This is a genomic window from Lactiplantibacillus sp. C232 (assembly GCF_023806725.1).
Classification (GTDB): Bacteria; Bacillota; Bacilli; order Lactobacillales; family Lactobacillaceae; genus Lactiplantibacillus; species Lactiplantibacillus plantarum.
Map to the genome: position 1 here is coordinate 1 of NZ_JAMSKZ010000007.1, position 57,671 is coordinate 57,671.

Annotated in this window: 49 protein-coding genes and 2 riboswitches (1 of these 51 running past the window's edge); of the genes, 4 read left to right on the plus strand and 45 right to left on the minus strand. The window is 46.0% G+C overall.

Going from position 1 to position 57,671, the window contains the following annotated elements:
* Positions 1 to 141: 141 nt before the first annotated feature.
* From MZO41_RS08005 to dnaE, 31 genes are all read right to left on the minus strand, one after another.
* Positions 142 to 1,620 (minus strand): S41 family peptidase, encoded by a 1,479-nt coding sequence (locus MZO41_RS08005; protein ID WP_003640573.1) that lies wholly within the window; start codon positions 1,618 to 1,620, stop codon positions 142 to 144.
* 29 nt (positions 1,621 to 1,649) lie between these two features.
* Positions 1,650 to 1,871 (minus strand): YozE family protein, encoded by a 222-nt coding sequence (locus MZO41_RS08010; RefSeq protein WP_003640574.1) that lies wholly within the window; start codon positions 1,869 to 1,871, stop codon positions 1,650 to 1,652.
* An 11-nt stretch (positions 1,872 to 1,882) separates the two neighbouring features.
* Entirely contained in the window at positions 1,883 to 2,527 is a 645-nt protein-coding gene (locus MZO41_RS08015) for a YpmS family protein (RefSeq protein ID WP_003640575.1), read from the minus strand.
* Positions 2,528 to 2,539: 12 nt separating this feature from the next.
* Positions 2,540 to 3,520, minus strand: coding sequence for an SGNH/GDSL hydrolase family protein (locus MZO41_RS08020; protein ID WP_022638670.1), 981 nt, complete (start codon positions 3,518 to 3,520; stop codon positions 2,540 to 2,542).
* Positions 3,521 to 3,634: 114 nt separating this feature from the next.
* On the minus strand, positions 3,635 to 4,486 hold the full coding sequence (locus MZO41_RS08025; RefSeq protein WP_013355563.1) for a DegV family protein: 852 nt from the start codon (positions 4,484 to 4,486) through the stop codon (positions 3,635 to 3,637).
* Between the two features lie 106 nt (positions 4,487 to 4,592).
* Positions 4,593 to 5,084 carry a dihydrofolate reductase gene (locus MZO41_RS08030; protein ID WP_003640578.1) on the minus strand — a complete coding sequence of 164 codons (492 nt, stop codon included), beginning with the start codon at positions 5,082 to 5,084 and terminating at the stop codon, positions 4,593 to 4,595.
* Between the two features lie 9 nt (positions 5,085 to 5,093).
* A complete protein-coding gene (locus MZO41_RS08035; protein ID WP_013355564.1) occupies positions 5,094 to 6,044 on the minus strand; it encodes a thymidylate synthase in 951 nt (316 codons plus the stop codon).
* A gap of 12 nt (positions 6,045 to 6,056) precedes the next feature.
* A complete protein-coding gene (locus tag MZO41_RS08040) occupies positions 6,057 to 7,967 on the minus strand; it encodes an ABC-F family ATP-binding cassette domain-containing protein (RefSeq protein WP_044430785.1) in 1,911 nt (636 codons plus the stop codon).
* A gap of 185 nt (positions 7,968 to 8,152) precedes the next feature.
* Positions 8,153 to 8,605 carry a hypothetical protein gene (locus MZO41_RS08045; protein ID WP_003640581.1) on the minus strand — a complete coding sequence of 151 codons (453 nt, stop codon included), beginning with the start codon at positions 8,603 to 8,605 and terminating at the stop codon, positions 8,153 to 8,155.
* A 56-nt stretch (positions 8,606 to 8,661) separates the two neighbouring features.
* Positions 8,662 to 9,885 carry a CCA tRNA nucleotidyltransferase gene (locus MZO41_RS08050; RefSeq protein WP_011101577.1) on the minus strand — a complete coding sequence of 408 codons (1,224 nt, stop codon included), beginning with the start codon at positions 9,883 to 9,885 and terminating at the stop codon, positions 8,662 to 8,664.
* Positions 9,882 to 10,667, minus strand: a complete 786-nt coding sequence (dapB, locus tag MZO41_RS08055) for a 4-hydroxy-tetrahydrodipicolinate reductase (RefSeq protein WP_003640583.1) — start codon at positions 10,665 to 10,667, stop codon at positions 9,882 to 9,884. The genes MZO41_RS08050 and dapB overlap by 4 nt, the downstream gene beginning before the upstream one ends.
* A gap of 285 nt (positions 10,668 to 10,952) precedes the next feature.
* Positions 10,953 to 11,750 carry a Cof-type HAD-IIB family hydrolase gene (locus MZO41_RS08060; protein WP_003640585.1) on the minus strand — a complete coding sequence of 266 codons (798 nt, stop codon included), beginning with the start codon at positions 11,748 to 11,750 and terminating at the stop codon, positions 10,953 to 10,955.
* A gap of 111 nt (positions 11,751 to 11,861) precedes the next feature.
* Entirely contained in the window at positions 11,862 to 13,130 is a 1,269-nt protein-coding gene (locus tag MZO41_RS08065) for a tetratricopeptide repeat protein (protein ID WP_013355566.1), read from the minus strand.
* A gap of 211 nt (positions 13,131 to 13,341) precedes the next feature.
* Entirely contained in the window at positions 13,342 to 13,617 is a 276-nt protein-coding gene (hbs, locus tag MZO41_RS08070; RefSeq protein WP_003640587.1) for a non-specific DNA-binding protein Hbs, read from the minus strand.
* Positions 13,618 to 13,867: 250 nt separating this feature from the next.
* A complete protein-coding gene (gene der, locus MZO41_RS08075) occupies positions 13,868 to 15,178 on the minus strand; it encodes a ribosome biogenesis GTPase Der (RefSeq protein ID WP_003640588.1) in 1,311 nt (436 codons plus the stop codon).
* 134 nt (positions 15,179 to 15,312) lie between these two features.
* Entirely contained in the window at positions 15,313 to 16,602 is a 1,290-nt protein-coding gene (gene rpsA, locus MZO41_RS08080; protein WP_003640589.1) for a 30S ribosomal protein S1, read from the minus strand.
* 89 nt (positions 16,603 to 16,691) lie between these two features.
* A complete protein-coding gene (cmk, locus tag MZO41_RS08085; RefSeq protein WP_003640590.1) occupies positions 16,692 to 17,378 on the minus strand; it encodes a (d)CMP kinase in 687 nt (228 codons plus the stop codon).
* A 34-nt stretch (positions 17,379 to 17,412) separates the two neighbouring features.
* Positions 17,413 to 18,045: a LysM peptidoglycan-binding domain-containing protein gene (locus tag MZO41_RS08090; protein WP_003640591.1), complete on the minus strand. Its 633-nt coding sequence runs from the start codon at positions 18,043 to 18,045 to the stop codon at positions 17,413 to 17,415.
* A gap of 61 nt (positions 18,046 to 18,106) precedes the next feature.
* Positions 18,107 to 19,546 carry a RecQ family ATP-dependent DNA helicase gene (locus tag MZO41_RS08095; protein WP_003645010.1) on the minus strand — a complete coding sequence of 480 codons (1,440 nt, stop codon included), beginning with the start codon at positions 19,544 to 19,546 and terminating at the stop codon, positions 18,107 to 18,109.
* On the minus strand, positions 19,533 to 20,576 hold the full coding sequence (locus tag MZO41_RS08100) for a YpbB family protein (protein WP_003645009.1): 1,044 nt from the start codon (positions 20,574 to 20,576) through the stop codon (positions 19,533 to 19,535). The genes MZO41_RS08095 and MZO41_RS08100 overlap by 14 nt, the downstream gene beginning before the upstream one ends.
* A 335-nt stretch (positions 20,577 to 20,911) precedes the next feature.
* Positions 20,912 to 21,496, minus strand: coding sequence for an ECF transporter S component (locus MZO41_RS08105; protein ID WP_003644438.1), 585 nt, complete (start codon positions 21,494 to 21,496; stop codon positions 20,912 to 20,914).
* Between the two features lie 123 nt (positions 21,497 to 21,619).
* Positions 21,620 to 21,741: riboswitch (FMN riboswitch) on the minus strand.
* 54 nt (positions 21,742 to 21,795) lie between these two features.
* Positions 21,796 to 22,512, minus strand: coding sequence for a pseudouridine synthase (locus tag MZO41_RS08110; protein ID WP_003640595.1), 717 nt, complete (start codon positions 22,510 to 22,512; stop codon positions 21,796 to 21,798).
* Positions 22,512 to 23,111 carry an SMC-Scp complex subunit ScpB gene (gene scpB, locus MZO41_RS08115; protein ID WP_003640596.1) on the minus strand — a complete coding sequence of 200 codons (600 nt, stop codon included), beginning with the start codon at positions 23,109 to 23,111 and terminating at the stop codon, positions 22,512 to 22,514. Before scpB ends, MZO41_RS08110 begins: the two co-directional genes overlap by 1 nt.
* Positions 23,098 to 23,865 (minus strand): segregation and condensation protein A, encoded by a 768-nt coding sequence (locus MZO41_RS08120; protein WP_022638666.1) that lies wholly within the window; start codon positions 23,863 to 23,865, stop codon positions 23,098 to 23,100. Before MZO41_RS08120 ends, scpB begins: the two co-directional genes overlap by 14 nt.
* Positions 23,831 to 24,214 carry a hypothetical protein gene (locus MZO41_RS08125; protein ID WP_003644440.1) on the minus strand — a complete coding sequence of 128 codons (384 nt, stop codon included), beginning with the start codon at positions 24,212 to 24,214 and terminating at the stop codon, positions 23,831 to 23,833. The genes MZO41_RS08120 and MZO41_RS08125 overlap by 35 nt, the downstream gene beginning before the upstream one ends.
* A gap of 38 nt (positions 24,215 to 24,252) precedes the next feature.
* The gene (gene xerD, locus MZO41_RS08130) at positions 24,253 to 25,143 is read right to left on the minus strand and encodes a site-specific tyrosine recombinase XerD (protein ID WP_003644441.1); all 891 of its coding nucleotides are present in this window, start codon (positions 25,141 to 25,143) and stop codon (positions 24,253 to 24,255) included.
* Positions 25,144 to 25,150: 7 nt separating this feature from the next.
* Positions 25,151 to 26,038 (minus strand): CvfB family protein, encoded by an 888-nt coding sequence (locus MZO41_RS08135; RefSeq protein WP_003640600.1) that lies wholly within the window; start codon positions 26,036 to 26,038, stop codon positions 25,151 to 25,153.
* Positions 26,039 to 26,093: 55 nt separating this feature from the next.
* Positions 26,094 to 26,552, minus strand: coding sequence for a DUF441 domain-containing protein (locus MZO41_RS08140; RefSeq protein WP_003640601.1), 459 nt, complete (start codon positions 26,550 to 26,552; stop codon positions 26,094 to 26,096).
* Positions 26,553 to 27,535: 983 nt separating this feature from the next.
* Complete coding sequence (pyk, locus tag MZO41_RS08145; protein ID WP_003640603.1) at positions 27,536 to 29,296, minus strand: pyruvate kinase; 1,761 nt, start codon at positions 29,294 to 29,296, stop codon at positions 27,536 to 27,538.
* 85 nt (positions 29,297 to 29,381) lie between these two features.
* Positions 29,382 to 30,344 carry a 6-phosphofructokinase gene (gene pfkA, locus MZO41_RS08150; protein ID WP_003640604.1) on the minus strand — a complete coding sequence of 321 codons (963 nt, stop codon included), beginning with the start codon at positions 30,342 to 30,344 and terminating at the stop codon, positions 29,382 to 29,384.
* Between the two features lie 113 nt (positions 30,345 to 30,457).
* Complete coding sequence (gene dnaE, locus MZO41_RS08155; RefSeq protein WP_058906872.1) at positions 30,458 to 33,808, minus strand: DNA polymerase III subunit alpha; 3,351 nt, start codon at positions 33,806 to 33,808, stop codon at positions 30,458 to 30,460.
* Positions 33,809 to 34,177: 369 nt separating this feature from the next.
* On the opposite strand from dnaE, the gene MZO41_RS08160 reads away from it, so the two are divergent.
* Entirely contained in the window at positions 34,178 to 34,378 is a 201-nt protein-coding gene (locus MZO41_RS08160) for a YjzD family protein (RefSeq protein ID WP_013355569.1), read from the plus strand.
* A gap of 648 nt (positions 34,379 to 35,026) precedes the next feature.
* Here MZO41_RS08160 and clpB read toward each other — a convergent pair.
* The 4 genes from clpB to MZO41_RS08180 form a co-directional block, all read right to left on the minus strand.
* On the minus strand, positions 35,027 to 37,630 hold the full coding sequence (gene clpB / locus MZO41_RS08165; protein ID WP_013355570.1) for an ATP-dependent chaperone ClpB: 2,604 nt from the start codon (positions 37,628 to 37,630) through the stop codon (positions 35,027 to 35,029).
* Between the two features lie 116 nt (positions 37,631 to 37,746).
* A complete protein-coding gene (gene pepT, locus MZO41_RS08170) occupies positions 37,747 to 38,985 on the minus strand; it encodes a peptidase T (RefSeq protein ID WP_003644443.1) in 1,239 nt (412 codons plus the stop codon).
* Positions 38,986 to 39,023: 38 nt separating this feature from the next.
* Positions 39,024 to 40,046, minus strand: a complete 1,023-nt coding sequence (locus tag MZO41_RS08175) for a Nif3-like dinuclear metal center hexameric protein (RefSeq protein WP_128650860.1) — start codon at positions 40,044 to 40,046, stop codon at positions 39,024 to 39,026.
* Positions 40,033 to 40,740, minus strand: coding sequence for a tRNA (adenine(22)-N(1))-methyltransferase (locus MZO41_RS08180; RefSeq protein WP_003644445.1), 708 nt, complete (start codon positions 40,738 to 40,740; stop codon positions 40,033 to 40,035). Before MZO41_RS08180 ends, MZO41_RS08175 begins: the two co-directional genes overlap by 14 nt.
* 553 nt (positions 40,741 to 41,293) lie before the next feature.
* On the opposite strand from MZO41_RS08180, the gene MZO41_RS08185 reads away from it, so the two are divergent.
* Positions 41,294 to 42,499 (plus strand): O-antigen ligase family protein, encoded by a 1,206-nt coding sequence (locus MZO41_RS08185; protein WP_003646031.1) that lies wholly within the window; start codon positions 41,294 to 41,296, stop codon positions 42,497 to 42,499.
* A gap of 105 nt (positions 42,500 to 42,604) precedes the next feature.
* Here MZO41_RS08185 and MZO41_RS08190 read toward each other — a convergent pair whose 3' ends face one another.
* Positions 42,605 to 43,375: an ABC transporter permease gene (locus MZO41_RS08190; protein ID WP_003640613.1), complete on the minus strand. Its 771-nt coding sequence runs from the start codon at positions 43,373 to 43,375 to the stop codon at positions 42,605 to 42,607.
* A 14-nt stretch (positions 43,376 to 43,389) separates the two neighbouring features.
* Positions 43,390 to 44,331 carry a daunorubicin resistance protein DrrA family ABC transporter ATP-binding protein gene (locus MZO41_RS08195; protein ID WP_003646029.1) on the minus strand — a complete coding sequence of 314 codons (942 nt, stop codon included), beginning with the start codon at positions 44,329 to 44,331 and terminating at the stop codon, positions 43,390 to 43,392.
* Between the two features lie 174 nt (positions 44,332 to 44,505).
* On the opposite strand from MZO41_RS08195, the gene MZO41_RS08200 reads away from it, so the two are divergent.
* The gene (locus MZO41_RS08200; protein ID WP_003644447.1) at positions 44,506 to 45,012 is read left to right on the plus strand and encodes a MarR family winged helix-turn-helix transcriptional regulator; all 507 of its coding nucleotides are present in this window, start codon (positions 44,506 to 44,508) and stop codon (positions 45,010 to 45,012) included.
* 154 nt (positions 45,013 to 45,166) lie between these two features.
* Here the strand turns inward: MZO41_RS08200 and ppsA are convergent, their stop codons facing one another.
* From ppsA to MZO41_RS08215, 3 genes are all read right to left on the minus strand, one after another.
* The gene (gene ppsA / locus MZO41_RS08205; protein ID WP_013355572.1) at positions 45,167 to 47,563 is read right to left on the minus strand and encodes a phosphoenolpyruvate synthase; all 2,397 of its coding nucleotides are present in this window, start codon (positions 47,561 to 47,563) and stop codon (positions 45,167 to 45,169) included.
* Between the two features lie 429 nt (positions 47,564 to 47,992).
* The gene (locus tag MZO41_RS08210; RefSeq protein ID WP_022637983.1) at positions 47,993 to 48,361 is read right to left on the minus strand and encodes a rhodanese-like domain-containing protein; all 369 of its coding nucleotides are present in this window, start codon (positions 48,359 to 48,361) and stop codon (positions 47,993 to 47,995) included.
* A complete protein-coding gene (locus MZO41_RS08215) occupies positions 48,354 to 48,887 on the minus strand; it encodes a MarR family winged helix-turn-helix transcriptional regulator (protein WP_003640618.1) in 534 nt (177 codons plus the stop codon). The genes MZO41_RS08210 and MZO41_RS08215 overlap by 8 nt, the downstream gene beginning before the upstream one ends.
* 342 nt (positions 48,888 to 49,229) lie before the next feature.
* Here MZO41_RS08215 and MZO41_RS08220 point away from each other — a divergent pair, with 342 nt between their 5' ends.
* Positions 49,230 to 50,375 carry a hypothetical protein gene (locus MZO41_RS08220; protein ID WP_013355574.1) on the plus strand — a complete coding sequence of 382 codons (1,146 nt, stop codon included), beginning with the start codon at positions 49,230 to 49,232 and terminating at the stop codon, positions 50,373 to 50,375.
* Between the two features lie 333 nt (positions 50,376 to 50,708).
* On the opposite strand, the gene MZO41_RS08225 is transcribed toward MZO41_RS08220, so the two are convergent.
* The 5 genes from MZO41_RS08225 to MZO41_RS08245 all read right to left on the minus strand — a co-directional run.
* A complete protein-coding gene (locus MZO41_RS08225; RefSeq protein WP_033099039.1) occupies positions 50,709 to 51,809 on the minus strand; it encodes an acyltransferase family protein in 1,101 nt (366 codons plus the stop codon).
* A 335-nt stretch (positions 51,810 to 52,144) separates the two neighbouring features.
* Positions 52,145 to 53,119, minus strand: a complete 975-nt coding sequence (locus MZO41_RS08230; protein ID WP_013355576.1) for a zinc-binding alcohol dehydrogenase family protein — start codon at positions 53,117 to 53,119, stop codon at positions 52,145 to 52,147.
* Between the two features lie 110 nt (positions 53,120 to 53,229).
* Complete coding sequence (locus MZO41_RS08235) at positions 53,230 to 55,506, minus strand: HAD-IC family P-type ATPase (RefSeq protein ID WP_022637982.1); 2,277 nt, start codon at positions 55,504 to 55,506, stop codon at positions 53,230 to 53,232.
* 67 nt (positions 55,507 to 55,573) lie between these two features.
* Positions 55,574 to 56,863, minus strand: coding sequence for a phosphopyruvate hydratase (eno, locus tag MZO41_RS08240; RefSeq protein WP_013355578.1), 1,290 nt, complete (start codon positions 56,861 to 56,863; stop codon positions 55,574 to 55,576).
* A gap of 51 nt (positions 56,864 to 56,914) precedes the next feature.
* A riboswitch (Fluoride riboswitch) is annotated at positions 56,915 to 56,980 on the minus strand.
* Between the two features lie 56 nt (positions 56,981 to 57,036).
* Positions 57,037 to 57,671, minus strand: partial view of a DHA2 family efflux MFS transporter permease subunit gene (locus MZO41_RS08245; RefSeq protein WP_013355579.1) — the final stretch only. It continues 760 nt past the right edge of the window; 635 of the gene's 1,395 nt are visible here — the last part of the coding sequence; its start codon lies off the right edge, out of view; it ends in the stop codon at positions 57,037 to 57,039.

Here is a 57,671-nt window from a genome sequence, read left to right on the forward strand (position 1 = left end):
AACTTTATTTATCGAATTCAAATTGAGTTCAAAATCAAAATCGAAAAAAAGAACCCAATTCGTAAATGAATTGGATTCTAAATATAACTTCATCAACACCGGTTGACAGAGACCCTTTAAAATATACGAATCAGCTTTGAACTAATTTGTCTTTTCAATCAATTTCATTGCTGCATCGTAAGCCCGATCATTATCACTGATCTTATTAGCTAATTCAGTCTCGATCTTAGTCAGTGTCTGTTTATCGACCTTGCCATTGACCGTTAACTTGGCATGCTTTTGATACTGCTTGACCGCACTGGTGGTTGAATCACCAAAGTAGCCATTAACGGTTCCTTTAAAGTAACCTAAGGCTTGCAAGTACTTCTGGAACGTCTTGACATTGCTATTGACCTTGTCAGCTTGTAAATCACTGACCTTGCTAATAACCGTCAAGCTTGCATAACTCGGCTCATCAGCTTTAACATCAGGTGTCAAGCCCTTCTTGTTGATCCAAGTGCCGTTTGGTGTCAGCCACTTCGCGACCGTGATCTTCATCTCAGTCTTATCATTAAAAGTCGTCACCGTTTGAACGGTCCCCTTACCATATGACTGTGACCCGACCAGTTTAACACCTGCCGATTGATGCAAGGCTGCGGAGAAGATTTCAGCTGCCGAAGCACTCCCACCATCAATTAAGACGGTCGTTGGCTTCGTTTCTTTAAAGCCACCATCATACTTCTTGGACGCCGTGTATTTTTCGGTCGAACCATCGCGTGCTTGGACCTGCATGATCGTCTTACCATTCTTCAAGAAGATTGAGGCCATCTTCAAGGCAGCCGTCATCAACCCGCCAGGATTACCACGCATATCGATGACTAACTTCTTGGCCCCCTTCTTATCGAGTGCCTTCAACGCCGTCTTAAATTCCTTAGCAGTATTCGTCGAGAAGGTCGATACCGTAATATAACCGATCTTCTTATCGCCACCGACTAACTTATAATCAACGGTCGTCACTGGAATCTTAGCCCGCTTCAAACTTACGGTAAAGGTTTGACCACTGCGTTCAATCGTCAATTTGACCGTCGTACCGATCTTACCACGCATCATGCTAACGGCTTGTGTCAAGGTCTTACCGGCCACTGACTTGCCATTGACCGCCTTAATAATGTCCTTCGGTTTCAAACCAGCTTTCTTAGCTGGCGTACCAGCAATTGGTGAAATAATTTGAACATAGTTGCCAGATTTTTGAACCTGGGCACCAATTCCAGAAAACGAACTGTCGATCGTGTCATTCAAGCTTTCCGTCTCGCTCTTGTCCATGTACTCGGAAAATTTATCACCTAACGAATTGACCATGCCGTTAATGGCACCGTTGGCCAACTTATTCGCATTGACCGGTTTGTAGTAATTCTCATTGATCGTTTCATAAACTGATTCGATCTTTTTCATTGCTTTACTAGTCTGCTGCATACTGCTGAGCTGGGCATTGACTTGCCGACCAATCAGCCAGTACGTCCCACCCACCCCAATGCCTAATGCGACGACAATGGAAATAATATAGGTCCATAGACCAACGCGTCGCTTGGGCCGGGGCACTTTTTTTATGTGCGGATTAGTTTGTTTGGGTTCCTCTGGCATACCGAACGTCCTCTTTCCTACAAATTAATTTAAGCTTCACTTGCCAAATAGGCTTGCCACGCGTCATCAAAGACCGTCATCGTTGGCAAATAACCAGCGTTCAATTCCAAATATTGTGAGAGTTCGTGAAAATCTTTACTCTGCTTTGGAAACGATTGATCCAAAAACGCATTATTGGCAAATTCGGCAATGGCATCGGTACTGTCTGGGTTCCGTTGCGTCATCAAGAATGTATAAAATGTTTTATGCATGAATTCACTCCTTAGTCACTAGTTTTTGGAATATGCATTTCGAACTTGAACTGATTATTCTTCAAATCAAGCTTATCTACACTATAACGAACATCATGTTTACCAACTAATTTATTCAAGTAGAGGTCGATTGTCTTCTTCTTGGCATTCAACTTGACCCACTTAGGTGTCTTGTAATTATTATTAATATAATTAATCACAAAGCTGATTGGCAAGGACATCGTCCCGACCGATAAATTGGTTGCTTTCAACGAAATATTGCCGTTATCGATGACACTTGGTTGCATCGTGATCACAAACGACACGTTCTGACCCAGTACCTGCGTCGTTCCGAGCAAATAAGCGCCGGTAGACCGGACCACGAAGCGATATTTCATGTCTTGGCCCTTTTGTAGATCATTCAAATAATAACTCGCAAGGGCGTTTAATTGTTTTCGATTCATTGTAATCGGCACACTAGCCGCATCCGTATTGCTTGCAGCCGTCAAACTAGTGCTTTCGCTAGGCGATCGTAAGACCTGGGTGCCGACGTAAGCACCGGTGCCGACAATCAACGCAATCAAGACAACGGCGACCCATTTCCAAACATTGATTGGACCGTTTGTCTTCGGATTTTTAGGTGCTGATGCCTGCTTGTTTCGTTGTGCTTCCCGCATCTCATTACCTCCCTATTTTTTGATTAACCACGCATCATGGGCCATCATGGTCTGATACAGTTTGGTTGTAAACACACGATACCCCCGCTTATTGGGATGGAAATTATCAGCAGTCGAAATCAAATCATTCGTCTTGTTTTCCGTCTCTAAAGCGCCAGTAATGGCCTTTGAGCTGGTTAAGCTAGTTAAGGTCGTGGCACTCGCTGCTTTCTTCAACTTGCGAATCTGGGCTGCCGTCTTGTACTGGCCGTGTGACATGGTCCAATTGATATCCATAAAATACGTGTGCTTGTATTGACTAACCGTCGTCTGTGTCTGATCATTCCACTGGCTAATGTAGTGCGTGATCGACGTCACATTTGGAAAGTTCACATAAATTGGATTATAGATGCTAAAGACAAAAACTGACGCAGTGCCATTCAAACTTTGTAATTTATTAAATAATTTAGTTAGTTTATTCGCATATAAAGTTTGCGCTTTAGCAACCGTCGCGTTATTTTTGGCCGTATTGTTAGAAGTTAGGGACCCTTCGAGCGTTTGCAAGAGGTCGTTACCGCCAACCGTCACGGTAATCACATCCGCCTTGGCAATTTTCTGTTGTAACACTTTCGACTTATTAATGCGTGCTAAAATCTGGTCACTCCGATCACCGGACTTACCAGCATTCGTGGTCGTCACCTTCAGCTTTTGCTTAGTCGTCAACGTTTTTTTGATCTGACCAACGTAGCCACCCTCGGACTCATCGCCGACCCCTTCCGTTAAGGAGTCACCGACCGCGACCAAGTTGATCTTCGCCTTGTGGGGCGTCTTCTTGGCAGTGGTCTTTTTAGTCGTTGTTGGGGTAGTCGTCGCCGATTCATTTTGCGGATGCAGCAGATAATTGACCCCGAAAAACACCCCGACCGCTAACACCGCCACCACTAAAATGATTTTGATGGTTTCTTTAACTTTGGACATTGGCATCCAACCTTTCTTCACCGTTGAGCAGTCCATTTAATCAGAGCTAACTCATCTTTGAACAATAAAATGGTCACCATCCCCTGTTGGGACGATCACCATTTGCCATTAGTGTTCGTAGACAAGTCCGCCTGTGGGACACCGCTCACTTTACGCTGGCGCTTGCGTATGATATTCCACGGCAAACGCACCCGGGCCACCATGGGTCGCAATAATTGGCACCGTTGGTTGAACACTGATCTTGAGACTTGGTAAAGCCGCTTGTAGGCGCGCCCGATATTCTTCCACGCGCTCCGTGGCGCCAACGTGAGAGATTGCAACTTCGGCGACGTTCGGCGTTGCAATAATATCGTCGAGAACCTTATCAAAAAATTTATTGATCGCCTTAACACCGCGACCCTTCATCTTCACATCTAGGGTGCCGTCATCAACTTCCAAGGCAATCTTAACATTCAGTAACGTACTGATTGCCCCCGTCAGACGACTGATTCGACCACCAGCAACGAGGTTATTCAGGGTCATTACGCCCATGAATAGCTTGGTATGGGCCTGAGTCGTATGAATCTGATCGATAACCGCCTGTTTGTCAGCACCACTCTGGGCTAACTTAGCAGCAGTCAAAACTTGAAAGGCCATCGCACGGTCGGTCGTCCGAGCGTCGATCACGGTGACATCGGTCTTCGTAATCGAAGCCGCTTGTTCCGCCGTGTGCACTGTTCCTGAAATGGCTTCGAGCATATTGATACAAATCACACTCGCGCCATCCGCACCTAACTTATCAAACGTTTCAATGAACGTTCCGAGTGCCGGTTGGCTCGTCTTTGGTAAAGATTTAGCCGTTGCCATCTTGTCAATAAATTCTTCACGCGTAATCGTTTCATCTTCCACGTAAATGGTGCCATCGATCATGACAGTCAACGGAATCACGGTAATATCGTATTTTTTTACCTCGGCATCCGTCAAATTTGCCGAAGAATCGGTCACAATCTTGATTTTCGTCATACTTTGCCACGCTTTCTTATACTTGTAACGTTTAAACGATCGTTACAATAAAATTAATGCTTTCAGTATAGCAGAAATCTGCCTGAGTTTCACGGTTGCCACTGAATTAACGACGGCGGAAATCATCAAATTCGTACGGATATTGATTTTTCTCATCCACCGTCCCAATTTGTTGGCTCACCAGCTGCCACTGCGTGTAATCCACGGCCGGCATCCAAGTATCACCATCAAACCTTGCGTTGATACGCGTCCGATATAAATAATCGGCCACCGGTAACACGGCTTCAAACACCACCGCACCACCAATGACAAAAATCGGTTCATCCGGATGGGCGGCCGCGAGTGTTTGGATCGCCGCCACATCTGCTAGTTGATGGACTTCCGGTGGCAACTTTAAATCAGACTGACGTGAAAGCACCCAATTGGTCCGCCGTGGGAGCGGGCGTTTAAAGCCCGCAAAAGTCTTGCGCCCCATCACGACGTGGTGTCCGGTCGTCAGCGCTTTGAACCGCTGCATATCTGCTGGTAAATGCCAGGGAAGCTGGCCCTGGTTGCCAATCAGGCCATTTTGATCTTCTGCCCATATCAATGCAATCATTGCGGCCTCCTAAATCGCGACCGGCGCTTTGATTGCCGGTGCGGGATCATAACCACTGAGCTTGATGTCACTCATTTGGTAATCAAAAATACTGTCATGAGCCCCACTTAAAGTCAGCTGGGGTGCTGGCCGAGGTTGCCGGGTCAACTGCGTTTTAACTTGTTCCACATGGTTAGTATAGATGTGCGCGTCACCCAACGTATGCACGAACTCGCCCACTGCTAGGCCCGTCTCCTTAGCAATCAGATGTGTTAGTAACGCATAACTCGCAATATTGAATGGCACACCTAGGAAGACATCGCCTGAACGTTGGTAGAGTTGGCAAGAGAGCTTACCATCCGCGACATAGAATTGAAACAGAGTATGACACGGTGGTAACGCCATGTTCGGCACATCTTCTGGATTCCAAGCGGAAACGATTAACCGCCGCGAATCCGGATGCGTCTTGATCATTTCAATCACATTGGCAATTTGATCGATCGTCTTTCCCTGACGCGTTTGCCAGTGACGCCATTGCGCACCGTAAACGTCACCCAAATTACCATACTTGGCCGCAAACGCGTCGTCTGTCAAGATCTGGTCATCAAAGGTCTGCATCTGAGCTTGATAAATCGACGCAAAATCGGGATCATCTAGCCGGCGGTGTTCAAAATTCGTCATATCAGGGCCGTCATAATCGGCACTCGTAACCCAATTTTTGAACGCCCATTCGTCCCAGATATGGTTGTGATGTTGCAATAAATACTGAATATTCGTATCACCATGCAAAAACCATAGTAATTCGCTCTTGATCAGGCCAAAGGGAACTTTTTTGGTCGTCAATAACGGGAAACCTTGACTCAGATCAAAGCGCATCTGATAACCAAACACACTGTATGTTCCCGTGCCGGTACGGTCATCCTTATACGTGCCGTGTTCTAAAATGGTGCGCGCGAGTTGTAAATAACTATCTTCTAACATGCGATCATCCTTTCAGGCTTCTGCATACTGGCTGAGGTAGTCCCAGCGATCCATCTTCTCATCAATCGTTTGTTCCGTCTTAGTCAATTCTTTTTGCAAATCAGCCAACTTGCCATAATCACTGGCATTGGCAGCCATCGCCGCTTCGATCTCACTCTTATGGCTATCCAATTGCTCGATAACCCCTTCGATCTTGTCGTATTCGAGCTGTTCCGCGTAAGTCAGCTTGACTTTGGCTTTCTTGGCCAATGGTGCGGTCGAGTCATTCGTGACCGGCTTAGCCGTAGTTTTTGTCGCAGTGGCCTTGGCTGCGGGCTTGGCCGCGTCTTTTTGATCCTTCAAATAACTGGAGAAACGGCCAGAATAGCGTTCAATATGCCCCTGACCATCAAAAATCAGTAGTTTCGTGCCGACCTTGTCCAAAAAATAGCGGTCATGGGAAACAGTGATGACGGTCCCGGCAAAATCATCGAGGTAGTTCTCCAACACCGTTAACGTACCAATATCCAAATCATTAGTCGGTTCGTCCAATAAGAGGACGTTCGGCTGTTGCATCAACAACTTCAGTAAGTATAGCCGGCGCTGTTCGCCCCCAGATAACTTGCGAATCAGCGTGCCGTGCATCGAACGTGGGAACAGAAACTCTTCTAGTAACTCAGTCACTGAAACATGCTCGCCCTGCTTATTCAAGACCGTCTCACCGACATCTTGCAAGTAATTAATGATGCGCTTGTCGCCCGGAATCGGTTCGGTCTGTTGAGTATAATAGGCCATCTTGACGGTCTCACCGATCGTCACGGTCCCACTATCAAGTGGCAGTCGACCCGCAATCACATTCAATAAACTAGATTTCCCGGCACCGTTGATTCCAGTGATACCGATGCGGTCATTGGCTTGGATCAACATCGAAAAGTGATCCAGGATGGTTTGCCGATCAAACTGCAAGCTCGCGTCCTTTAACTCGATCACTTTCTTACCCAAACGCTGCTGACCGAGCGAAATATCAACATCGTTATCAACTTGGAGCGTATTCAAATTATCCTTCAAATCATTGAACCGATTGATGCGCCCCTGTTGCTTCGTGCTACGCGCGGGTGCTCCCGCACGCATCCAAGCCAGTTCCTTTTTGTACAGCTGCTGTTGCTTATGTTCAGCTAACACGTCACGGGCGACCCGTTCGGCTTTCGCTTGCACGAAATCTTGGTAATTTCCCGTATACTTATGCAGCTCGCCAAATGACAATTCAAACATCTGGTTGGCGACTTGATCCAAGAAATACCGGTCATGGGTCACGACAATCAAAGCACCCTTATAACTAGCTAAATAGCTTTCTAACCACTCAATTGAGTCAAAATCAAGATGGTTGGTCGGTTCGTCTAGTAATAAAAGATCCGGTGATTGAATCAACACTTGCGCCAGGCCCACCCGCTTCTGTTGGCCCCCCGACATCTGACTGACGGTCTGCGTCAGGTCGGTAATGTGCAGTTGTGTCAAAATCGTTTTGACATCACTTTCAGCCGTCCAAGCATCTTCTTGGTTCATTCGATCCTCAGCGGCCACGTAAGCTTTTTGGGTCGCTTGGTCTTCGGGATGATCAGCATAAGCGGCCAACGTTTGCTCGTAGTGGCGAATCGTTCGAAAGACTTGCTGACTACCGGCCAAAACGGCATCAATGACTGTCAGATTCTGGTCAAGTTCCGGCTTTTGCTTTAAATAACCAATCGTATAATTTTTGGGCATCACCAGTTGACCGGCTTCCGGTGCCGTAATCCCGGCTAATACGTCTAATAAATTCGTTTTCCCGGACCCGTTAACGCCAATGACACCAATCCGGTCATGTTCATTCACAATAAATGAAATATCGTGAAATAACGTCTTCTCACCATAAGTTCGGGTCAGATTTTCTGCTCTTAAAGTTTGCATTGTTACGATCCACCCTTTTTTTACATCATTAAGTTCTATCTTAGCTAGAATCGGCTTAAAACACAACTGACAAACGCGCAAATCAACGTTAATATTTCCTAACGATCATCGATTCGATTGGGTCGTGAGTCACAAAAAAACTCCTGAGGCTCACTCGGCCCCAAGAGTTGTTTGGCAACACCTTATTAGTTATGATCACCATAAACATCAAAGACGGTCCGTTCATCATCAACGACTAAGTGTAATTTTCCATCGCTGGCTAATGAGCTCGTCTGATAAATGTTGTCGATACCATCCGCATCCCGTGGCTTGAATGGCAAGTAAATTTGTTCACTACCACGTTCGTCGCCAAACAGGATATCAATTTTTTCAATGTCTTGATAATGTGTCACCCGTTCAAACATCCCACTTGTCACGGATGATAGTTGGGTCGTGTCCGGATCGATCGCATCAGCGTCAGGTTTAAATTCAGCCTTAAATGATTTACAAGGATGAATGATGGTCATATGGCCACCCTTAATTCGACCGTAACTCGTCGTTACCCGGCCGATCCACAGGTCAGAGATATCTTGATGATGAACTGTCCAAGTGTCACCATTCCGAAAATGAAATTTCAATGCTTCTAATGCTCGTTCCATTCAAATCACCTCATTGAATTAGTTTCACTTTAATCGTAACAGATTCATAGAAAATATCAATGGTTTTTTGAATCCGCTACCATCCTTGCAAAATCAAGCAAAGCATCCTGCTGATTTGGGACCTGTTTCATCACCACGGCCTGTAAGCAAGCCGCTAGAATTTGACCCATCATTGGCCCAGGCGTCACCAATTTAGCTTTCAATAAATCGCCACCGTTAATGGCCAATTCATGCTTGTCATGGATTGGTAAGCTAGCATAAGATTGCACCAATTGTGCTTGGTCCTGGCCAAAGCCTAAAATCGTAGCCACCTGATTAGCCGTTTTCAGCGCCTCTAAGCCCGTATAAAAGTTCTCCTGCGCAGTTAACTGACCGTTGTGTTTTAACGCCATCAGCGCTTTAATAGCGGCCGTCACGTGATTAATCAGCTCATTGCTCGTCTTCCACGTCTTTAACAACTGGCGAACAGCCGCTTCGTCAGTCCGTTGCATGGTCCAGCTAAGCAAGGTCCAAGTACTTTCAATACTCGGCAAATGCCAAGCTGGAAGTGCCATTAACTGCCGCAGCATCGCTTCTTGATCAGCCATTGCGGGCATATAACGATACAAGTCAGTGGTCAGCAAGCCGGTCAAACCAGCAACTGGGTGCTGACCCATCAGCAGCTTCTCCCACTCGACACGCGTCCGTTCCACGGCAATTTTCGCCAACAACGCCGCATTATCGGCAATCGCTTGTTCGGTCTGCGATTCAATGGTAAAGCCTAACTGACTTGCAAACCGAACGGCACGCATCATCCGCAACGCATCTTCGTGAAACCGTTCTTCAGCCACTCCAACGGCGCGTAAGATTCCTTGTTCCATATCTGCTAACCCGTCAAACAGATCAATCACTTCACCGTTAGCAGTCATGGCTAAGGCGTTGATTGTGAAATCCCGGCGCTTCAGGTCCTCTTTCAATGATCGGACGAACGTAACCTGATCAGGGCGGCGAAAATCTTGGTAACCAGATTCAGTCCGAAACGTCGTCGTTTCATAACCATTGCCGTGATCTAAGATCATCACCGTTCCGTGCTCGATTCCCGTATCAACCGTCCGTTTAAATAATTGTTTGACTTCAGCCGGAAACGCGCTGGTCGCAATATCGACGTCATGTAGGGGCTTGCCCAAAATCGTATCGCGAACACACCCACCAACAAAGTACGCCTCATAACCGGCCGCTTCGATCGTCTCAATAATCGGCTTAGCTGCTTGAAACTCAGCTGGCAACTGCGTCAAAATCATAGTAAGTGCTCCAAACCAACAAAGAGTTCGTGATACTGGTTAACTTTTTCAACCGCCACTTTGACACCAGTCATAAATGAGATCCGATCAAAGGAATCTTGGCGAATCGTTAACCCTTCACCAGGGCCGCCAAACATGACCTCTTCGTGCGCCACTAGTCCAGGTAACCGAACCGCGTGAATCCGCATCCCTTCATATTCGGCACCCCGTGCGCCAGGTAGAGTTTCAGTTGCGTCAGGATTACCTTGTTCCTTTGGTTGCCGAACTTCAGCAATCTTCTTAGCAGTACTGATAGCAGTACCACTTGGCGAGTCAATCTTATCGTCATGATGCATCTCGATAATTTCAACATCTGGGAAGTACTTCGCTGCTTGTTGGGCAAATTGCATGAGTAAGACGGCACTGATCCCAAAGTTAGGCGCAATGAGGCCGCCCACTTGCTTGTCCTTTGCTAATTTTTGCAACTCGGCAACTTGTTCATCGGTCATCCCAGTAGTCCCAATAACAGGCGAAATACCATGGTTAAGTGCAAACTTTGCATTTTCATAAACGGCGGTTGGAATCGTAAAGTCGATCCAGACCGTGGCATCCGTCTTAATTTGGTCTAAATCATGAAAAGCTGGCACGTCTTGACCCTTAAAGCGGTCGTCCTCACCTAGATTTTGTTCTCCACTGCGCGCGTCATAGACCCCAACTAATTCAAAATCAGGATTATCAATGACCATCTGAGCAGCCGTACTACCCATCCGACCCTTATAGCCGGCAACAATTACTTTTACCACAATAAATTCCTCCTCAAGATTAAGCTAATTATATTTTAGCAGACAATTGCCAAATTAGGCAGGAGAATCCTCGCTGAACCTGTTTAAACTGTTAAACTAGCCCCATTTTGTTCATGACCAATGGCTAAAACGGTCCCGCTAATTAACTTGCTACTTTGTGGGACGAGCCACGTCCGTCCTATAACACTGATATGAATAAAAAATAGTGTCTGACTCAAAGCGTAGTCCCGCTCGGTCGAACACTATTTGCTTATATATTTCGGCCGCCAACAATACCTGGTGACGCTAAATTAACGTGTCAATCGTCGCTAACACCCCATCATGATTATTGTCATGTGACGTAAGATACGTAGCCATCTCTTTGACGGGTGTAATCGCATTTTGCATCGCAAAACTGTAATCAGCCTCCCGTAGCATTTCAAGATCATTACCGTTATCACCGAACGCGGCCGTTTGACTAGGGGCAACGTGCCAATGCTGCTGGAGATAAGCAAGCCCGGTTGCCTTGTTAACATGTGGTGGAATGACGTCAAGCCCATTACCACCGCTGACAGTCGCACGTAACCGGCCAGCAAATTGCTGATTGATCAAAGCGGCGTGCGCATCAGCATCCGTGGCTTGCCAACTAAAAGTCGCTTTATAGATATGGTCATCAATTGCTGATAGCGATGGCACCACTTGCAGCCGGCTCAAATAGTACCGCATGATTGGACTGTCATCTTGGGGCCGAATATATGCCCCTTGCTTGCCGGAGACCGAGATCTCAGCACCAGCCAGTGCTGGTTCAGTCGCCACGTAAACTAACAGTTCCTGATAAAGCGCCGGCTCAATCAAGCTTTCAGCCAACACGTTGCCGTGATTATCAATGACTAACCCGCCATTTTCAGCCACATAGGTCAATTCACCGTTGATCCCGTCAAAAACATCAATACAATGTTGCAGCTGATTGCCGCTCGCCACAACAAAGTGCTGGCCCTGAGCATTCATTTGATCCAACTGGGCCTGAAACCGATGGTGATCAAACTGATGGTCGTCTCTCAAAAACGTGCCATCTAAATCGGTGGCAATAATAGCTACTTTCACGATAGTAAACGCCTCACTTAAATTTGGTATACGTTCATTTTACCAAAATTGAAAGTGGTTTCAATAACTTTAGAAATGAAACCTCTCAGCAAACGGCGAAGAACTAAAGGCCTAGTAGCCCTGATCCTCGTAGTCTTCTAGCATCGCAACCATTTCACCATCATCTGGTTCAATCGTTAGATAATTCCGCAACGCTACCACGGCACTGTCGGCCATTCCTGCTTCGCGGAAGAAATAAATTGCTGGCTTAAGGAAATCCTTGTTATGTTCAAAGAACGGATAAGCCGCTTCGTAATTATCCTTAGCCGCCTGAAAATGATCGAGCCGGTCATTAGAGATTGCCAAGTTCCAGTAGAACTGTGGATCAAACTCATTACTTTGCAAATATTGATCCAACAAGTCGATATTGTCTTGATAACGGTCCCGCTGAACTAACAAATTAGACAGTTCCAGTACCGTAGTCAAATTATCAGGGTCAATACTCAAGCCTTCCCGTAAATACTTTTCAGCTAATTCCTGATCGTCTAATTTCAAGGCTAAGCGGGCAGTTTGCAAGTACAGCTGCTCATTGTATTGGTCGACCGCTAAACCTTCTTGTAAGGTCAATAACGCCTTGTCCAGTTGATGAAGTTGCTCTTGGGCCTGGGCCAAGTATGGATACAGGGACGCATACTGATTGTCTTGTTCCCGCAGTTTGTCGAAGATATCAACAGCCTTCTGGGGTTCGTTTAATTGCAAATAAGTGAAGCCTAATTCAAACTGGCTGTCCGGCGTGAGCTTGGCAGGCTTGATTTGTTCTAAATAACCCACCGCCTGCTCAAAGCGCCCGGACTCAGCATAAGCCACCCCTAGTCGTTCAACTAAGTTAACTTTAGAGATCTCTAGTTGTCCCTGCTTGATCAAGTCCAAGTAGAAGCGAGTCGCCTGACCGTAGTTACGAATCAAGAAGTAAAATTCTGCGAGCGCAAATTCGACAACTGGTTCGTCCGGTGCCAGCTGATAGGCTTCCTTGAGTTTTTGCTCACTGACTTCAAATAACTCTTGGGTCTGGTATAGATCGGCCTCAACTAACAACGCTTGAACGTATGCCGGTGAGTCTGGCTTAACTTGTTGTAAATAGTCGAGTGCCAGGTCCGTATCGTCCTCATCGATGGCAATATCAGCCAGACTTGTCCGTAAGTCGTCCTCATCGGGATACTTAGCCAGTAACTTCTTATAAGTCCGTTCCGCTTGCTTTAAAAAGCCCAAACCGTACAATTCTTCAGCCAGACTATACAGCGTCTGGTCATCGTCCTTACGTAAGGCCCATGCAAAGTGCTTTTTGGCCGTGTCAATTTGCCCGTTTGATAGTGCTGCGAGCATTTTTTCTGAATAACTCATTACACCCATCCTTTAAACCACTAAGAAACGACTTCATTTAGTCGCCATGGTTTCATCATTTATTTCAATAGTCAGCCTGATATCGTCACATGGGATACCAGCTGTTAATCGCTTGACCTGACAGTCTATCATACCGCAGACGACAGCAAAAAAGCCAGTATAACGGTCGCTATACTGGCTTTCATGTTTGCATTTCATTAACTGATATGCATTATTTAACTGCGTCCTTTAAAGCTTTCCCTGGCTTAAATGCAGGTACTTTGCTTGCAGGAATTTGGATTTCGTCACCAGTTTGTGGGTTACGGCCCTTACGAGCTGCACGTTCACGTACTTCAAAGTTACCAAATCCGATCAGTTGAACTTTTTCACCCTTTGCAAGAGTGTCTTGGATTGATGCAAAGACTGCGTCAACTGCAGCAGTTGCGTCTTTCTTCGTTAAGTTAGTTGCCGCAGCAACGTTGTTAACTAATTCAGCTTTGTTTGCCATGTTTGATTCACCTCCCCGTTACAGAGTGAAGGATCGCCGTGCTTTTTAACATCGTTGATCCAGATGATCATTTTTGAGTGGTCCAAAAATGAGAGAAACGATAACAAGCATCATTTCTTCATCAAAGATAGCATAGGAATGCTGTAATAGCAAGCTTTTTTAGCCTTTTCAGCGAAAATAGCGCAAAAAGATGATAATCGTTTACATCAATCAAATAATGTGCTAAAATGCTGATTTTACGCGCTTTAGCCTACTTACGTCGCCGTTCGATCATGTGGATCGGCGTACCACTAAAATCAAAGGCATTCCGAATTTGATTTTCAAGGAACCGTTCATATGAAAAGTGCATCATATCAGGGTCATTCACGAAGACCACAAAAGTCGGGGGTTGAATCGCCACCTGAGTGGCATAGTAAACCCGTAGCCGCTTACCATTGTCACTCGGTGTCGGATTCATCGCAATCGCATCCATAATAACGTCATTTAAAACGGACGACTGAATCCGCCGCATATGGTTCGTATTGACTTTCTTAATCAACGCGGGTAGTTGCTCCAAACGTTGATTAGTCTTAGCAGAGACAAAAATAATCGGCGCATAGCTCAAGTAAACGAACTGATCACGAATATACGCTTCGAATTCTTGCATGGTGTGGTTGTCTTTCTTAACCAGATCCCACTTATTGACCACGATGATAATACCCTTACCCGCTTCATGCGCATAACCAGCAACCCGCTTATCCTGCTCACGAATGCCTTCTTCACCATTGATGACAAAGAGTGCCACGTCACTATTATCGATTGCCTTGAGCGCACGCATAACGCTATAACGTTCGGTATTTTCGTAAACTTTTCCTTTTTTACGGATACCGGCCGTATCGACCATCACAAACCGGTCACCATCCTGATCAGTAAACTTGGTATCAATGGCATCCCGGGTTGTCCCGGCCACGTCAGAAACGATGACCCGGTCTTCACCCAGCAAGGCGTTGACAATTGATGACTTACCCACGTTCGGGCGGCCAATCAAACTGAAACGAATCGTCCCCGGTTCGTCCTCCCCACTTTTTTCAGGAAAGTTTTTGATAACAGCATCGAGCAAGTCCCCAAGTCCGAGTCCATGCGCACCTGAGATAGGGTACGGATCGCCAAAGCCAAGGGAATAAAAGTCATAGACTTCACTCCGAAGTTCAGGATTATCGACTTTATTAACACCCAGCACGACCGGTTTGTTCGACCGGTACAAGATTTGGGCAACGTGTTCATCAGCGTCCGTGACGCCTTCTTTGATGCTAACTAAATAAATAATGACATCAGCTTCATCGATTGCAATTTCGGCTTGCTGTGTAATCTGTTTAATGAATGGGGCATCTTCGATATCGATCCCACCCGTATCGATCAAACTGAATTCTTGACCAAGCCATTCACTGTTGGCGTAAATCCGGTCACGAGTCACACCCGGTGTATCTTCAACAATCGAGATCCGATCACCCGCAATCCGATTAAAAATCGTGGATTTACCAACGTTTGGTCGCCCAACAATGGCGACGACTGGTTTTGCCATATTAATTCCTCCTTTACCCTCGTAGCGTCAGGTTCCTGCTACAAGTCTCAAATTAATTGGTAACACCAACTAATCTGTTCCTAAAAAAATATCCTTCAAGGCAAGCTTGAAGGGTATTTTTAATCAATCAATGATTAGTTTTCATCATTGTTGCTTTCAGCATTCTTCAATTCGTCACCGATCAAATCACCTAAAGTGAAACCAGTTGATTCTTCAGGAGCATTAGCCGTTGAACGTTCGCTAGCAGTCCGGTTGTCCCGGTTGTTGTTACGACGACGGTTATTGTTACTCCGACGTTCTGGTTGACTTTCGTTGTCATCGTCAGCAGTTTGTGGCTTTTCTTCCAAAGCTTTAATTGATAAAGCTAACCGCTTTTCGTCTGGACGAACGTCTAAGACTTTGACTTTGATTTCTTGACCAACTTTTAAGACATCGTTTGGTGTTGCAATGTGTTGGTGTGAGATTTGTGAAATGTGAACTAACCCTTCAACACCAGGGAAGACTTCCACAAAGGCACCAAAACTCGTCAAACGCTTAACTTTACCATCAAGTACAGCCCCTTGTGGTGCTTTTTCTTCAATACCATCCCAAGGTTCTGGTAAGGTTGCTTTGATTGATAATGAAACCCGTTCGCGGTCAGCATCAACGGATAAAATCTTAACCGTGACTTCTTGACCAACCTTCAATACATCAGCAGGCTTTTCAACCCGTTCGTATGAGATTTCTGAAACGTGAACCAAACCATCAATCCCGCCGAGGTCAACAAAGGCACCGAAGTTCGTTAAACGAGCAACTTTACCTTCAACGACATCACCAGCTTGTAAGGTCTTCAAAGCTTCTTCACGTTGTGCTTCGCGTTGCTTTTCAACAACGGCACGGTGTGATAAGATCAAGCGATTTTCGCTAGGTTCAATTTCAATAATCTTAAGTTCAAGTTCTTGGCCTTTATAGGCATTTAAATCTTCAACATAATGATCATCAATCATTGAGGCAGGGATGAAGCCACGAACACCAGCGTCAACGACTAACCCGCCCTTAACAACTTGCGTTACCGGAGCTTTAATCGTATGACCTGCTTCGTATTCTTTTTCAACATCGTCCCAAACTTTGCGAGCTTCTAACCGACGATGTGACAGTAAATAACTGCCGTTTTCCTTGTCGCTGCCAATTCGAGAAATGACAACCAAGTCTAATACATCACCGACTTTAGCGGCTTCGTTGACATCGTCAACCCGTTGTGTTGAGAGTTCCTTCAAAGGAACGACCCCTTCAACACCGGTACCTTGGATACCAACAATTACTTGTTTGTCGTCGTCGATTGCTAAGACTTCACCCTTAACAACGTCACCGACGTTTACTTCTTCAACGCTGTTTAAAGCGTCTAAAAGTTCATTTTTCTCTTGGCTGTTTTCGTTTTCACTCATGCAAATTTCCTCCTGTCAACAATAACTCTAACCTATATCATAGCTGAAAATGCAATGAAAAGCTAGCTAAAAGCATTAAGTTAATGCAATTAGATTGTTGAACTTTGTTTTTTTGTAATAATTTTGGCAATGGCAGCAACAACTTCATCGATTGACATTGGCGTCGTATCAACAAGTGTGGCGTCCGTTGCTTGTGTTAATGGTGACACTTTACGCGTTGAATCTTTGTGGTCACGTAATTCAATCTCGGCCTGTAGCTGAGCCAAGGGCGTGTCGATCCCTTTTTTTACATTTTCGGCGTATCGACGCTTAGCCCGTTCAGCCGCTGAAGCAACTAAAAAGATCTTAACTTCAGCATTGGGCAATACCGTTGTCCCAATATCACGACCGTCCATCACGATCCCACCTGCATTGGCCATCTCTCGCTGTTGCTCAGTTAAAATCGTACGCACCTGTGGTAACGCCGCAATCGTCGAGACGTTATTCGTCACGTCTGGTTGGCGTATCGCCGCCGTAATATCTTCCTGATTAGCAAAAACCAGTTGATCCGGCTCGCCGGGTTTAAAACTGATCTTGAGCGACTTCATTGCCGTAATCACAGCCGCTTCGTCTGCTAAATCAACGTGCTGTTGCATTGCCCAGTACGTGACTGCCCGATACATGGCACCAGTATCCACATAAATATAGCCAAACCGTTTTGCAACGAGTTTGGCTACGGTACTCTTGCCAGCTGAAGCCGGACCATCGATGGCCACCTGTAATGCTTGCTTAGCCATTAACTAACCCCTCACAATCTGAAAAAATCGTGTATTAACGGACACGTAACCGTTGACCAGCCGAAATCGTTGCATCAGATGATAACCCATTTAATTCCAATAGCTTATCCACTGAGATTCCAGCATTCGTAGCGACCCGATAGACCCCTTGACCGGCTTCTACCGTGACGTACTTAGTCCCTGAAGATGATTCTGAGGAGCTACTACTACTGCTAGCGCTGCTGTCGTCAGTACTCGCACTTTCTTCCGAGCTGGCAGCAGTAGAACTAGCAGCCTTGGAACTGGCAGCTTTAGAGCTAGCCAAGGCTAAGCTACTACTTTTAGCAGCCGCCTTTTTCGACGATGCGGCCGCCTTCTTCTTGCTAGCAGCAGTCGATGACTTACTGGCAGCAACACTGGCCGATGACTTCTTCGAGCTCGAACTAGCAACTTGTTCAGTCTGTTGCGGATTATTAAGCGAATTCTTTTTCACCAAGAAATAACCAATTGGTGCCAAAGCAAGCAACAATATTAGTACGACTAACACGGTCGTTAGCGTAGAGTTGCTACTGTCTTGTTTTCGTTTTTGAGTTCGCGATAAATTGCCCGAGTCATCCCGATCGTCTTCAAAAGTTTTGTCCCACGGCTTATCCGCTTGGGATTTGTCATTATCATTTTTTTGACTCATAGGGTGTTCCTCCTCAAAAAACTTTCAACCAATATTGTAACATAACCCGGAATTGATTTCTTTAAGAATTTGGTAAAAACAATTGAGCTAAGTGCTGATCCCACGACATTATCGTGGCTGTTGGCTCATCATGCGTCGCCATCAGCCCTAACGCAGCCAGCGGTAGTGGTTCACCAGCCAACTGACAACACTGATCTGTATGGGTAACAGCTGGCTCACCAAAGTAAGTTAACATCACGGTCCGATGACAAGTTGTCGTTTGGACGTAACTCATGAGCGCCCGCAATTCTCGTTCCTTAGCTACTTGGCGATCAGCAAAAATCGTTGCCACGGTCGTTGGGGGAGTTCCTTGTAGCCAGTATGACTGCAAAACCTTACTACGATCATCAGTCGGTGGCTGCTGCGCTTGATAACGGCTATAATCTTGCTGAATTTCATTGGGAGTCGCAGCCGTCAATTCGTTCAAATTCCGCACCAGGTTTTCGTCACCTGGTGCGTACAACATAATCGCCATCGCCTGCTGACCATCACGACCTGCGCGCCCAATTTCTTGAACATAGTCGGCCAAAGTCGTCGGTAAATGATAGTGGATCACTAAGCGAATATCAGCTTTGTTGATACCCATTCCAAAAGCAGATGTAGCACAGATCACATCCAATTGTCCTGCCATGAACTGCTGCTGGATCTTGAAACGGTCATCAGTCGCTAAGCCGGCATGATAAGCCGCGACCCGTAACGTGGTTGTCGTTCGTAGCCATTCCGCTATCAAATCAGTTTGCCGCTTGGAAGTAAAGTAAACAATGACTGGTCCGCGCGCACTTGTCACTAAATGTTGCAAGGTCGCGCGTTTACTAGCTTCATCATTGACCTGTTCGACTGCTAAGTAAATATTAGGACGATTAACCGAATATAAGATTTGCTGGGCATCTGGAACGGTTAATTGTGTCAAAATATCTTGTCGAACGCGTTGTGTAGCCGTTGCCGTGAGCATTAGCGTTGTCGGTGCCTGTAACCGTTGTCGAATTTGACCAAGGCGACGGTAGTCAGGGCGAAAATCTGGTCCCCAAGTTGAAATGCAGTGGGCCTCGTCGATAACTAATAACGCCAGTTGCACTTGCATCAGCGCTGTTTGAATAATGTCTTGACCCAACATTTCCGGCGAAATGAACAAGAATTTAAGCTGCCCTAAATGATTCAACAGATACTGGCGAGCACCATAATCTAGTTGGGAGGTCAAAGCAGCAACTTGCTTTTCGCCTTGATAGTTTAAGCGCGCCACCTGATCTTGCATCAAGGAAATCAGCGGTGAAACCACCACAACTAGCCCGGGCAGTGCGGTCCCGACGAGTTGATAGATCAATGATTTGCCGGTCCCAGTTGGTAACACTGCCAAGACATCTTGACCTGCTAATAATTTCTGAATGACGGCTAGCTGCCCGGGGCGAAATTCATCGAAGCCATATTTCGTTTTCAACAGCTCATATAATTCATCTTCTGACATGCTGACACCTCATAATCTGAAATAGCCGAAATTCAAAAAAATCTAGCGTGGGTAGCGCAGCTTGGGCCTCTTGGAATGACCAGTTTGCAATGTCAGGCTGGGCTGCAAAGATGGTGGCCAACTGCTGAGTTATTTCATGATTCAACACCATTTCAAACGGAAAATCAGGCGACCAAATCGCCACCTCCAACAAGTGCTCCCGTACCGTACTCATCTTTAAGTGCCGCGTCTGCGCAATTGCTGCAAGTTGCTGGGTCTTCAAGAAAGCTTGGTAAGTTTGCTCAGCGCTTTGACTGATGGCACTCGCTTGAGTGAGCACTGACAACAACTGGGAAAATGGATCACGCGGGTGTCGCTGAATCCAAGCAATCCATTGGCATATCACGTCCGTGTGCATCAAGCTAGCCTCCCAGGGTTGTCGACCTAATTGTGCCGCTAATTGCTCATTAGTCAGTCCCGGTTCTTGATACCCCGTTATACCTTGAACAAACACCGTTGGCAACTCTGGGTCTGCCAAACTCGTCAAGAAGGCAGTCAAGGCCGCATGAATTTGCTCGCCAAGTTCCACCTTCGACTGCTGACGTAGCCATTGTTTGACCTGGGCTTGAATCCCCGGATCAGTCGTCACCGGATAATAATGGCGATCATGATGTACGAGTTCGGAAACGACTTGTAGGGCTAGCTGACTGACGATTCTAAATCGGCGGACATCAGTGGTTTGAAACACTTCAAAATTTTGGGGCATGTATAAAGTCTGTCGGAGTTTGGCTTGCCGATGTTCCCCCGCCTGCGTTAATTGCCAGCATCCCGTGGCCGTACTCGTCAATTGACCGTTTTCAGTCAATGCCGCAGTTGCTGCCATGAAATCTTCCAAGGGAACCTCGTGGCAACTGTCGAGCAAATCCAAGTAGCCGGCAGTTAACCCCGCAAAAAGCGTGGAGACCGTACGGCGACCGCGCAAGACATTGAATAGGCCCTTTGCTCGTCGCGGCGTCGTACTGAATAACAATAAAACGTAGTCTGTAAACACGCTAAGGCCTCCCTTAAGTCTTGCTGTTGTAATTGTTAATTGCGCACTAAATGTGCCAGTTTTTAAATTAAGTCGTGATCAGCCCAAATTTACGTGCGTCAGTGTCGCTGACAGTGACCCGCGACAAAGCATAGCGGCCAACAGCTTTTTAATCTTTCTAAGCCTTAATTGAAGCTTCAAATTCATCAACTTACTGCCACATTAAAGCTCATGGATAACCATCCGCCAACCGGCAGTGTGCGTCTTTAAGAATATCACGGTGGCACCAATATAAAAAGGCAGTCACCCTGCAGTTACGCAATTAGTGACCACCCACATTATTTTAACGACTTAGATTAAATTCGGCTCATAAGCTGATTATGGTTGCCTAACCACTTAGCTAATCGCTGATAGACCAGCCAGAAGACGTTGCCCACTAGCAATCCCTTGATCAAGTTAAATGGAATGACTGCCACTAACACCACTGTATTCAGCGACATGCTGAGCTTCATACCCATTACTTGCAAATAGAATGGCAGAACAAACGTTAAGTTAGCCAACGATTCAATCACCACCAGGCCGATTGTGGCGACCACAATCGCCACAGGCATTCGCCACTTGGGATTGCCCCGATAGTAACGAAGTACTAATGCAAATGCTAAAATCAATACTGCCGTACCTAAAAAACTAGCAAAAGAACCGATTAAGTCATAGATGGCAAAGCCCATCATGGCCGAATGTAGGAGCAGTTTGATGATAGTGATGACAAACGCGCCCCCGACACCAAAGAGAAAGAGCCCAATCAGAATTGGGATATCTGAAAAATCAATCTTCATCCATGGCGCTACCGGTAAAATCGGAAACTCCAGTAACATTAAAATATACGCAATGGCACCGAGTAAGGCTATGCCCACTAGTCGGTGTAACGTTGTATGTTGCATAACGCACCCTCCTATGGGTCATCTTCAATGAACCGCATTACCATTTGTTCAACTAAAAAAGTCCGCCCGATCACACTAACTGTCATCTGGGGGCGGACTTACTTGCAACGCTTGGCAAATAAGCTCGATCTTCTTTATACCAGACTTTACTGTCGACTTTGGAATTGCACCAAATCACTATGCACACGCATAGGTCGCGGGTTATTACCGCCGGTCGGGAATCACACCCTGCCCTGAAGATGAACCAATATTTATTTTTACAAATTCATTTTAACGGCTTTCGTTCAAAAATGCAAGCGCTATCGTTCACCTTTTAACTTACTAATTTCAATCGGCTTCAATTTACGGTATTCGCCCGGTTGTAAGCTTTGCAAATCGAGAACCCCATAACGTTCACGTTTCAACTTAGTCACTGGGTGACCCACTGCAGCCAACATCTTTTTCACTTGGTGGTTATGACCCTCGTGAATCGTTAGTTGGACCAGCGCATTATTCTTCTTGTGATCACTATCTAACAAGTTCGACTTCGCTGGAGCTGTCTTACGGCCATCGATTTCAACACCCAAGCGCAATTGCTTGAGATCAGCATTGGTTGGTACCCCTTCAACTTTGGCCAAATAAGTTTTTTTGACTTCGTACTTCGGATGAGTTAGCCGATTAGCGAGAGCCCCATCATTTGTCATGATCAACAAACCTGAAGTATCGTAATCCAAACGTCCCACCGGATAGATTCGTTCCGGTACGTCTTCAAAGAAGTCTAATACCGTTTTACGGCCCTTCTCATCATGAACAGTTGTAACGACCCCCCGCGGCTTATAAAATAAATAATACACGAGTTTTTCTGCATTCAATGGCACGCCATCAACCTCGACATGGTCACTAGGCTCAACCTTTACACCGAGCGTGGTGACCGTCTTCCCATTCACCTTAACGTGACCAGACGTGATCAACACTTCTGATTTACGCCGCGAAGCGATGCCCGCTTCCGCCATTACCTTTTGTAATCGTTCTGCCATTATTCATCCTCACGTTCTGCTTGTAATTTATCCTGAAATGCATTTAAAAAGAGGTCTGTCTCTGGTGCCGGATGCTCAGCGTCACTTAAAGCAGCTAAGTCAATCGCTGGTAAGTCATCCAAAGACTTTAGTCCAAAATAATCTAAGAACAGTTCCGTCGTTCCGTATAAAATTGGTCGTCCTGGCTCACTTAAACGCCCCGTCTCGGTAACTAGTTGTCGCAAAACCAGCTTTTGAATCGTCGACCCACTGTGTACGCCACGAATCTCATCAATTTCAATCCGCGTCAAGGGTTGCCGATACGCAATGATTGCTAACACTTCCAACGATGCTTGCGACAAACTCGTGGTGAGTGGTGCTTCAAAGTAGCGCTTTAACACCGGCGCCACCGCGGCCTTAGTTGCTAGCCGGTAAGTATTCGCCGTTGATAAGATCATTAGGGCACTGTCTGGGTCGGCTTGATACTTCGTGGCCAGTTGTGTGAGCATCGTTGTAATCGCCGGCTTAGCAAACCCCGTGGCGTGCTCGATTTCGGCGACCGTGATGCCCTCATCGCCAGCCACAAATAATAGTCCTTCAATTTGTTCAATGTTCGTCATGCTGTTCATCCTGTCGTAAATATAAATGAATCGGACTCAGTGGCTCAGCTTGCTGCAGCGCCACTTGATCCTGCTTGGTTAATTCTAACACAGCCATAAAGGTTGTCACTAACATTTCATCGCTGGCACTAACCGTAAATAGGTCGGCAAAATCCAGTCCTTGTGGTTGCTGTTGCAATTGCGTCGTAATTTGTGTCATCCGCTCATCAATGTTGATGGTTTCAGCCACAACCGTTTTCGTTAGTGGCCGTACCCGCCGCCGTTTAGCCACTAATTGCCGAAAAGCCGCTTGCAGATCATCTAATGTAATCCCCGCAGTCAGCTTGGGCGCACTCAGATCAGCTGGTACTAACATCGCTTCACGCGTAAAATGTTGATGGCGCGCCTGTTCTTTTTCTCGCAATTCACCAGCGGCTTCCTGATAAACCTTGTAAGCCAACAGTTCAGCTACAAGTGAGTCACGAGGATCATCGTCCTCATTATCTTCGTCCATCTCATCTGGTTCAGGCTGTGGCAATAAGAAACGGCTCTTGATCGTCATCAAAGTCGCAGCCATAACCAAATAATCACCAGCAATATCTAATTTTAGCGCTCGCATAGAGTGTAAGTAATCCAAATATTGCTGCGTAATTGCCGCAATTGGAATGTCATAAATATCCATCTTGTTTTGGCGAATGAGGTGCAACAGCAAGTCGAGTGGCCCCTCAAACTCCGAAATCTTAATGGTGATTGGTTGTTGTTGGTTGTTTGTCACGATTACGCTCCCACGCGCCAATGATTGGCGCCATTTCTAAAGTTCCCATGACCCGTTGTTTGGGATACAACGCGGCCAACTCATCCAACATTTGATACTGGTTGGCCGCCGTCCGTTCCTCGGGTGATAATGAATCGTGATGCAGTAGAATAAAGTCACTGCCGACTTCAATGCCGATAATACCACAGAAATCGCCGTCACCTTGCCGCCATAGTAATAGTTGATGGTCTTCCGTTGACTGATACCACTGCATCTCAGTTTGTAGATGAATTAGGTCCTTAAAATCTGGAATAAATGACAGTAGCCCCATTGCTACCTTTTCATAATCCTTCCGATATTTAACGAGCACGGTATTGCCTCCCTTGACTGCTTGATTCCGCACCGCATCTATGCCCGCGGATGATATTTATTATAAACCTCAGCTAGGCGTTTTTTCGAAATATGCGTATAAATTTGAGTCGTCGAAATATCGGCATGCCCTAAAAGCTCCTGAACGACACGCAAGTCCGCACCATTTTCTAAGATGTGAGTCGCAAACGAGTGGCGCAACGTATGCGGCGTCACGTTTTTTTCGATGCCAGCCGCCTTGACTTCTGCCTTCAGATTTTTCCAAACCCCTTGCCGACTTAATTTACCACCGTGATTATTAATAAACAAATAGCTATTCCGGCGTTTGGCAGAGACGAGTTTGGGCCGAGCCGTTTTTAAATAACGGGTAATAAAATCAATGGCAACATCACCGATAGGAATGATCCGCTCTTTATCACCCTTACCGATTGTTTGAATCAATCCCAAGTCTAAGTGCAGATCATCCATCGTTAAATTAATTGTCTCGCTGACTCGCAGACCGGTCGCATACATCACTTCTAACAGAGTTCGGTCTCGTAATCCTAACGGGGTATTCAACTTAGGCACCGCTAGCAACCGTTCGACCTCGCGTGGTGACAATACTTGCGGTAAATGCTGCGCCCGCTTAGGCGTGTCGATTTTTAGCATCGGATCAGTATCGATAGCGTGCATCTGTGCTAAATATTGAAAAAACTTACGTAAACTAGAAACACTGTGAATGATTGTATTTCGCGATTTACCAGCCTCATCTAGATACTGTAAATAATTCAATAGGACGTACCGATCAACCACCCGATAGTCCGTGATTTGCTGACTCATCAAGTATTCGCTAAACGTAGTCAGGTCCTGAGAATAACTCTTAATCGTATTTTCAACTAACCCCCGTTCAACACGCAAAAAATGCAGGTAATCAGCAAGCTGGTCCTGCATTTTTTGATCAATCGTCGGCTTGCTCATCCGCATTTTCCAGTAACTTGATCTCGCCTGGTTGTTGACTGATCAAGCGTTGCTTCAAGAGATTACCCACAGCGCGCTTAAATTGTGATTTGCTGATACCAAAGTAATTCCGAATATCATCGGGATCACTCTTATCCCAAAATGGTAGCGCGTGGTCAGCTTGATGTTGCAATGCTGCTAATAACATTTGGGCATCATCGCCAATCTCTTCGTATCCCCGCGGCTTCAAGGACAAATTCAATTCACCATCGCGCAAGAAACCAATGACCCGCGCCTTGACGTGTTGCCCCATGCGTGGTTCCTGTTCACGTTCTGACGGATGAACAAAGCCCAGATGATTGTCATCTGTAATAACCGACGTACCGGCCATCTTCAAACGAAAAACGGTCGCCATGGTATCCGTATTCTTAACTTGGGCCCGATCATATGGCTTGGCAATTGCTTCAAAATCCGTCAATTCTGCCAGAGTCGCCCATAGCCGTTGTTTATTGTCACGGGCTAACTTAACGTATAAACGATCATCTTTTTTAGGCCATAGTCGACTGATGGTCGGTAATTCGTCTAATGACACCACCAAGTCCTTATTCGGTAACCCAACATCGACAAAGACACCCAGATCATGCCGCGTCCGGACAACCGTTCCCCATACAAAGTGATCAAACGAAATTTCCGGGACAAACCGCGTCATCTGCAGATGATGATCTTCATTCTCATAAACAAAACCTTCGTAAAGCCCGCCAATGTGCAATGGCTTCTCTGGTTCAGTTTTATCGACCCACAACGTCTGTCCATCAATCTGTACGAAGTATGCTTCATCGTTTTCATCGGTTACCTTCGCCGTAACCACTGTTCCAATAATACTATCCATGTGATAACTCCTCTAATATATCCGTCTATAAATATCAACGGATGGTTCTTTTAAATTACTGTAAGCTCAAATGTAAGACTTGAATAATGCAATACGTTATACCAGCCGCAATAATTGGCCCGGCCGCGATTCCCTTGAGCAAAACAACACCCATAATGGTCCCGAATACTAATGCCACGGTAATCTCTGGTGTCGCTGACAAAAGCCCGACACCGTGAAATGAGAGCACTGAAACCAACACTCCACATGCAACCGCAATCCAGCCAACTGGCGACTTAAACGCATGCCAAAGGTCCCGAAATCCAATCTGACCAGTCGCAATCGGAATTAAAATTGCGACGGTAATCACCGTCACACCCCAATTGATTCCCTTCTGACCAATCGTCGTCAGCAATTTACTCGTATTAGGAATCAATTTGATAAGCAACACAACCACGGTCGCAATTTGTAAGGACTGATTTTTTCCTAACCATGCCACCACTAAAATCGCTAATAAAAATAACCAACTTTCCATACGACACCTCACGTGTTATCAATTGTAACTGAAAATGGCCCGAATTACGAGGGGTGTTGGTCGTTACTCACCAATTTCACTATCCCCCCCCTGATCAATAACCGATTCCTGTTCTTTAATTTAGGCGGGAACAGGGTTAAAAGGTGCCAAATCGTTTGGATTCCAGCTCGTCAGCAAGGTTCGTCCTATTCCGACTTACGGGGCTGGGTGACAATTGCCGGAACGTAGCCGACGTCGATTTGAGCTCACGCAGCAACCCACTGTGCAATCTCAAATACGAGTCTTATTCTAGGCCGGAAGCAACCCACTTCCAGCCAAGAATAATTTGGCTACTGAGCATTGTCACCCAACCCCTCCAGTCGGTAAGCCAGTCGAATGGCTGATGAACGACCACCTAACTTGGTGCAACTTGTCGCTGAACGGGTTTACTACTTAGAATTTTGAACATGCGTTAATGCTGTCTCAATTGTTTTGGACACCTCAGTACTAATACGGTGGAATTAGAAATAATCGTACAATCACAATTATATTATCAAACTAACTGTTGTATGATAAAATCGCTGTTTTAAAATAGCAACATCTAATTCGTTCAATGCTGGGTCCACTCATGTCAGCCATTCGAATACCATCCCGACTGGAAGGCGTTTCGGCCAATGCTCAGCGGTGAAATTCCACTTAGCAAGCGTTTTTGGCTTGGTTAGTGGAAGACCAGTATTTAAGACGTGATTTTCGGCTTAAATCTGTGTCCACCGCGTTCCAGCAATTGGCCGAAATGCCTGGAAGTCGGTGCAGGACGCAGCTAGCTAAGCAAATTTCCGCTAAGTAGATCTTTTTCCAGCGGGCTTAAGCTGGATCATTTGACGTTGACGATTTGGCACCTTTTAACCATGTTTCATACTAATTTAACTGGGAGTGAAGCACTTTATGTAATATAAAAAGCCGCCGCAAAGCGACGACTTTTCAATATCAAATTAGATTTGATCTTAAAGGGCGTTTGAAGCACCGCGGTATACAAGGCCACGACGTGAATCAACTGTGATCAATTGACCATCAGCAATAACACTAGTAGCGTCCTTAACACCAACGATAACAGGAATTCCCATTGAGATACCAACAACAGCAGCGTGTGAAGTTAAACCACCGTTTTCAACAACTAAAGCACTAGACTTTTCGATTGCTGGTAAGTAGTCTTTGTCAGTCGTCTTAGTAACTAAGACGCCACCTTCAACGGCCTTGTCGATAGCTTCTTGAGCAGACGTTGCGATTACGGCTTTACCGATAACCGTTTCATCACCGACACCTTGACCATCAGCTAACTTAGAACCAATTAATTGGATCTTCATGATGTTAGTCGTACCGCGTTCGCCAACTGGCACACCGGCAGTAATCAAGATTAAGTCGCCTTCCTTGGCAAAGCCAAGTTCAACAGCCTTAGAAGCAGCTAAATCAAACATGTCATCAGTGGTTTCTGGTTTTTCAGCCACGATTGGTTGAACACCCCAGTTAACCATTAAGCCACGTTGAGTCCGTTCGTCAAAAGTGATTGCTAAGATATCAGCATTTGGACGGTACTTCGAAATCATCTTAGCAGTGTAGCCAGATTCAGTCGCAGCAACAATCGTCTTAATGTTCAAGTTCTTAGCTGCCCGAGCAATCGCAATACCGATTGTTTCAGTAACACTAGTCTTGTCGAAACGGTTTAATTGTAACGTACCGTTTTCAGCCAAAGTGTTTTCAGCCTTTTCGTCAATCTTAGCCATCATGGCAACAGATTCAACAGGGTAAAGACCGTTAGCACTTTCACCAGAAAGCATCGTTGCGTCAGTACCATCAAAGACAGCGTTGGCAACGTCAGAAGCTTCGGCACGAGTAGGACGTGGGTTTTCTTGCATTGAGTCTAACATTTGAGTAGCCGTGATAACAGGCATACCTAAAGCATTACACTTCTTGATTAAACTCTTTTGTACCAATGGCACATTTTCAGCAGGAATTTCAACACCCATGTCACCACGAGCAACCATCAAACCATCACAAACCTTAAGAATTTCATCGGCGTTGTCGATACCTTCTTGTGATTCGATCTTAGGGAAGATTTGAACGTGTTCCATGTGCTTTTCTTCAAGTAATTCACGAATGTCTAAGACATCTTGTGGCTTACGAACGAATGAAGCAGCGATGTAGTTGATTTCATGATCCAAACCAAAGCGAATATCACTTGAGTCTTTTTCAGTGATCCCAGGTAAGTTGATTGAAACGCCAGGAGCGTTAACACCCTTACGTGAGCCTAAAACGCCGGCGTTTTGAACAGTTGTAACCAATTCGCGGTTAGCTTCGTCCTTTTCGTCGATCTTCATATCTAATAAACCATCATCAAAGAGGACATGGCCACCTACATGAACATCATCATAGAGGTTCTTGTAAGTAACGGCAATCTTATCATGGGTCGTATCTAATGAATCATCCATGGTGATACGAACCTTGTCACCGATCTTGTATTCAGATTTTCCGTTAGCTTGAACGGTCGTCCGAATTTCAGCACCCTTAGTATCAAGCATGATACCAACGGTCTTACCCGTAATCTTTTCTGCTTCGTGAACTTTGTTTAAGCGATCTAAATGTTCTTCATGATCACCATGTGAAAAGTTAAAGCGGAAAATATTTGCGCCGGCTTCGATTAATTTAACAATAGTGTCAGTATCGGTGCTGGCAGGACCAAGTGTTGAAACAATCTTGGTTTTTTTCATAAGAAAAATCTCTCCCTTGAAAGTTTTTATAAAAAGACATTAACGTCATTTTTATCAAATTAAAATAAGAACTAACATGCCATGATTACTTGAATGAAATTTCTTCATTCAACTTATCTAATGACACTTCAACGTCATGCTTAGATTCAAATAAATCTAAGATGTTGTGGTTGACTAATTGGTTGTTTTGAATCCCAACCGCTAAGCCACCCTTGCCGGCAAGCAAGAGTTCCACAGCGTAGGCACCCATCTTGCTGGCCATGACACGGTCTTTAGCAGTTGGATTCCCACCACGTTGCATATGAGCAATGGTATTCCCACGAGCATCAAAGTCACCATATTCGGATAACTTCTCAACAAACTCCTGGGCACCCATCACACCTTCGGCTAACACAATCAAGTTGCTCCGATGACCATTGGCCCGGTTATGCTTAATCTTGTTGGCGATTTCTTCCATGTCCCAATCAACTTCGGGGACCACGATAGCAGTCGCGCCGATTGAAACACCGGACCATAAGGCTACGTCACCAGCGCCACGACCCATAACTTCCACAACGAAAGTCCGGTCATGACTATGAGCCGTATCATAAATCCGGTCAAGAGCTTGCACGTTGGTGTTGACAGCAGTGTCAAAACCAATTGTGAAGTCCGTGTAAGGAATATCATTATCGATCGTCCCTGGAAGACCAATCGTGTTGTAGCCGTGTTCCGTTAAGCGCAATGCGCCATGGTAAGAACCGTCGCCACCGATAACAACTAAAGCATCAATCCCAAACCGCTTCAATTGTTCGATCCCTTTTAATTGACCTTCTTCATGGGCAAATTCTGGATAACGTGCGGAGTATAGTAAAGTTCCGCCGCGTTGAATCACACCATCTAAGTCGGCTGCTTCTATTTTGTGAATGTCACCGGCAACTAATCCAGCAAAGCCGTAATTGATGCCGTATGCTTCCAACCCTTCAGCCATTGCTTTACCAGCAACTGCACGAACGGCCGCATTCATACCAGGAGCGTCGCCGCCACTGGTTAAAATACCAATGCGTTTCATTTTTTCACCTCAGGCAATAAATTGAGTTCGTAACTCCATAAGTGATTCTAACACTTTTCACGTGGATTGTCTGTTATTTTCTAAAATTAAATGCGTTAAAAAACGCCGTCGTATCAAGGGATAGCGTTCTTCATCACCACATTATCGCGACCTAATAAGGTTGTAAGCGCTCCAACCAAATCTGGATTTTCTGCGACCCAATACTGTGAATTTAGTTCAACCGTTCGATGTGCTGCTACCGAGTAAATTAGAACTGGATTAGGACCTCGATATTGACTTAAGATCCTTAAAATTTCCTTTTGCACAGTCGCCGTTGCTTGCTCAGGTTGCAACCGCAAAAAGAGTTGGCCGGTTGGTTTGGGTAATTGTTCCGCCAACTGCCAGGTGTTTACGATCACTTGCAAATCCCGCTGTTGCTCGACCTTACCAGTAATTAACACGATTGCTTCTGGTTTCAATTCCGCCTGAATCCGTTGATAGGTATTGGGAAAAATCGTCAAGTCAATTTCGCCGGACAAATCACTTCCCGTTGCGAATGCCATTGGTTGACCACGTTTGGTCCGAATCGTTCGGACCTTAGTAATATAGACCAGTATTTGTGCCGGTTGTTCACTCGTGAGCGTGCTGACTAATTGTGTATGTCGTTGTTGCGCGAGCCAATCATACGTTTCCACAGGGTGCCCTGAAACGTACACACCAAGATACTCCGCTTCTTTGGCCAATCGCTCACCTAACGAAAGCTCCGGCTGTTTTTTGATCTTAGGGGCTAATGATTCAAATAAACTCATACTGCCACCGGCTAACTCGGCACTTGACATCAATTCAGGCACACTGGTCAGTAGCTCTGCACGGTTCAAACCAAAGTGGTCAAAAGCCCCCGCATAGATCAGTGCATCCATCAAATCGGCTTTGAGCCACTTCGCGTCAATCCGTTGCATGAACTGCTGAAGACTTTTAAACGGTCCGTTCGCCTGCCGCTCGTCTAACACACTCGCAATAAAGTCACGGCGCAACCCTTTGATTGAGCTGAGTCCAAACACAATGGCTTGACCATTCCAATCAAAGTATTGACCGCTCCGATTAATATCCGGGGGAATAATCGCCACTTGGTGCTGACGAGCTTCCGCTAGATACTGTTTCAGCTTCGTTCCATTGCCCAACACAGAATTCATCAATGAGGTAAAGAACGCTCCGGAATAATGGACTTTCAAGTAAGCAAGTTCAAAAGCCATCTTACTGTAGGCAATCGCGTGTGAGCGGTTGAAACCATAGTTCGCAAATTGTTCAATATATTGATAAACCTGTGTCGCAACTGCTTCGGAATAACCATTCTGTTGTGCACCAGCGATAAATTGTTGCCGCATTTTATCAATCACAGCACGTTTTTTCTTGCTCATCGCCCGCCGCAATAAGTCGGCTTCACCTAGTGTAAAACCACCCATGACCGCGGCGACTTGCATGACTTGTTCTTGATAGACCAGAATACCGTACGTTGGTCCTAAGATGGGCGCAAGTTGTTCCGCCGGATAACTGACCGGTTCTTGGCCTTGTTTGCGGGCAATAAAATGGTCGATATTTTCCATGGGCCCCGGCCGGTAAAGTGCATTGACCGCGGCGACCAATTCAAAGTTATCCGGGTGCAGACGCCGTAACACGTTTCGAATTCCCGCCGATTCAAATTGGAAGACTCCGGTCGTGTCGCCCGCCTGAAATAATTTCAGGGTCGCTGGATCGTTCAAATCGATTTTAGTAATAGCCAGTGGCTTGCCAGTTTGACGCTGCACATAATGTAGCGCACTTGCCATCAAAGACAAATTCCGTAATCCTAAGAAATCCATCTTTAACAAACCAACCGCTTCAACAGTGTCCTTAGTATACTGGGTCATCATCATAGTTTCACTACCTGCTTGTAGCGGTACGATCTGAATTAATGGTTTTTGGCTTAATACCACCCCGGCCGCGTGTGTTGAGTAATGTCGTGGCAACCCTTCCAAACGGCGAGCTGTTTCAAATAATAATTTATTTTTAGATGAATCAGCAACGAGGTTTTGTAACCGTTGTGAGCCCTGGTAGGCCTGGTCAAGTGTAATATGCAATTGGTTTGGGATTGCGGCACTCCAGTCACTCATCTCGTAAGTTGAGAGGCCAAACACACGGCCAACATCGCGCAGTGCTTGCTTTGCTGCCAAGGTACCAAACGTAATGATTTGTGCGACGCGGTCATGACCATACTTATCATGAACATAATTAAGGACCTGTTCACGGCGATTATCTGGAATATCCAAGTCAATATCTGGCATATTCGCCCGTTTAGCGTTCAAGAAACGTTCAAATAGCAAGTCATATTTTAAGGGATCGACATCCGTAATATTGAGTGCATAAGCAACTAATGAGCCTGCTGCAGAACCTCGCCCAGGTCCAGTTGTAATCTGGGCCTCATGCGCAAAATTCATGACATCCCACACGATCAAAAAGTAATCATCAAAGCCCATCTGATCGATCACGGTCAGTTCGTGATCCAAACGGTCCTGGTAAGCCTGCTGATCAACCGACGGCGTTATTGCCGCCAATCGCTCCGTTAGACCAGCCGTGCATAACTGCCGTAAATAAACGTTCGCTGGTTGTCCAGCGGGCGTTGGAAATTGCGGCAACTGTGGCTGTTGAAATTGTAATTCAACTTGACACTGTGCCGCAATTTCGGCCGTAGCCGCCACCGCCGTCGTCAATCCCAGTTGCTCATAGTCAGCCGTTACGGTGTTGGCCGGCCGTAAGTAGTGACTGCCTTCGATACCTTGTAACGATTCGGGCTGTTCGATCTGTTGGCCCCGATCGATTGCTCGCAAAACTGAAACGGCAAAGTAATCCTTTGCTTGGACATAGTCGACTGGATCTAACGCAACTACCGGCAATTGATGCTGTTGCGCAAAGGCCGTCATTGTTGTTCGCAATGCAGGGGCCTGATCCAAAGAAATCCCTAAGTAAAGGCTAGCAGAGTCGACCGCATGCCTCAGCGTGGTAATCCAATCAGCAGCTCGCTCAGCGGTGTTTTGTAACAACAGCGCAGCTAGTTCACTGTCTTTAGCCGGGGTTAAGACCATTAAATGGTTCAAATAAGGTAATACGGCTGTTAGCGACAATCCTGCATCCGTCGCCGTCTGCTTCATCGTCGACAACTGCATCAAGTTTTGATAGCCAGCTTGATCTTTCGCAAGCACGACCAGACTAAACGTTTGCGCCGTTAGTTCACGTCCTAATAAGTTCAATGTTATTCCCAATATCGGGTTAATTTCTGCCTGGCGACAGGCATTATAAAAATCAACAATACCGTACATGATATCAACGTCTGTTAAAGCCAACGCGGAATACCCCTGTTGCTTGGCAGTTTGGACTAGCTCACTAACTGTACTAGTGCTGTGAAGTAAACTAAAAGTACTCAATACTTGCAATGGAACATATTGTGCCACTATCGCCGCCCCCTTTCATAAAATATCAGCTTTCAACTCGCATCGAAAACGTAACATCAGATCAGCTACGTCAAGCCCGCTCCAAATTGATGGGTAAACAAAGAATTTACCAGTCTATTCAATGCCAGTTGATGACCAATCTTGTCCTCAGATATATTCGTTACTATTCATTATACCAAACAGTTGTTCTAAGCGGCAGTTTTAAGTCATCAGATAACGTGCACGGTTATTTTTAGATGGATAACTAGGGTTTCACCGCCGTCTCGTCGTAATTATATCAACCTAATTAAAGCCTTAATATCCCGTTATTACCTAATTGCTTTTTCCTGTCGGTGTGTTAAAATAATTTTCATTGGGAGGTGTCGGAAAATGATGAGACAACTTACGATTATCTTTTGGAGTGTCCTCTTCGGTGAGGTCATCGGCTACATCGGTGGTGCTCTTGAACAGTTGGACTATAACTTTGGTGAAATCGGCATCGTTGCTGCAATTTTCGCGCTAGTCGTGGTCAACAGCATCACTTATATTACTAATCATTCCCAACCCGCTAAAGGTTCAGATAATAAGTAATTAAAAACAACCAAAGGCTTTGCTTCGCTTAGTCTCAGCACAACAAAAAAAGACGAGTATCCCGATTGCAGTTACTCGTCTTTTTTTGTTGTGTGCTTGACGCGCCAGCCAACTAGAATGCTGGTACATACCCGACCCTAACATTCAGATTAATGACGCTTACGATCCATCACTTGCTTTGAGCATTTGCAGCGTTTTGGCATATTTCTGCTTTGCGCTGCTGCCCAAAATGCCAAATCGGCCGCTGATAAAGAACCACGTTGTACATTAATTTTTCAATTCATTTTTTGCATACTGGTCAAACCTTTTACGATCGTCGTCCATGTTCGCTTACTCCTCGATTTTGGAGTAGCTTAACACGACAGCGTCGGCGGTAACAACTCTTTTCTCAGTATGAGGTTAAACGCACGGGCGCAAGGTCCCCCTCGTCCGAAGCTAAGCGCGGCTACCATCATCATAAACCAAAGATAGCTGCCTCACACCTACACGATCAAGCCATCCAGAATCATAGGCTCAACCAAGTCACAATAATAATCCGCCTAAAAAAAGCTGGCCCGTGAGCATCGCAAGGTGCTCACGGTCCAGTTTTTATTGGCCCAATTATCGTTACTGAAACGCATTATCACGCGTTCAAATCAGTGATTACGCTTATGCCGGCTGGGTCGATTGGTTTTCGAAGACTAAGTGATCGTCCATCAAATTAATGGCGACTGTCGATTTTGGTGCCACGCGCCCCGCAATGATCTCTTTTGCCAGCGGTGTTTCGACGTGATTCGTGATAAAGCGCCGGAGCGGCCGGGCACCGTATGCCGGTTCATACCCCTGCTTAGCGATCCACTTCTTCGCTTCGTCAGAAATTTTCAGTGTAATCTCACGATCTTGGAGACGGGCAGACAACCGATCAATCAATTTCACCACAATTTCCTCAATCGCGCCCAATTGTAGTGGCGTGAACATAATGATGTCATCGATTCGGTTCAAAAATTCCGGTTTGAATCGACTTTGAACCAGCTGCATAACCTGTTGATGGGTGTCGGCCGACAAGTGACCCTGGTCATCAACCCCCGCCAGTAGCAACTCTGATCCTAAGTTCGACGTCATAATCAAGATGGTATTTTTGAAGTCGACGGTCCGTCCTTGACCATCCGTCAACCGACCGTCATCCAATACTTGTAACAAGATGTTAAACACATCTGGATGCGCCTTTTCAATTTCATCGAATAACACGATTGAGTACGGATTACGCCGGACAGCTTCGGTCAACTGACCGCCTTCTTCGTAACCAACGTAGCCCGGTGCCGCCCCGACCAATCGCGAAACGGACTCTTTCTCCATATATTCACTCATATCGATCCGAACCATATGATCATCGGCGTCAAACAAATTCTCAGCCAATGCTTTCGCTAATTCCGTCTTACCAACCCCAGTTGGGCCTAAAAACATAAAAGAACCCAGGGGACGATTAGGATCTTGCAAACCGGCCCGCGAACGTAATACGGCATCCGAAACGGCATCGACCGCCGCATCCTGACCAACCACTCGTTCATGCAAATGGTCCGCCAAGTGTAATAATTTCTCCCGCTCACCGGCAACCAGTTTGGCTACTGGGATTCCTGTCATCCGGGAAACCACGTTTGCAATCTGATCTGGCGTGACGGATTCCTCAACTAACCAATCTTCATGATGATCATTGGCTTCCATGGCCTTCAACTCTTGTTCCAGCTTTGGAATCGTCCCGTGCTGCAACTTAGCTGCTTGTTCCAGATCATAATTATTTTCAGCATTTTCCAAGTCGTGCTTAGCTTTGTCTAACGCCGACTTTTTGTCGCTTAACGCTTGGAGACTCTTCTTTTCACTGTCCCAGCGTTCGGATAAAGCCCGCTGTTTTTCCTTTGCGCTGGCGAGTTCTTTTTGTACATCCGCTAGCCGTTTAACGGAGGCATCGTCAGTTTCCTTCTTTAAGGCGGCTTCCTCGACCTCTAAACGCATTAATTGTCGGTTGACTTGGTCTAATTCCGTTGGGTTGGAGTTCATTTCGACCCGAATTTCAGCAGAAGCCTCATCTACTAAATCTAAGGCCTTATCTGGCAAGTAACGATCCGTAATATAACGATCAGATAACTTGGCAGCGGCCACTAAGGCGTTATCATGAATCCGAACACCATGATGGATTTCAAAGCGTTCCTTTAAGCCACGTAAAATACTAATTGTATCTTCAACACTCGGTTCAGCAACCAATACTTTTTGGAACCGCCGCTCGAGCGCCTTGTCCTTTTCCATGTACTGACGATATTCATCTAACGTCGTGGCCCCGATCAAATGAAGTTCTCCCCGCGCCAACATTGGTTTCAACAAGTTACCGGCGTCCATACTGCCTTCTGTCTTACCAGCACCAACGATATTATGGATTTCATCGATGAACATGATGATCTGCCCATCGCTCTTCTTGATTTCCTTGAGGACGGCTTTGAGTCGTTCTTCAAATTCACCACGATACTTCGCCCCGGCAATCAGGGACCCCATATCTAGCGAGAACAACGTCTTATCTTTTAAGTTCTCCGGCACATCACCACGAACAATTCGTTGCGCTAGGCCTTCCACGATGGCAGTTTTCCCAACTCCCGGTTCACCAATCAAGACAGGATTATTTTTCGTCTTTCGTGACAAGATCCGAATAACATCCAGAATCTCTTCGTCCCGGCCAATTACTGGATCTTGATTCCCCTGGCGCGCCTGCTTAACCAAGTCGACGCCGTACTTTTCCAAAGCTTGATACTGATCTTCCTGATTACGTGACGTTACCCGTTGACCCCCGCGAATACGATCAACGGCATTCTTGACTTGTCCTGCCGTGATGCCTTGCTGATTCAAGTATTTGGTCAACTGATCACCAGTTTGATCCATCAGCGCTAAAGCCAAAGTGTCGGTCGCAAGGTAATCATCACCTAACGCTTTGCGCTTAGCATCGGCAGCCTGCATCAGCGTAGCTAGACTACTGCTCATACTGCCACCGTACTGAACGTTACCACCGCTAACAACGGCAATATCATCCAGCTCACGGTCGAGCTCTGTTTGTAATTGGTCTAAATCAGCGCCGGCCTCACTAAAGATCTGCCGAACCAGTTCGCCTGGTTGCGTTAAAAATTTAAATAGATGGGGCACCCCAATTTCTTGATGGCGCCGTGTTTGTGCGATTTGTTGTGCCTGTTGTAAGGCTTGTTGTAAACTTTCTGTAAATTGTTCTGGATTCATATTTACGTACCTCCTCAAAAACGGTAGCAAAAAGGCAGCCGTCATAGCTGCCAATTTTTGTTTGACCTTTATTGACTATTAGAGTATAACCCGTAAGGTCAAACAAGGTCAAGGATTTAGTCCTGGTCATAATTATCCTGAACGATTTGTAAGACAACGTCCACGGCTTGGGCCATCACTTGTTCTGAAACGTATTCAAACCGACCGTGCATGTTCTCACCACCAGCAAACAAGTTTGGTGTCGGCAAGCCCATAAATGAGATCTTGGAGCCATCCGTCCCACCACGAACCGGATAAATGGCTGGCGTGATACCGAGCTTGAGCATGGCTTGTTTGGCCAATTCAACGACCCGCATATCTTTTTCAATGATTTCGCGCATATTGTAATACTGGTCCTTCATGTCGACCTTGATCCGGGCCACACCGTCAGCCAAATTCAGCCGATCCGCAACCGCCATAAATAACCGTTTACGTGCTTCGAACTTATCGCGGTCATGATCACGAATAATGTAAGTCATCTTAGCGCTGTCAACGGTCCCGTCTAAACTAAGCAAGAAGAAGAACCCTTCACGGCCTTCCGTGTGTTCCGGGACATCATGTGCGGGTAACGCCGATTGAAAATCAACGGCTAACTGCAAGGCGTTGACCATCTTATCCTTAGCTTCCCCTGGATGAACGTTGACACCTGTAATCGTCACCGTCGCTTGGGCCGCGTTGAACGTTTCATACTCCAGTTCACCAAGCGGACCACCATCGACGGTGTAAGCATAATCGGCGCCAAAGGCAGGCACATTAAAGTGATCAGCACCAGTCCCAATTTCTTCATCGGGACCAAAAGCTAACCGAATCTTGCCATGTTTGATCTCAGGATGGGCCAACAAATATTCCGCAGCACTAATGATTTCAGCAACACCAGACTTATCATCAGCTCCAAGCAGCGTGGTTCCATCAGTTGTGATCAGCGTGTGACCAGCATAGTTCTTTAAGTTTGGGAAGACCGCCGGATCCAGCACATAGTCCCCGTTTCCGAGCTTAATAACTGATTCACCGTCATAATTGTCAACAATTTGTGGATTGACATTTTCCGCGTTAAAGTCAGCCGTATCAATATGTGAAATGAAGCCAAGGGTTTTAACAGCTTTGTCACTATTCGCAGGAATCGTCGCAAAAACGTACGCACTTTGCGCATCCTGTTCAACATCGCTCAAGCCTAAATCAGTGAGCTTACTCATTAATTGCTTTAAAAAGGCCGTTTCACGTGGTGACGAAGGAATTGTCGTTGATTCCTCATCTGAACGACTATTAATTTTGACAAAGGTTAAAAAATCTGAAATTAAGTTTGGATATTTTGACATATGATAACTTCCTTTCCTTATTAAAGTTCATGATTAACTTAGATGAAGGTAAACGGATCAGTATTCAGCTGAGACGCCACAATCTCGATTGGCCAGCCAGCTTGTACACGCCATTGATCAAACAGCTTAGTGAGTTGTGACTTACAAATACTCTCGATATGGTGGCCTGGATCAATGACCGTCAACCCGGCTGCCAGCATATCGTGACCGGTGTGATAATAGACATCCCCGGTCACGTAAGCTTGTGCACCTGCTTGCAACGCTTGGGGATAGAACTTACCACCATCGCCGCCCAGGACGGCCACACGGGTAATCCGTTGTCGGGGATCGGCACTGACTAGTCGCAGGCCGCTGACACCAAATACTTGCTTACACTGTTCGGCAAACGCCTGCGCTGATAACGGTGTCGGCAAATCACCGACTCGGCCCATATAATACTGATGACCGCCAGACAACAGTGGCACGACCTGGTAATCCCACGTGTCAGCGGCTAAGTCATTAACGCCCGCTACCGCAGTTGGAATCTGATCGGCTAGTAAGTCGACGCTGAACTGTTCACCCGAGTTGACAGCGTAACGATCTAGCGCGGCACCCACGGTATTCGTTAAGTATTCCTGTACCGTTTCAACTTGATTGGTCGGTACCGTTAAAGTCAACTTAACAGCCTGTGCACGATACCCAGGAACCAATCCCTGCACATTTTGCAAGTCTAAGGCCGCCGCCAGCCAATCGTTCATTCCGCCCTCAGCACAGTCCAGATTCGTATGGGCCGCGTACACCAAGATGTGGTGAGCTGCAAGTTCTGCATACATTGCTTTCTGAGGATCCTGATAATCAAGATTGTTGGCCGGTCGAAACATGACGGGATGATGAGCAAAAATCATGTCAGCACCGATCGTGATGGCTTCTTGGACAACTTCCGGCCGCACATCCAGGGTAACTAACACCTTGTGGATGTCCTGATGAGGATCGCCGATTTGTAATCCGGTGGGATCATGCTCCCACTTCAACTTGAGTGGCGCAAATTTTTCAAAACGCGCAATTAATTCACTTGCTTGCATCCGTCAAGACTCCTTCAATCAATTTGATTTTAGCGTGAGCCAGCGCTAACTGTTCCTCTGGTATCACTTTAGCCCGTTGCATTTGCGCAACCGCCGCATTTACTCGTTGTAACTCACGTTGCCACTTAGCGATAAACACCGGCGACTTCTCAGCTAGCAGAAACGGGCCAAACATCTGTTCAGCCGTCGTATACGTCACCTGATGATCAACCCGATCAGCACAAAGAATCTCATAAGTATGGCCATCTTCAGCTAGAATTCGTTCAGCTACAATTTGAAACTGATTGGCCGCCAGCCATTCCCGCACGGTCGCTTCACCAACATTAGGCTCGAGTACCAACCGTTGAACACCGGCGAGCTGGGTCGGCCCCTGTTCAAGAATATGGCGAATCAAAGGGCCCCCCATCCCGGCAATCGTGACCGTATCAATACGATCAGCTGGTTCAATCGCAGCAAGACCGTCAGCTAGACGGGCCACTAAGCGATCCGTTAACCCCAGCTTTTGAATCTCATGACGCGCATTTTCAAAGGGCCCCCGGACGACTTCACCAGCTACACCATAACTAATTTGATGATTTAATGCGAGATTAGCTGGCAAATAAGCGTGATCTGACCCAATATCGGCCACGCGGGCGCCCGGCTGAACGAAAGCGCCAACCGTTGCTAATCGTTTTGATAATTGTTTTGCATCCACATACAGTTCCCCCTTAATTCGGGAAGATTTACCCACACGACTAACTTTCAGTGGTTGTGGTCAAACCCACCCGGTTCAATTGTTTTAATTATTCAGTTTAACTAACCACGCACGTCACTCGCTATCCTTAGTATGCACCAAAATCGAAACGTGCTGGTCGTTGAATTACGGGTCGGCTCTTTATCAGAAATACCCAACGAGGTTCAACTAAGATCATGGCGATACCCAATGGCCTGGAAGTTAGCAGTCTGAACAAAGGTCGCACACTAGATTAGACCTTTGTTGGCCAATCATCTTTGACCTTAAAAACCAACGCATTTCAATGGTGATTCAGGATAGCACCCGTATCACCGTACGTTACTAATCATATTTTACCATGCTTCACTGTGAATACGCATTCAGCTGGTTAAATTTTCCTGAAAATTCCTAAGCTTTGTTCAAACTAACTAAAATTCTATTAATGCAAGTTTGGATGACAGGCAGACGTGCCATAATATGGCTAATGTCGACTGGCAAGCGACATATTATTTAATGAGAGAAAGTTTGATTAACCATGCGAAAACGTCTTTTAACGACGTCGCCATTTTTGACTGGCCTAAAATTATTAGCTATTCTGCCGCCGGTAGGTATCGGATGGCTGATTTATTTAAGCCGGTGGCAATGGCTGGCGTTACTCAAACATCCACGACAATTCAGTCGGCACGACCCGTTGCTAGGGTTTATCGTCCTATTAATGGGCATCACGACGCTCAATCTCAATCACCACGATTATCGTAGTGTTATTCTGTCTGTCCTAATGCTTTTTGTATTGGGCAATCTTTGGTTGTTGTGTCGTGAGTCCACGCAGTCGATTGCTTGGCACGAGCTTCGTAAATTTATCATCCAATTTGGCTTGTATATTACAATTAGTGGTTTTGCTTTCCACTGGCTTAACCAAGTATTGACATTACCAACGTGGCTGAAGTTCATGCTGGGTGACCTATTATGGGGCTATGCTGCTAATCAGAATCGCTTGTTCGGGTCCGCCTATAATCCAAATGATGCCTGCTGTTTATTATTGATTGCCCTCGGCTTACTATTGACACAGTTAAGTCATGGAAGTGTTCACCCCTTCACGCGCTGGCCGCTCATAAACTGGTTTTTGGTCGGCTTACTTTGTGTGGGCGTTTATCAAACCAAATCGCGCACAGGGCTCATGATCATGATTGCCATTCTGATCATGACGACTTACCAGCTTTGCCGTCACCATCGCATTTTGGTTACAACAATCTTGATTGCTGGCAGTTTAATTGTCTGGCACGTTTTCCCTAGAAGTGCTTCGACCATCACCGCACTTCAAAGTCGCTTGACGATTTGGCACAACAGCTTCACCGTTTTCAAACAGGCCCCGTACCTCGGCGTGACGTATTTTGGCTTTGCGCGGCACTATTTGCAACTGACGGGAACCTACGTCCCACACGCCCACGATATTTTGCTCATGCTACTAGCTTCTTTTGGTATCCTAGGCGGTGCCGGCTTTATTTACTTAGTCCTCAGCAGTGGCTGGCACTTAACCAAATATTGGCACCAGTATCGTACGCCGAATTTGCGTTACTTTATGATGACTTTGCCCATCATTCTAGCCTATGGATTGACAGACTTCGTTTTATCTTCTATGCAAGTATTGATTATTATTTTGCTCATTATCGCTTGTTGGCACCACGAACAACAATTGCGGCCAATCATTGGCCCTCGCAAGTATCAGTCTCCACTTATCTGACACTTTTCATCACCATCAATTTCGAACGGGCAGTAATTCCCCATTTCAAAAATAGTGTGCGCTGCCGGTCATTAAGCCGCAACACACACTATTTTTAGCGTACCGTTAACCAAATCGGCGATATGCCAACACAGTTAACGGCATAAAAATCACAATAATAAGGAAACCACTTAACAGTACACCAAATGCATCGGGCCCCCAATGGCCAGTCCGCAAAATTGTGCGCATCGCGGTAATTGTTAGACTGACCGGATTCAATCGGACAATTGTTTGCAACAAATGTGGTAACGTCTTAGTCGGAATAAAGGCGTTAGATAAAAAGGTCAGCACTAAAATAATGATCATTGACAGACTGCCAATCAGGGCCGCATTTTTGACCATTAAACCAACTAAAGCAAAGACCCATGAAAGCGACCATCCAACAAATACTGCCAGCAGTAAAACGCCGATCAATACTAGCGGACTAACAATAGGTCGCCAGCCCATCATAAAAGCTGTCACCAGTGCCATCAAGCCAGAAATAAGCAATCGGAAAACATCCCCCACTAACTGACCGGCTAACGGTACGATCGGTGAAATCGGTAGCGTCTTGAAGCGGTCAAACACCCCCGCGTTAATGTCTTCACGTAATTGCTGTCCGGATCCCGATGCTGCATTCAAAATACTTTGAATCAAAATACCGGTAACTAGCATTGGTAAATAGGCCTGGACACTGCCCGCAATGGCCCCACCAAACAAGTAACCGAATAATAGGGTAAAAATAATTGGTTGTATCACCACGTCACTAACATTATCTGGATTATGCCACATTTTTAATAAGTTCCGATGCGTCATTGTCAAAACATGACTTAACTCTGCTGGTTGTTTGATTTCCATCGCTTTGTCCTCCTCTAATTTGTGCCCACGGTCAGTTTAAAAAACACATCATCGAGCGACGGCGCGTGCATCGCAAAGTTACTGACCGTGATTTGAGCAGCTTGTAACCGCATCAGAATTTCAGTGACCGGCGTCAAGCTAGCGGTATCCAACGGCACTGTTAGGGTCCGTTCCGCAACACGGACATCTTGACCGAGCATGGCTTGTAAGATATCCTTAGCCGGTGTGACGGCCGTCGTCGCACTGACTTCCAATTCAAGCTCTTGACCCCCTACTGTTTGTTTCAAAGCGGTGGGCGTCCCACTGGCGACTAACTGGCCATGATCTATGAGCGCAATGTGGTCGGCTAACTGGTCGGCTTCTTCTAAGTACTGAGTCGTTAGCACCACAGTCGAACCATCGGCCACTAGTTGACGAATCGCTTGCCACATCTGCGCTCTTGTCCGCGGATCCAAGCCCGTGGTCGGTTCATCGAGAAAAAGAATGGCCGGTTTACCAATCAAGCTAACCGCCAAATCTAATCGTCGCCGCATCCCGCCAGAAAATGTGGCCAAAACGTGATCCGCAGAATGCTTCAAATCAAAATCCGTCAGTAATTCCATCGCTCGATGCTTCGCCGCCGCACGGCTTAAACCATTCAAGCGCCCAAAAATCTGCAAGTTTTCCCGCGCACTCAGGTCCTGATCGATACTAGCGGTTTGACCGGTCAAACCAAACTGCTGGCGAACACGTCGGGCTTGCGACAATGAATCAAAGCCATTGACTAAGATTTTCCCAGCATCTTGTCGCAATAGGGTCGTCATCATCCTGATGACCGTCGTTTTACCCGCACCATTAGGACCCAATAAGCCAAAAATTTCACCCCGTTGGACTTGCAGTGACAAGTCTTGAACGGCGACTTTCGTTCCAAATCGCTTCTGAACATGTGTCATTTGAATCATCATTTCTTCATCCAAGTTAAAACCTCCCATAAATTAATCAGGTGCCCTGACTAAATATATGTTAAGGCCCCCTGACTAAATTGTCAACGACTAATTATTGACCATCAATCTAAAAATCAACTAACCTTAACGTACCGCATACCAAAGAATGTTGTATACTTAAGAAAAGAACGAATGGAATGATCAATCGTGACAACGAATATTAAGGCGGAACTAGTCGCCGGAAAATTGGCCGAGTACGAACAATTAAGCAAAATTTATGATGACATTGTCAAGCAGGCCCGTCCAAGAATAACTGTTGAAGGTCAGGGCAAGATTCTACTAGCACTAGCCGATGAGGACCACCTCTCACAAAAACAGTTGGCAAGTCGCCTTGGCATGTCGCCGCAATCAACGAGCGAGTTCGTCTATAAACTTGTCAATCGTCAGCTGGTCACTTTATCCAAGTCCACCAAAGATCGCCGCGTCAACCTTGTGAACTTAACGGCTGCTGGTCGCAAAGAGATTGCATCCGCAGCCCAGGAGGTCCCCCCATTTGTCAACACGCTTTCTGACGACGAGCTCGATCAACTGGCACCCTTGTTAACCAAAATTACCACCGCGATGTATGCGGATATTGACGCTGCCAACCCGACTTTGGGCGTTAAGTTTCACAAATTATTTGCTAGTCGGTACTTGAAACAGTTTAAAAAGTAAATCATATGCCACCTGCCCGTCATTTTTAGATGACCTCTTGCTCCGAATTAACCCTGAATCAGTATTTGGATCTAAACAAACTTAAAGGCGGACTAATTCAGTTACGAATTGGTTCGCCTTTAGTGATTATTTAACTTTTAACAGGAATCATAGTTTACCATTTATAATCAATTGGGTCCTGTAAGCCCCGGCCAGTCGCTTTGTCCAACATAATGCGTTGTTCAAAGTGCGCCACATTTCGTTTAGTCTCCTTGACCATATCCGGATTGACTGAAACATAGTCGATGCCGCTTTGAATCAGGAAGTTAGTAAACTCTGGGTACTCTGATGGTGCTTGACCACAAATCGAAACCGTCTTGCCATCTTTATGGGCTGTCTTAATCAGGTGCCGAATCGCTCGTTTAACGGCCAAGTTCCGCTCATCAAAGAGGTGAGCCACCGTATCATTATTACGATCACAACCCAGAATCAACATTGCAAGGTCATTCGAACCGATCGAATAGCCATCAACGAATTGATTGAATTGGTCGGCCAAAATAATGTTGGTTGGGATTTCAGCCATCATATAGACTTTGAAGTCAGCACTCCGAGCTAGGCCTTCATCGCGCATAATGGTCGTTACTTTTTGTGCTTCGTCAACGGTTCGTACGAATGGAATCATGACATTTAAATTCTTCAACCCAAATTCGTTCCGAACTTTCTTGACCGCAGCCAGTTCCAACTTGAATGCCTCGATATACTTGGAATCATAGTACCGAGATGCACCCCGCCAACCCAGTAAATCAGCTGGTTCATGCGGCTCGTATTTGTCGCCACCCTTTAGATTACGATATTCGCTCGACTTAAAGTCTGAGAAGCGTAGGACGACTGGCCGTGGTGCCATTGCCCGAACAACCTTCGCGATACCATCCGCCAGCATATTGACCACCTTTTCAGGGTGACCCTGCTCGATCAAGTATAGTGGATGTTCATGAATAAAGGTTGTCCATAGGAACTCTTCGCGCATTAAGCCGATTCCATCAGCTGGTAAACTTGAATATTTGTCAGCCAAATCAGGATCACCCAAATTCATCATCACGCCCGTAGCAGTTGGAGCAAAGCTCTCGGCCGCAACCACCTGACCAGCAACCGCCGTAGCACCACTCTTTGGCTTCAACATGCTAGCGACTTTACCTTGATAAACAACCCCGTTCTTAGCATCGACCGTTACGACATCGCCGGTCTTCAAGACGTCGGTTGCCGCGACTTCCTTACTTTTAGTGCCGACAATACATGGAATCTGCATCTCACGAGAAACGATCGCAGCGTGACAAGTCATGCCACCGTTATTAGTCACGATCGCTGCAGCTTTCTTCATTGCCGGTACCCAATCTGGTGATGTCATTAACGTCACTAACACTTCGCCTTGCTTGAACTGATCAATGTCTTTCGGATTATCAATGACATGCACGACCCCACTGGCTAAGCCCGGACTAGCTGGTAACCCCCGGACGATAACTTTGGCATCCGCCTCATCCACAACATCTTCATCGTCAGCTGCATCTTTGTGCTTATTACGCTGTGACCAAACTGTTTCTGGCCGCGCTTGAACGATCCATAGCCGGTTGGTATTCGTGTCCAAAGCGTATTCCATGTCCATATAACAACCGTAATGCCGTTCGATTTCTTTAGCGTAGCCGGCCAATTCAATGACTTGCGCATCTGTTAATACTGGCTGACCCTGTAATTCATCGGGGACGGACTCTTCCTTAGTCCCGCCACCCGGTAACCGCATTAATTGGACAGGTTGTTTGATAATATTCTTTTCAACGATTTTCATTGATTGTTTATCGATAACAAAGTGATCCGGCGTAACTTTGCCCAAGACAATATATTCACCCAAACCATAAATGGCATCGATCACGATCTTGGAAGCATCCCCATCCGCTACATTGACGGAGAACATGATCCCGGAAGCCCTAGAAAAGACCATCATTTGAATCGCCGCTGAGAGGGCCACTTTTTCGTGTGGAAAATGCTGTTTGTGCCGATAATATGTCGCGCGATCCGTGAACAGTGACGAGTAACATTGTTGAACCCGATTAACGACATCGGCAGCACCTTTAATATTTAAGTAAGATTCTTGTTGGCCGGCAAATGAAGCGTTTGGTAAGTCTTCCGCAGTCGCTGAAGAGCGAATCGCCACGAACGGATCAGTTTGCCCCATTTTCTTAGCGAGATCCGCATAGGCTTGTTCAATATCAGCCGCCAGATCTGCGGGCATTGTCGCGTTCACGATCAAGTTACGAATTTGTTCGCACGCAGTATGCAATTCATCAGAATTTTCATAATCCTGAATGCTGGCTAACAAATCATTGACCTTATCATTCAATCCCGTCTGGGTCATGAAGTACTGATACGCCCGGGCGGTGGTCGCAAAGCCATATGGGACTGGAACATCCATCGATGACGTCATTTCACCCAGTGAAGACGACTTACCGCCCACTAGGTTCACATCTTCGCGGTGTAATTCATCAAACCATAAAACGTTTGCCGTATCACGACTACTCATAAGATTACCTCCCTATGTTCCTGCACTTGAATATAATCATTATCAAACTTAAGTTCTGTAAGCGTTTACATTAACCATTTATATTGTAGTTCATTTTTACACAAAGTAAAACCCATTTTCATTATTTTATCGGCAAAATATAGTTGGTGATGTTGACTGGTTACGCCCGTTAAAGTTCAACACAGGCTTGAAAGAAAAGGCATTTAATGGGGACATGTTTTCAAATCAACTCGGATTATAATGATAAACTGTAAGGCCAACTAATTAACGAACTTATTTCACAATATACGAAATCAACTCATTGTGGACGACGCAACCCAGTGTTTATCACAAAAACGCAAAGTAGCCAGCGGTGATTACTTTCATCACCGCTGGCTACTTTAAGCGTCTAGCACTACAACTATGACTTAAGTCTAAATCGATATTTCACTAATCCGCAAGCACTTCAACTGGCAGTTGCATCCCTTTCCAGCCTTCCAGCGCTCCTGCTAATTCATACGCGTCAAAGCCTGCGGATAGTAGCACGAGTAACGCCGTCTTGCCTAGGGTTGTTCCCCCCGTCCAATCGTACACGACATAGGTCTTCGCCGGATCCAGTTCACCGATTCTGGTTGCCAGATCCTTGGCAGGCATCGCGATTGCACCCTTGATTTGATCTTTCTTCACTTGGGCCGGTGCATTCCGAACATCTAAGACGACGTACTTGCCCGTCGCATTTTGCATATCGGCTAAAACGGTGTGATGATCGATGTATAAGCTTAAATATGTTGTTAACAATTCAATTTTCTTGTCATTCATGATTAATTGCCTCACTTTTTAATTGTTGGGTGCCTTGCTTGATTTTATCCAATAAGCCTTTAAACTGCTGCTGCTCTTGAACCGTAAACGACGCAAAAATTGTTGTAACCGCCTTAAAATTGGCCGGTAAAAATTGCGTCAAAACACTACTACCGGCGGCGGTCAAATGAATGGCAACCGTCCGCTTATCATCTTGTGGATGCTGCTTTTCCACCCAGCCTCGCTTTTGCAAGCCGACCAGTAACTTGCTCACAGTCGCCCGAGCAGATCCTAGCTTTGTGGCTAACTCCGACGGCAATAGCGTGTGATCAGTTTCATTTTCCAGCAACATTAAAATAATAAACTTGGATTCTGAAAGTTGATATTGATCGAGTAATTGTTCATAGGTGGCTTGCATGGTTCGAAATGTCCACTGAAAATCCAGAAAAGCCAACACCTGCTCAGCATCCGCCGAGCTACTCGCTTTGCCCAGCGTCAATTGCACACGCTGTTTATCTGGTCGATCACGAAACGAAAAGTCAGGCATTGAAATCCTTCTTTCTAAAATTGATTAGCCGGCTAACTACTTTTAGAAGTATACACGCTTTTTCATCATCGTCAACCCTTAAATCGGACTAGCTGTTATTCGAAACACTCACCATCCAAATAACCCTAGCCATCAAGCACCACGACAATTTTCGTTTAAACTGATGCAGATTGAAATCAATAGATTAGCGTGCGCGACTCAACAGAAAATAAGCAGTCAGTTGTGAAACCTCCCAACACTCATGAACCCTGCGCACACCAGGTCCAGTACAATTGACACTCACCATAATCGCATATGCTATACTGATGATCACGATACTTATTGATTTGGAGGAGTACCCTAATGCACAAATTAGCTATTTTGGTGATGACAATTGGCCTTGCACTTGCTGGTTGTACGACCCAAACATTCGCTCCAGTGAAGCATCATCGGTCCGTCAAAGCGACGACCCAAAAAGTGATTCAAGCACCAACCAAAACATGGACTTTTGATCAAGCCGTTAGTTCCAGCCAAACAAAACACGGCGTCGCCAGCAATTTAGACATTTCCGTGGTTGACAAAACTACTGCCCAATCAAGCTGGACCACTAGTAACGGCCAATTTTTGTCCGCCGGCGTCAAACATCGTCAAGTTTCGTACGCCAAATGGCACCATGATCAGCAACGCCATATCATGAAAAGTTACCGACACCGGCTGCATCACATGTCAGTTAGTCAGATCAACGCGGTTTTGAAAAAGCTCGGTGCCTCAATCCAGATTAACAAACTGACTGACTTAATTTACTTGGAATCCGGCAATCACACCGATCCGTTACCAGTCAACACCGCCTTTGCTGCTAAGGGGCACCACCTTTACGCTGTCAACATTCAATATTCAGATACTGAGCAGGCAACGACCATTGAACGGGGCCGCGCTTTCACTGATACTAGTGCCAAGGCGGCGCCTAAACACGTCAACGTAGCGAATTTGAATGGTACCTGGATCGCTGCCGAAACTACGACTAGCGCTAGCGATACAGGCAAGTTGCTGATCAAAGATGGCTACCTATATCAGCATCGTTATGATAGTTATGAACGATCTGCTATCCAGGACCTCAGTCACTATTCATTAGGCTCACTGAATCAAAACGTGACCTATGCGGCCTTCAAAACCGATGCAGCCCACGCTGGCTATCAATTAACACATACCGCCGTTGCCAGTGGTGATAGTACCGGTATGTTATATCTCATCATCAACGCTAATAAAATCATCCGTATCAATCAGCAGATTGTTACGACCTATACGAAAACCAGTGCCGTTGTCGCTGCTAACGACCTACCGAAAACAGACGTTGATTTATTTAAGCAAATGGATCAAAAAAAAGCTGGTGAAGTCGCCACGACGATTACGGTAAAGGCCGGTCCCGCGCAAGTTGGCATGACCAATAGTATTAACTATCTAACCGACCCCAATGCTGGTCAAATTACAGAGACAATCGTGGTCAACTAACAACCAAACAACCAGGCGCTTCATTTGAAAAATTATCAGGTAGTCACTTATCAAAAACGCTACTTCATAAAGCGCGCAGCAAAAGCCCTGTTGACCTAATTCCCACATCAAAATAAGCACGTTGTAAAACCACACTCTGGTGATTTTTACAACGTGCTTATTTTGTCATCGAACATCTGCACAGCATCAATAATTTTATGATTAACACAGTAACGCAATTTCACGACACCTCAAGCCGATTCAGAAAGTGGTCTGGTCAACTTACATCCCAGTATGACACGACAATTGTCCCGCTTTAATCATGAAGAATACGACTAATTACGAGGTTAGCCCCTAATCATGCTCGTATTCACGTTTTAGTCGCATCCATCCTGCATGCAGACCAAAAGCCGTTGTAAAGGACAATAACCAGGTCAAACCATAACACAGCGCAATGCTCAGCCAGGGAGCCTTGACCATCAAAGTACGACCAAAACCGCGCCACAACAATTCAGACCAGAAAACATTCGCTAAGTATGCCTTATAGGCCATACCAGCAAAGAAATGTACAAATTTGCTAAAAGGCCGTTGACGACGAACTTGAATCTCACACAATGCCGCCAACAGGCCGATGACTGCTAGCGCATACCCCGTCATTGATGGTTTGTAATACGGGGCGTTGCGCAAATTAACCGGGAAGCCGTAACTGAACAGTTCCCAATTAGTCCAGATCAGGCCAACTAACCATAGACCAAGTAATCCCGGCCACCACTTGTTAAGCATGCGCTGAAAGGTATCTCGAAACACCCAAGCTAACATGCCATAGAACCCGAAAATCTGGAAACTGATAAAAAGCCGGTCCAGTAAATACCAACCACGGCTGTGAGGACCATGGAAAACTTGTTGGTTATAAAACCACAACCAAAGAACGGCGACCAGTGTTGTACCGCCAAATACGATCCAGCCGCGTCGAGGTCGAGACTGACACCAACGGCCAAGCGCCCAGAATAACGGCATTAATATGATAAATTGTAGCATCATGGTGTTATACCACAGATGAGGCGCTGCATTACCATTAACGAACTGCCAGAAAAATCCCCGCCAGTCATGATACTGGCTACCTTGCTGCAATTGTGGCATCAAGATTAAGTAGATCGTGGTCCACCAAATCGTTGGAATAAACAGCGCATGCCATTGCTGGCGCAGATAGTCGGTATAGGTCAACGCGGTCTGATTAAGCGTCAGACGCGTCGTCGTATAGAGAATGCCAAAAATAAAGGCCGGTGCCGTATACTTGACCAGATTATAAACAACACCAATCCCAGTTTGCATGGCAATCGACGGCCCACTTGCCAATGCGTCTGTGAGAATCGGTTGGGCCATCACCGCAGTACAGGCCCCTAGTTTGAGGTAATCGCCAACGTCAGTGACCTCCATCGACGGACTAGAAATCATCGTCACTGCTAACACCTCTTCGAATTTTTACCAGATCAACCGATGGTCAACCTTAAACCCAGTCTAATAGATTCCCATGGGATTACAAGTACACTTCGCGAACATTACCAGCTAATGATTGTATTTTTTGATACGATTCCAACTGCTTTACCCTTCAAGCAAACCATACACTTAAGCGACCATTTAGGCAAAAAATCGCGTCAGACCAGTCAGCATTAGCCGATTTACGGTCAGACACGATCGTGATTTCTTTATTATAGATTCCTTTACAGATTTCAATCCGGTGGTCTAAGTCCAACTTGCAAGTACTAGGCTTAGAGTAGCCAACCACCAGATTACTCAGCGTTTTGGTCCAACAACACAATGGCCTTTCCAAAACTGTCTGCCGCTTGCAAATAAGCATGGGCCGCCGGTACCTGATTAAAGTTAAAAATCCGAGCAGGGGCGACCGACACATGATATGCTGCGATGAAGTCAAATAAATCTTGCAACAATGTCTGAGAAACATCGCCAGAGGAAAAGCCCGTTAAATAACACCCATTCGGAATATCACTAATCGGGTCAAAATCAGGAACGGTCCACAGCCCACCTAATTCGCCCGTCATATTTACAATGCCGCCTTCGTTGAGATGCGACAACGAATCTTTGACACTGAGTGGACCAATCAAGTCGATAATTTTATCAAAATGAGCCGTTGCGGCTGGTAAACGAGCGCTATCCGGAGCGACAATGACCTCATCAAAGCCAGCATCAATCAATTGTTGGCGCTTAACTAGCCGCCGAGTAGTCCCGGCCACATGGATCTTCGGATTATAAGCCTTGATCAGATTTAAATCAGCAATCCCAACCCCACTAGTAGCTGCTCGAATTAGCACCCGGTCCGTCGCTTTAAGCTGCAAAGACTTAAAAATGCCATAGGCCGTGTAGTAGGTCTCAGGGGTTGCCACCAATGAGGCAATCGATAGATTCGTTTTGATCGGATAAACCTGCTCGTTCGGTAATAATACGTATTCGGCATAACTACCATCATATGCCCGACCCATCTCACCCATGATTGAAACCACACGTTGCCCAGACGTGAATGTTGCTGGCGCACTGGTCTCATCGACCACACCAACTACTTCGATTCCGAGCACTCGTGGGAACTGCACGCTCGGTGACTTGCCTTCCCGCGTAAAGATTTCTGAGTGATTGATACCAAAACCTAAAACTTTTACCCGGGTCCACCCCGGTTTGACGTTCGGTTTAGGAAGTGTCGTTAATTGTAACGCTTCTGGTCCACCTGGTTGGTTCACGACGTATGCTTGCAACTTTGCTACCTCCGTTCGTTTTTAATGCCAATTTAACGATAGCTGAGATTCACGCTTTTCGCAATTAATTAATCCCCTGCGGAATATCACCGTTAATATCAGCATTGTAATCATTTAGTCAATCGTCGCCAGAGGTCGCCGGCCACCGTCAAACCGATACCAGTCATTAACACTAATACGATCACTATTAAAGTTAGCCAGCCACTAATAGCCGGCACTCCCCAATCACTGCTAGCTAATCCGATGGTCAACAAACAGTTCAAGCCGATGGTCACCCCAACTGCGCGACTAGGCCGTCCCCGCCAAAATGGACCACTAGTACGAGTCATCAAGATTGTTAACATTGCACTAAATATGAGATAGACGTAAAGACTAGTGCTCAACTGACCAGCAGACAACCCCAAACCATGCAGCCAGACTATCAAACCAACACCCACAGCTGTCCAACCAGTCGCTAGGAACCCCGCAATTTTGCTTAAGCGGGGCATATCCCACTGTTCGGGACGATGGCGAATGGTTGTGCGATCAGTGCCAAGGACCAATGTTACTAAATCATTCAGAATAGCCACTAATACCATCGCATTCAGCGACAATGGCACGTAATCTAGCCATAAATAGCCGATTGTTAAAAGCACGGTCAGTTCGACCGTCCGAGTGAGTTTGGTAATTGTCCAAGTCAGCATCCGCTGGTAGACGCGATGACCACTGTCTAAAATCGTCAGAATATTTGCCAAACCACCCGTTAACAGGACGAACTTAGCACTTCGTTTGGCTAAATCAGTGGCATTGTCAACGGCAATCCCAACCTCCGACTGCTTTAATGCTGGCGCATCATTAACACCATCGCCCGTCATCCCCACCACGTAACCCGCGCGCTGCATAGCTTTGACAATTGCCAATTTGTTCTCTGGAACAACTTCGGCAATCCCGGCAACTTGCGCTAACGGTCGCGAGTGCGTTTTAAAGGTCTGGTAGGAAACTACTTGGCCCTTTAATCCAACCGCATCAGCCACAGCCTGCGCTGTTTTTAAATTATCGCCTGTCAGCATAATCGTTTTAACGCCCCGGTGTTGAATCCTTTTTAAGGCCGCCGCACTATCTGGGCGCGGTTGATCTTGCAAAATCAACACACCTTGTAAAACATTATTAATCATGACCGCCACTGAACGGCCCCGGGTCAAATCCAGTTGGTCGATTGCTAAAGCCGGTTGCTGTGCGGTTAACTCGTACAAACGACTAAGTGCACCAATACGTACCCGCACAACTGTTGGCGCTTCACCAACTAGCGCTTCGGCATAACCAACACTTGCATCAAATGGCTTAAATTCCTGCTGTGGCAGCCGTTTCAACTGATAGCGATGAGCAAAGTTCACAATTGCTTGATCCACCACGCTAGGATGTCGCGAATCGGTCGCGCTAGCTGCTAACCGCAACAATTGCTGATCTGATCTGGCCGACAAATTTTTAAACTGCACGACTTGCGGCTGATTTGTCGTTATCGTTCCCGTTTTGTCAACAAGTAATAAATTCAAATTGGCAGCTTCCTGAATACCCGTTAATTCACTGACCAGAATCCGCTGCCGGCTAAGTTCACGGGCTTCTACCGAATTTGCAACTGCAAAACTTGACGGCATGGCAATCGGAATCGTCGCAATGAACAGCATCGCTAGAAACGGTAACATCTGAATCATATCTGCATGGCGAATTAACGCTATCCCAACAATGATGAGTGCTAGAGCACTATCTAACAATGCCAAATAACCAATAATTTTACCCAATAATCGTTGTAAATGACCAGGCGCATTGTTTTGATTAATCAAACTGACTGTTTTTCCAGCCCGACTATGACTTCCAGTCGCCAGTACGCGTGCTAAAGTTTCCCCGGCTACCACCATTGTGCCTGCAAAGGCCGTTTCACCCGACGTATGGATAACTGCAACGGATTCACCGGTTATTGAGCTTTCATCCGTATGAATTGGATTCGTCAACACACGAATATCAGCCGGGATTACACTCCCTACCTGTAAACTAATCAGATCACCCACAACTAAAGCCTTCGCATCAATCAACTGCCAATGACCAGCACGGCGTACCGAACTGGTTGGCGTCAATTGATGCGCTAGCTCCTGTAAAACCAAGGCCGCACGTCGCGATTGAATTGCACCATTGACGGCTGCAAAGACCAGCATTAACGCAATAAAGCCAGCCTGAATTTCTTTACCCAAAACAACTTCAATAACTAAGGCTCCCTCCAAAATCCATGCCGATGGTTCCCATAGACGACTGACTACGGCCTTAAAAAAGTTAAACGTTGGTTCTGAGACATCATTAAATCCATCTGCCGCTAGTTTAGCGGCTGCTTGTTGCTCCGTTAAATCTTCAATCATGTCTGCACCTCGAATTTGACAAGCACCACTGGCAACCTAACTGTCGAATCAGGTTTATCACGAATAATTAGTCAAACATCACGTTATTTGGGAAGTGGGCCAACCGAGCACCGTCAGTACCTAATTCTTCCTCAATTCGCAATAATTGGTTATATTTTTCAACGCGTTCAGAGCGGGCTGGCGCACCAGCTTTTAGTTGAGCCGCATTGGTGGCCACTGTGAAATCAGCGACGAAAGTATCACCAGTTTCGCCAGATCGGTGTGACATCATCGTGGCATAACCATTTTTGCGAGCTAGCCGAATCGCGGCCAAAGTTTCGGTAACGGTCCCGATTTGATTTAATTTAATTAAAATATTGTTAGCCATCCCCCGCTGAATTGCTTGCCGAATTAATTGCGGATTAGTGCAGACCGGATCATCAGCCACAATTTGAAGCTGGTCACCATGAGCAGCTGTAAAGCTTGCAAAGTTATCCCAGTCCTCTTCCCCGTATGGGTCCTCAATTGAAACGATTTCTGGAAACTTCGCTAATAACTGCAGATAATAATCACCAAGGGCTGCCGGCGTGTACGTTTTGCCCTCAAAGTCATAATTGTGGGTCGTTCGATTATAAAAATACGAGGCCGCCGCGTCAAAAGCAATCGCAATTTCTTTACCAGGTGTATAACCAGCTTTAATAATCGCATCATGTAACATTTGCAAGGCTTCTTCTGAGTTTTTAAGATCAGGCGCAAAGCCACCTTCATCACCTAAACCAGTCGTGTACCCGGCATCTTCGATAACTTTTTTCAAAGTATGATAAGTATTCACGATCTTTTCAAAACCATCCCGAAAACTGGTTCGTTCGACCGGTGTAATCATGAATTCTTGAATATCAATGCCATTATCCGCATGCTCCCCACCATTGATCACGTTATGAAATGTTTGGGGTAGCTCTAAATCAGTGCCACCTAAGTAACGATAAAGCGGCTGCTGTAATGCGTTTGCCGCCGCTCGTGCCGTTGCCATTGAAACACCCAAAATAGCATTCGCACCCAGACGCGCTTTGTTAGGCGTACCATCTAGGTCAATCATGATTTGATCAATATGGGCTTGGTTAAACGGGTCAGCACCATGTAAAGCATGATTAATGACCGTATTAACATTATTAACAGCCTTAAGAACACCTTTGCCGGCTAAACGATCACCACCATCGCGTAATTCAACTGCCTCTTTTTCTCCAGTCGAAGCTCCCGATGGTACTTCCGCGCGTCCTAGCGTCCCATCTGACAAAATAACGTCAGCCTCAACTGTTGGATTACCCCGTGAATCAAAAATTTCGCGAGCCTTTACCGTTTCAATAACTTGTTTTTCCATATCAATCTCTCCTTCTTAACCAAAAAGAAAAGACGTCTACTGTCTGAAAAACAAACAGTAGACGTCATCAAATTGATTATCAATTATTATGTGGCGAACGTCATCGCCGATTAACTTTTGAACAACTAAAGATTACACCTTCTCAAAACAATGTCAATCTTTTTATAACATTTTTATCGTTGACCAGCTTGACGCGTCTTCATTGCCAATATCATGGTCCCCAATTCAATCAGCACTAAAATCAGCAATAACCCCAACGCCATGGTTGACCCTAACGCTGTCCGATGCGCACTCGTTCCAGTCGTCTGTACTTGAACTAACGTGATAACGGCGGACACGACCGAAGTCCCAATGGCCCCTGCAAACTGCTGCATGGTATTGAACACGGCATTGCCATCAGCTTGATGCTCAGCTGACAACTGCTGTAAGCCACTCGTCATCGTATTACCCATGGTTAAGCCAATACCAATCATTAATAAAATGTAAATGGCTAAAATCAAACCGCCTGACAGGTGCATCCCCAACACCGTAAACAGTGCCATGGCAATAACCAAAATTGTTGAACCCGTTAGGACTGGTTTGGCTGCACCCAGACTGTCTAGAATCCGTCCACCTAGTGGGGCAAAAACAGCCCCGATCGCCGCGCCAGGTAGTACAAACAAGCCAGCTAACAAAGCACTCTTGCCGTTCACTAACTGGATGTAGTTGGGCAATATGAAAGCCAACCCGAGGGCACAGATTTGAACCAAAAAGTACGCCATTAAGTGCAAATCATAAGATTTTGTGGTAAAAATCGCCAGATTGATTA

Bases quoted from the DNA above. Each gene is read 5' to 3' on its own strand.
- MZO41_RS08005 (WP_003640573.1), bottom strand. From the start codon at position 1,620: ATGCCAGAGGAACCCAAACAAACTAATCCGCACATAAAAAAAGTGCCC.
- MZO41_RS08010 (WP_003640574.1), bottom strand. From the start codon at position 1,871: ATGCATAAAACATTTTATACATTCTTGATGACGCAACGGAACCCAGAC.
- MZO41_RS08015 (WP_003640575.1), bottom strand. From the start codon at position 2,527: ATGCGGGAAGCACAACGAAACAAGCAGGCATCAGCACCTAAAAATCCG.
- MZO41_RS08020 (WP_022638670.1), bottom strand. From the start codon at position 3,520: ATGGACTGCTCAACGGTGAAGAAAGGTTGGATGCCAATGTCCAAAGTT.
- MZO41_RS08025 (WP_013355563.1), bottom strand. From the start codon at position 4,486: ATGACGAAAATCAAGATTGTGACCGATTCTTCGGCAAATTTGACGGAT.
- MZO41_RS08030 (WP_003640578.1), bottom strand. From the start codon at position 5,084: ATGATTGCATTGATATGGGCAGAAGATCAAAATGGCCTGATTGGCAAC.
- MZO41_RS08035 (WP_013355564.1), bottom strand. From the start codon at position 6,044: ATGTTAGAAGATAGTTATTTACAACTCGCGCGCACCATTTTAGAACAC.
- MZO41_RS08040 (WP_044430785.1), bottom strand. From the start codon at position 7,967: ATGCAAACTTTAAGAGCAGAAAATCTGACCCGAACTTATGGTGAGAAG.
- MZO41_RS08045 (WP_003640581.1), bottom strand. From the start codon at position 8,605: ATGGAACGAGCATTAGAAGCATTGAAATTTCATTTTCGGAATGGTGAC.
- MZO41_RS08050 (WP_011101577.1), bottom strand. From the start codon at position 9,885: ATGATTTTGACGCAGTTGCCAGCTGAGTTTCAAGCAGCTAAGCCGATT.
- MZO41_RS08065 (WP_013355566.1), bottom strand. From the start codon at position 13,130: ATGAGTTATTCAGAAAAAATGCTCGCAGCACTATCAAACGGGCAAATT.
- hbs (WP_003640587.1), bottom strand. From the start codon at position 13,617: ATGGCAAACAAAGCTGAATTAGTTAACAACGTTGCTGCGGCAACTAAC.
- der (WP_003640588.1), bottom strand. From the start codon at position 15,178: ATGGCAAAACCAGTCGTCGCCATTGTTGGGCGACCAAACGTTGGTAAA.
- rpsA (WP_003640589.1), bottom strand. From the start codon at position 16,602: ATGAGTGAAAACGAAAACAGCCAAGAGAAAAATGAACTTTTAGACGCT.
- cmk (WP_003640590.1), bottom strand. From the start codon at position 17,378: ATGGCTAAGCAAGCATTACAGGTGGCCATCGATGGTCCGGCTTCAGCT.
- MZO41_RS08090 (WP_003640591.1), bottom strand. From the start codon at position 18,045: ATGAGTCAAAAAAATGATAATGACAAATCCCAAGCGGATAAGCCGTGG.
- MZO41_RS08095 (WP_003645010.1), bottom strand. From the start codon at position 19,546: ATGTCAGAAGATGAATTATATGAGCTGTTGAAAACGAAATATGGCTTC.
- MZO41_RS08105 (WP_003644438.1), bottom strand. From the start codon at position 21,496: ATGCAACATACAACGTTACACCGACTAGTGGGCATAGCCTTACTCGGT.
- MZO41_RS08110 (WP_003640595.1), bottom strand. From the start codon at position 22,512: ATGGCAGAACGATTACAAAAGGTAATGGCGGAAGCGGGCATCGCTTCG.
- scpB (WP_003640596.1), bottom strand. From the start codon at position 23,111: ATGACGAACATTGAACAAATTGAAGGACTATTATTTGTGGCTGGCGAT.
- xerD (WP_003644441.1), bottom strand. From the start codon at position 25,143: ATGCAGGACCAGCTTGCTGATTACCTGCATTTTTTGCGTGTTGAACGG.
- MZO41_RS08135 (WP_003640600.1), bottom strand. From the start codon at position 26,038: ATGGATAGTATTATTGGAACAGTGGTTACGGCGAAGGTAACCGATGAA.
- MZO41_RS08140 (WP_003640601.1), bottom strand. From the start codon at position 26,552: ATGGAAAGTTGGTTATTTTTATTAGCGATTTTAGTGGTGGCATGGTTA.
- pyk (WP_003640603.1), bottom strand. From the start codon at position 29,296: ATGAAAAAAACCAAGATTGTTTCAACACTTGGTCCTGCCAGCACCGAT.
- pfkA (WP_003640604.1), bottom strand. From the start codon at position 30,344: ATGAAACGCATTGGTATTTTAACCAGTGGCGGCGACGCTCCTGGTATG.
- MZO41_RS08160 (WP_013355569.1), top strand. From the start codon at position 34,178: ATGATGAGACAACTTACGATTATCTTTTGGAGTGTCCTCTTCGGTGAG.
- clpB (WP_013355570.1), bottom strand. From the start codon at position 37,630: ATGAATCCAGAACAATTTACAGAAAGTTTACAACAAGCCTTACAACAG.
- pepT (WP_003644443.1), bottom strand. From the start codon at position 38,985: ATGTCAAAATATCCAAACTTAATTTCAGATTTTTTAACCTTTGTCAAA.
- MZO41_RS08175 (WP_128650860.1), bottom strand. From the start codon at position 40,046: ATGCAAGCAAGTGAATTAATTGCGCGTTTTGAAAAATTTGCGCCACTC.
- MZO41_RS08185 (WP_003646031.1), top strand. From the start codon at position 41,294: ATGCGAAAACGTCTTTTAACGACGTCGCCATTTTTGACTGGCCTAAAA.
- MZO41_RS08190 (WP_003640613.1), bottom strand. From the start codon at position 43,375: ATGGAAATCAAACAACCAGCAGAGTTAAGTCATGTTTTGACAATGACG.
- ppsA (WP_013355572.1), bottom strand. From the start codon at position 47,563: ATGAGTAGTCGTGATACGGCAAACGTTTTATGGTTTGATGAATTACAC.
- MZO41_RS08210 (WP_022637983.1), bottom strand. From the start codon at position 48,361: ATGAATGACAAGAAAATTGAATTGTTAACAACATATTTAAGCTTATAC.
- MZO41_RS08215 (WP_003640618.1), bottom strand. From the start codon at position 48,887: ATGCCTGACTTTTCGTTTCGTGATCGACCAGATAAACAGCGTGTGCAA.
- MZO41_RS08220 (WP_013355574.1), top strand. From the start codon at position 49,230: ATGCACAAATTAGCTATTTTGGTGATGACAATTGGCCTTGCACTTGCT.
- MZO41_RS08225 (WP_033099039.1), bottom strand. From the start codon at position 51,809: ATGATTTCTAGTCCGTCGATGGAGGTCACTGACGTTGGCGATTACCTC.
- MZO41_RS08235 (WP_022637982.1), bottom strand. From the start codon at position 55,506: ATGATTGAAGATTTAACGGAGCAACAAGCAGCCGCTAAACTAGCGGCA.
- eno (WP_013355578.1), bottom strand. From the start codon at position 56,863: ATGGAAAAACAAGTTATTGAAACGGTAAAGGCTCGCGAAATTTTTGAT.